The sequence below is a fragment of the Flavobacterium psychrolimnae genome, from assembly GCF_003312425.1.
Taxonomy (GTDB): domain Bacteria; phylum Bacteroidota; class Bacteroidia; order Flavobacteriales; family Flavobacteriaceae; genus Flavobacterium; species Flavobacterium psychrolimnae.
Window position 1 is genome coordinate 1 of record NZ_QNUX01000019.1, and the last position, 42686, is coordinate 42686.

The 42686-nt window shown below is 34.3% G+C and carries 31 protein-coding genes, 4 tRNA genes and 1 pseudogene; 10 read left to right on the plus strand and 26 right to left on the minus strand.

What is annotated here, in order from left to right:
* Positions 1-317 precede the first annotated feature (317 nt).
* Positions 318-1367 carry a hypothetical protein gene (locus DR980_RS15550; RefSeq protein ID WP_244199323.1) on the plus strand — a complete coding sequence of 350 codons (1050 nt, stop codon included), beginning with the start codon at positions 318-320 and terminating at the stop codon, positions 1365-1367.
* 121 nt (positions 1368-1488) lie between these two features.
* Entirely contained in the window at positions 1489-2355 is an 867-nt protein-coding gene (locus DR980_RS15555; protein ID WP_113637816.1) for an NAD(P)-dependent oxidoreductase, read from the plus strand.
* 115 nt (positions 2356-2470) lie between these two features.
* Here the strand turns inward: DR980_RS15555 and DR980_RS15560 are convergent, their stop codons facing one another.
* The gene (locus DR980_RS15560; protein WP_113637818.1) at positions 2471-2698 is read right to left on the minus strand and encodes a CDGSH iron-sulfur domain-containing protein; all 228 of its coding nucleotides are present in this window, start codon (positions 2696-2698) and stop codon (positions 2471-2473) included.
* Between the two features lie 259 nt (positions 2699-2957).
* On the opposite strand from DR980_RS15560, the gene DR980_RS15565 reads away from it, so the two are divergent.
* From DR980_RS15565 to DR980_RS15580, 4 genes are all read left to right on the plus strand, one after another.
* Complete coding sequence (locus DR980_RS15565; RefSeq protein ID WP_113637820.1) at positions 2958-4277, plus strand: serine hydrolase domain-containing protein; 1320 nt, start codon at positions 2958-2960, stop codon at positions 4275-4277.
* A gap of 236 nt (positions 4278-4513) precedes the next feature.
* Positions 4514-5566, plus strand: coding sequence for a glycosyltransferase family 9 protein (locus DR980_RS15570; RefSeq protein WP_113637822.1), 1053 nt, complete (start codon positions 4514-4516; stop codon positions 5564-5566).
* 65 nt (positions 5567-5631) lie between these two features.
* Positions 5632-6093, plus strand: coding sequence for a VOC family protein (locus tag DR980_RS15575; RefSeq protein ID WP_113637824.1), 462 nt, complete (start codon positions 5632-5634; stop codon positions 6091-6093).
* Between the two features lie 191 nt (positions 6094-6284).
* Positions 6285-6794: a pyridoxamine 5'-phosphate oxidase family protein gene (locus tag DR980_RS15580; RefSeq protein ID WP_113637826.1), complete on the plus strand. Its 510-nt coding sequence runs from the start codon at positions 6285-6287 to the stop codon at positions 6792-6794.
* Between the two features lie 66 nt (positions 6795-6860).
* Here DR980_RS15580 and DR980_RS15585 read toward each other — a convergent pair whose 3' ends face one another.
* The 5 genes from DR980_RS15585 to DR980_RS15605 all read right to left on the minus strand — a co-directional run bounded on the left by DR980_RS15585 (position 6861) and on the right by DR980_RS15605 (position 17049).
* Entirely contained in the window at positions 6861-8351 is a 1491-nt protein-coding gene (locus DR980_RS15585) for a peptidoglycan endopeptidase (RefSeq protein WP_113637828.1), read from the minus strand.
* A 716-nt stretch (positions 8352-9067) separates the two neighbouring features.
* Positions 9068-11335, minus strand: coding sequence for an aconitate hydratase (locus DR980_RS15590; RefSeq protein ID WP_113637830.1), 2268 nt, complete (start codon positions 11333-11335; stop codon positions 9068-9070).
* A 128-nt stretch (positions 11336-11463) separates the two neighbouring features.
* Complete coding sequence (locus DR980_RS15595; protein WP_113637832.1) at positions 11464-14235, minus strand: bifunctional aconitate hydratase 2/2-methylisocitrate dehydratase; 2772 nt, start codon at positions 14233-14235, stop codon at positions 11464-11466.
* A gap of 330 nt (positions 14236-14565) precedes the next feature.
* Positions 14566-15519 (minus strand): AAA family ATPase, encoded by a 954-nt coding sequence (locus tag DR980_RS15600; RefSeq protein ID WP_113637835.1) that lies wholly within the window; start codon positions 15517-15519, stop codon positions 14566-14568.
* Positions 15520-15639: 120 nt separating this feature from the next.
* Positions 15640-17049 (minus strand): peptidylprolyl isomerase, encoded by a 1410-nt coding sequence (locus DR980_RS15605; protein ID WP_394335944.1) that lies wholly within the window; start codon positions 17047-17049, stop codon positions 15640-15642.
* Positions 17050-17848: 799 nt separating this feature from the next.
* Between DR980_RS15605 and DR980_RS15610 the strand changes: the two genes are divergently transcribed.
* Positions 17849-19288 (plus strand): alpha-amylase, encoded by a 1440-nt coding sequence (locus DR980_RS15610; protein WP_113637839.1) that lies wholly within the window; start codon positions 17849-17851, stop codon positions 19286-19288.
* Positions 19289-19476: 188 nt separating this feature from the next.
* The gene (locus DR980_RS15615; protein WP_113637840.1) at positions 19477-21066 is read left to right on the plus strand and encodes a peptide chain release factor 3; all 1590 of its coding nucleotides are present in this window, start codon (positions 19477-19479) and stop codon (positions 21064-21066) included.
* A 128-nt stretch (positions 21067-21194) separates the two neighbouring features.
* On the opposite strand, the gene DR980_RS15620 is transcribed toward DR980_RS15615, so the two are convergent.
* From DR980_RS15620 to rpsU, 18 genes are all read right to left on the minus strand, one after another.
* Positions 21195-21554, minus strand: a complete 360-nt coding sequence (locus DR980_RS15620; protein ID WP_113637861.1) for a hypothetical protein — start codon at positions 21552-21554, stop codon at positions 21195-21197.
* A 438-nt stretch (positions 21555-21992) separates the two neighbouring features.
* A complete protein-coding gene (locus tag DR980_RS15625) occupies positions 21993-22304 on the minus strand; it encodes a DUF3467 domain-containing protein (RefSeq protein ID WP_073354716.1) in 312 nt (103 codons plus the stop codon).
* 3 nt (positions 22305-22307) lie between these two features.
* Positions 22308-26621, minus strand: coding sequence for a DNA-directed RNA polymerase subunit beta' (rpoC, locus tag DR980_RS15630; RefSeq protein ID WP_113637863.1), 4314 nt, complete (start codon positions 26619-26621; stop codon positions 22308-22310).
* Positions 26622-26923: 302 nt separating this feature from the next.
* Complete coding sequence (rpoB, locus tag DR980_RS15635) at positions 26924-30736, minus strand: DNA-directed RNA polymerase subunit beta (protein WP_113637843.1); 3813 nt, start codon at positions 30734-30736, stop codon at positions 26924-26926.
* A 275-nt stretch (positions 30737-31011) separates the two neighbouring features.
* Entirely contained in the window at positions 31012-31380 is a 369-nt protein-coding gene (gene rplL, locus DR980_RS15640) for a 50S ribosomal protein L7/L12 (protein WP_091202326.1), read from the minus strand.
* A gap of 89 nt (positions 31381-31469) precedes the next feature.
* Positions 31470-31982, minus strand: a complete 513-nt coding sequence (rplJ, locus tag DR980_RS15645) for a 50S ribosomal protein L10 (protein WP_113637845.1) — start codon at positions 31980-31982, stop codon at positions 31470-31472.
* Positions 31983-32004: 22 nt separating this feature from the next.
* The gene (gene rplA, locus DR980_RS15650; protein ID WP_039109061.1) at positions 32005-32694 is read right to left on the minus strand and encodes a 50S ribosomal protein L1; all 690 of its coding nucleotides are present in this window, start codon (positions 32692-32694) and stop codon (positions 32005-32007) included.
* A gap of 13 nt (positions 32695-32707) precedes the next feature.
* The gene (gene rplK, locus DR980_RS15655) at positions 32708-33145 is read right to left on the minus strand and encodes a 50S ribosomal protein L11 (RefSeq protein WP_035639405.1); all 438 of its coding nucleotides are present in this window, start codon (positions 33143-33145) and stop codon (positions 32708-32710) included.
* A 68-nt stretch (positions 33146-33213) separates the two neighbouring features.
* The gene (nusG, locus tag DR980_RS15660) at positions 33214-33765 is read right to left on the minus strand and encodes a transcription termination/antitermination protein NusG (RefSeq protein ID WP_113637847.1); all 552 of its coding nucleotides are present in this window, start codon (positions 33763-33765) and stop codon (positions 33214-33216) included.
* Between the two features lie 10 nt (positions 33766-33775).
* Positions 33776-33973, minus strand: coding sequence for a preprotein translocase subunit SecE (secE, locus tag DR980_RS15665; RefSeq protein ID WP_066082297.1), 198 nt, complete (start codon positions 33971-33973; stop codon positions 33776-33778).
* A gap of 17 nt (positions 33974-33990) precedes the next feature.
* Positions 33991-34061 (minus strand) — tRNA-Trp (locus DR980_RS15670).
* 61 nt (positions 34062-34122) lie between these two features.
* On the minus strand, positions 34123-35310 hold the full coding sequence (gene tuf / locus DR980_RS15675) for an elongation factor Tu (RefSeq protein ID WP_113637849.1): 1188 nt from the start codon (positions 35308-35310) through the stop codon (positions 34123-34125).
* 52 nt (positions 35311-35362) lie between these two features.
* Positions 35363-35434: transfer RNA gene (locus DR980_RS15680), tRNA-Thr, on the minus strand.
* A 78-nt stretch (positions 35435-35512) separates the two neighbouring features.
* Positions 35513-35593: transfer RNA gene (locus DR980_RS15685), tRNA-Tyr, on the minus strand.
* Between the two features lie 33 nt (positions 35594-35626).
* Positions 35627-35700 (minus strand) — tRNA-Thr (locus DR980_RS15690).
* Positions 35701-35790: 90 nt separating this feature from the next.
* A complete protein-coding gene (hpf, locus tag DR980_RS15695; protein ID WP_113637851.1) occupies positions 35791-36093 on the minus strand; it encodes a ribosome hibernation-promoting factor, HPF/YfiA family in 303 nt (100 codons plus the stop codon).
* A gap of 30 nt (positions 36094-36123) precedes the next feature.
* A complete protein-coding gene (locus DR980_RS15700) occupies positions 36124-37020 on the minus strand; it encodes a tyrosine-type recombinase/integrase (protein WP_113637853.1) in 897 nt (298 codons plus the stop codon).
* Between the two features lie 67 nt (positions 37021-37087).
* Complete coding sequence (rpsU, locus tag DR980_RS15705) at positions 37088-37282, minus strand: 30S ribosomal protein S21 (RefSeq protein ID WP_072993116.1); 195 nt, start codon at positions 37280-37282, stop codon at positions 37088-37090.
* Between the two features lie 102 nt (positions 37283-37384).
* Between rpsU and DR980_RS15710 the strand changes: the two genes are divergently transcribed.
* Complete coding sequence (locus tag DR980_RS15710; protein ID WP_244199324.1) at positions 37385-38452, plus strand: endonuclease/exonuclease/phosphatase family protein; 1068 nt, start codon at positions 37385-37387, stop codon at positions 38450-38452.
* Positions 38453-38608: 156 nt separating this feature from the next.
* On the opposite strand, the gene DR980_RS15715 is transcribed toward DR980_RS15710, so the two are convergent.
* Complete coding sequence (locus DR980_RS15715) at positions 38609-39778, minus strand: acyl-CoA dehydrogenase family protein (RefSeq protein ID WP_113637857.1); 1170 nt, start codon at positions 39776-39778, stop codon at positions 38609-38611.
* 164 nt (positions 39779-39942) lie between these two features.
* On the minus strand, positions 39943-40839 hold the full coding sequence (locus DR980_RS15720; protein ID WP_113637859.1) for a ComEA family DNA-binding protein: 897 nt from the start codon (positions 40837-40839) through the stop codon (positions 39943-39945).
* A gap of 255 nt (positions 40840-41094) precedes the next feature.
* Between DR980_RS15720 and DR980_RS15725 the strand changes: the two are divergent.
* Positions 41095-42545, plus strand: a pseudogene (locus DR980_RS15725) (amino acid permease).
* Positions 42546-42686 lie beyond the last annotated feature (141 nt).

Consider the following 42686-nt stretch of genomic DNA (forward strand, 5'->3'; position numbering starts at 1 on the left):
GAATAAAACTGAATTTAAAAGGAATGAGCCCGATACAATATCGAGCTCATTATTATCAAAATTAATTATAAATTTGTCTAAACTTTTGGGGGCAGTCTAAAGAAGGATTAGAGCCTTTTTTGTTTTACAAAAGCTTTTCACTACAAGAGACATCAATAAAATACATAGATATATCAGAAGAATTCATTCTCTATTTCAGACTTTACGAAAAGGGGAATGACAAACAAAATCGTACCTTTTATTATGTAAATGATTATGGTGAATTGGATGAAGTTCTGATAATCGAACCAAAATTGATTAAAGTTAAAATCAAATACTTGAAAGAATATATTACAATGAGAGATATGAACTTTGTAGTATGTTATGATTTTATGAGGCTTCTAAAAAATATACCTTCAGATTGGAATATTGAACATAAAGACGAGTTAATAAAGGAAAGCAATTTTATTTATAGTCATTTAATAAGGGATGTATCTGACGAAACTCAAAGTTGGGTCATGGGTAAAGTTTTCATAAAGCCAAATGAAATTAAAAAATCACATTTTGATTTAGCAGAATCTAAAAATGAAAATTTCATAATTGGAGTTGATGATGAAGGAGAATCAATTTATGAAAACTGCGGAGAAACTGACGGAAATCATTTCAAAGTAACCTACTTTAAAAAAGAAGTTTTGAACAAATATTATAACGAACCTAACAAATATCAAGTTGATGGATTTAGTGTTGACTCAAAATTTTTCAGATTAAAAATAGACAATAATGTTGATGAGTATATTCCGGTCTTTCTTACCAATTTAAGAATGCTTCCAGAAATGGAACAGCTTCATTGGAAACAATATAATATTACACCTAAAGAAGGAATGAATATTAGCCGAACATATTATAGAACAATGATAGAAGGAGAATGGGCAGAACAACCGGAAACAGTTGATTTATTTTTTAAATCAAAGTATGAAAGCTTTAACAAAAAGTGGAAAGACAAATTTGGTTGGAAATTATATAAACCATTATCTTCAAAAGACGAGTATTTATTTACAGCATTGCACAAAATAACTTCTAATAATGTCAAAGCCTTTTGTGAGCAAACCTCAACTATTGTAAAACTAACAATTGACAGGTTAAACGAAAAAGAACTAGCGAAAGGGTTACATTTAGATTCAAAAGCCAGAGGAATTGCAAAATTTGAGAAATTTTTAGAATCTAAAGGTATGCAAATACCGGATATGTTTCAGTTTCTTAGAAACTCCCACTGGCGCTCGTTTGCAACGAGTGCAAATTTTAATTTAGAGCATAATCGTAGCGTTTGCAACGCGATTACTATATCTTTATTCATTCATTCCCTACAAATAGGAATAAAAAAAAACTAAATGCGATTGCTTCGTTCCTCGCAATGACTGCAATGCAGGCCGAACTGATATACAACAATCGTTCGCGCAGTTTTGCAAACTGTGCCCAGAATGAGCAGATAATATAAATAACACAAAAACTATGAATACATTAAAATTAGGATGGACAGGTCTTGGCAACATGGGAAATCCAATGGTGATAAACCTACTCAAAGCGGGTTTTGAAGTATCGGTTTTCAATCGCACCAAAGATAAAGAAGCGCCATCACTGGCTGCAGGAGCAAAATCAGCAAGCAGTTTACAAGAACTAATGGAAACCTGTGACGTAGTTTTGACCATGTTATCCAATGACGCAGCTGTCAAAGAAGTTTTTGAAGGACCAATAGGTTTGTTGTCTAAAACCAATCAAGGAAAAACCATCATCAATATGAGCACGGTTTCCCCGGAAACGTCTCGTTATTTAAACACCATTTGCAACCAACATCATGTACATTTCATAGACGCTCCCGTTTCTGGAAGTGTAAAACCGGCACAAGACGGAACGCTGGTTATTCTTGTGGGTGCTTCGAGTGAAGATTACCAATTAGCCAAACCGATATTTGACGTTTTGGGTAAAATTGCGATTCACGTAGGCGAACCCGGCGTGGCAAGTTCGGCTAAGTTAGCCATCAATTACCTATTAGGATTGAACCTTCAAGGAATTGCCGAAACGGTTTTATTTGCGGAGAAAAACGGCGTGAGCAAAGAGGATATGCTCAACATCATCAATCAAGGTGCTTGTGGCAACGGAATCACGAATATCAAAACACCTTCTATTCTGAATGATTCCTATCCGGCAGCATTTGCGTTGAAACATTTAGTCAAAGATTTAAGACTGGCCAAAAAAGCCGGACTCGATTCCCCGTTGATTCATCCTTTGTATGACAGTTATGCTGCAGCCGAAAAAGAAGGATTGGGCGATCAGGATGTTATGGCGATTATCAGCAGTTTAAAAAATAAATCATTTTAGAATAGCAGTACATCCAGCGAATAAACCATAGAGTTTAATTGGTTCATATAGTAAACAAAAAAGCTACATCTTTAGGAATGTAGCTTTTCTTATTTAATCGAATCAGAAAACGATATTACTTCGTTTTCATTGGAGGCAAGTCAAATGCAGCTGATTCATGCTCAAAACCATTGCGGTGGGAACCATCACAAAAAGGTTTGTTTGCTGATAATCCGCAACGGCAAAGACCTAGAGCGGTTCTTCCTTCTAATCCGTATGTTTTTCCTTCACAGTCTGTTATTTCAAAATCGCCTTCTATTTTTATAGAACCATTGCGATTGATTGTTAGTTTTGTCTTGCTCATAATGCTTTAATTTTTTTTAGAGTTCAAAGATTGCAAAATATTTCAGGACCTTTTTGCATTGCTGCTCTTTTTTATGATTCCAAAACGCAATTTACATTAATTCTATTTTGTGTAACCCGATATCTAGGAAATTTGGTTGGGTAATACTATGCGGAAATACACTCTTTTCTGAACCAACGATCAGCATCAAATAATCAATCTACTAAACAAATAATTGACTATTTTTAGAACTTTAAATCAATTCATTAATCAAACTCTCATGACAAAGAAAATCGCAATTACCTTATTTTTAGGATTCCTAGTTGGAACAAGCTACGCTCAAAAAATGAACGTCGCCAAACTAGACAGTTTATTTCAGATTTTGGAAGCCAAAGATAAATTCATGGGAAGCATTGCCTTGTCACAAAACGGAACGCTACTTTATTCAAAATCCATTGGAATGGATGACATAGAAAGCAATAAAAAAGCAAGTAATTTATCCAAATACCGTGTGGGATCGATTTCAAAAATGTTTACTTCGGCATTAATATTTAAAGCTATTGAAGAGAAAAAATTATCATTGAACCAAACCATTGAAACTTTTTTCCCAACCATAGAAAATGCCAATAAAATAACCGTTGGTAATCTACTAAACCACCGAAGTGGTATTCATAATTTTACCAGTGCTCCGGAATACATGAACTATTACACCCAACCAAAATCTGAAAAAGAAATGGTTGAAATCATTGCCAGAGGAAAAAGTATTTTTGAACCTAACAGCAAAGCTGATTACAGCAACTCCAATTATGTTTTATTGAGTTACATTCTTGAAAAAACCTATAAAAAGCCATATAAAACCATTTTGAACGATAAAATTGTAAAACCATTAGGCTTAAAAAACACCTATGTAGGAAGCAAAATTAACATTCAAAACAACGAAAGCAATTCCTATTCTTTCTCTGAAAAATGGATAAAAGAACCGGAAACGGATATGTCAATCCCAATGGGAGCTGGCGCAGTGGTTTCTAATCCACAAGATTTGACGATGTTTATTGAAAAGCTTTTCGCCAATGCCATAATTTCAGAAAGCAGTCTTAAGCAAATGACAACTTTACAAGACAACTACGGAATGGGGATTTTCCAATATCCATTTTATGAGAAGAAAAGCTTTGGCCATACTGGAGGTATTGATGAATTCAGATCATCATTGTCGTATTTCCCAGAAGACAAATTAGCTGTTGCATTAACCTCTAACGGCAGAACTTATGACAATAATGATATCATGATTGCCGCTTTGAGTGCGTATAACAACAAACCGTTTACAATTCCAACTTTTAAAACTATTACATTAAAAAGCGAGGATTTAGATCCTTATTTAGGAGAATATTCAGATGCTGGATTTCCGATGAAAATCACCATTACAAAAGAAGATACCAAACTTTTTGCACAGGCAACAGGGCAATCTGCCTTTCCACTGGAACCTACTGAAAAAAACAATTTTGAATTTAAAATGGCCGGAATAAAATTAGAATTCAAACCAAATGAAAAGCAAATGATTTTGAAACAAGGCGGCGGGAAATTCACACTGACAAAAAAATAAAATAATTCGGTAGAAAAAATCTTAATCAAAATTCACCAAAGAAAATTTAAAAACAGATTGTTTTACAGTTGAGAACATAAAAATTATATTCAAGAGAAGAAACAACGTTATTTCGATCTAAATTGTACATTTGTCTGTTACGGAAAACTTGTTTTGTACTACCAAAATAATATTCCGACAACACACCAATTCAATTTTTAACAAAAAAATTCAATTCTTAATCCTATTATAAAAGCATGAGTATCTTAAAAAAAGTAAATGTATTCCGAAGAATTGTAACGCATAACCTAACTAAAAATATTGGGAATTCACAAAAAAATCAAATAATCGATTTATCTCAAAAAATCGAAATCAAAAGGGTTTTAATTTCCAGACCCAATCATAGACTTGGGAATCTGTTACTCATAACACCACTGGTACAGGATGTAATCGCTACTTTTCCTGAGTGTAAAATTGATTTGTTTGTAAAAGGAGGGCTTGCGCCAATTGTTTTTAAAAATTACACCAACATCAATTATATCATTGAACTTCCAAAAAAACCTTTCAAAAATCTAGTAGACTATTTCAAGGTTTGGGTAAAAATTAAAAAGCAAAAATATGACATTGTCATCAACGTGGATAAAAACTCCTCTTCTGGACGATTATCGGCACAATTTGCAGATGCTAAATACAAATTTTTCGGGGAACTGGATGAGGAAATGCAATTGAAACACACCGATTATGAGCATATTGCAAAATATCCCGTATACGAATTTAGAAGTTTTTTGACTAAATTAGGGTTCGCAAAAAATGAAAATCCTGTTCCATCATTAGACCTTAAATTGAGTTCTTCAGAAATTGCTGAAGGCCATAGTATCGTTAAAGAACTGGTTAAAAATGACAAAAGGACCATTTGCATATTTACCTATGCGACTTCTGACAAATGTTATTCAGAATCTTGGTGGGAAGAATTCTATGAAAGACTGAAAATAGAATACGCTGATTATAATATCATCGAAGTTTTACCAGTTGAAAACATTTCACAAATAGGATTTAAAGCAACCACTTTTTACAGCAAAGACATCCGTGAGATTGGCGCGGTCATTGCCAATACTGAACTTTTTATTGGCGCAGATAGCGGCATTATGCATTTGGCAAGTTCCGTACTAACTCCAACAGTAGGATTATTTTCGCGTCCAAATATAAACATGTACAGACCATACAACAACAATAGTACAGCTATAAACACGAACAGCGGTAACAAAGAAAATTGGATTGAAACCATAAATAAAGTGCTGCATAAAAGATAATTAATCGGGATCAAATTTATAAAATGAATCCTTTAAAATAAAATACTAAACACAATCGCAGCAACATGAAAACAAAATTTCTACTTCCGCTCCTATTTGTCTTCCTTAGCACAGGAACACTTTGGTCACAAAATCCAGAAACTTTTACTTTGAAGTTAGATCACATGGCACTTTCAGTGAAAGATCTGGATCGTTCTGTTGATTTTTATAAAAATGTATTGAAGCTTTCAGAAATCACCAACCTTACCAAAAAAGAGGGAATTAGATGGATTTCATTGGGAGATGGAAAAGAATTACATCTTGTGTCAACCATAAAAGAACCCGTTACAATAAACAAAGCGGTTCATGTGGCGTTTAAAGTCACTAATTTTGAAGCTTTAATCACTAAACTGCAAAACCTCAACATCACCTATTCTGACTGGCCAGGAATACTTGATAAGATCACGGTTCGCGCAGATGGAATCAAACAAATCTACATCCAGGATCCTGATGGATATTGGATTGAAATTAACAGTGTTGAAAAATAACCAAATTCAGCGACCTCCCTTTTAATTTATATCCTACGGAAGTTGTATTTATTCAATTAACAGCTACTTATGCCATCAATATGTGAAAGATGAAACTTTTACTCTGAATTGTGTAATCCTTTTTATTGTTTTGTTTGCCAACTTTGTAAAAGAATTTACGGAGTCTAACAATCGAAATAAAACGTAGGATTATGAGTGATCAAGGAAACGAACATACAGTTGAAGGAATAGATAAACTTAAAAGCCTTGTTGAAGAAATCAACACTTGTCTTTTTTGTACCAATCTGAAAACGAATGATGGAGCAACTACCAGACCAATGGGAGCTGTAAAAGTATGCGATGAAGGAAATATTTGGTTTTTCAGTGAAAAAAATAGTGATAAAAACAAAGAAATAGAGCAAGATTCAAGTGTTCAATTATTTTTTGCACATCCCGGAAAAGGAAGTTACATGGTTGTAAATGGTGAAGCATCAATAGTTATCGATCAAGAAAAAATCGAAGAGCTTTGGTCTCCAGTTGTAAATATATGGTTTAAAGAAGGCAAAAACGACCCGAATATTTCACTTATTAAAGTAAAACCGAGCAGTGCATACTTCTGGGACACGGACGGAAACCAAATGATTAACTTTCTAAAAATGGCGGCCTCAGTTGCTACGGGAACTAATTATGTAAGTGGTACTGAAGGTGAAATAAAAATCTAAAAGACATAAAAAAACGTTCCAATCTTGGAACGTTTTAAATATAAATATTTTTATTTTTCTAAGAAACTATTGTAGCACTCTATTAATTTGAGAAAAGTTTTTTCGATAATATTTCTCTTTGGTTGATGATATTATAACTCCGTTGCTAACTGATGAATGAATGAATTTAATTTCATCTTCACAAACTTCAACGACCATACCAACATGATTAATTTGGCTTCTACCGTTAGTTTTAAAGAAAATTAAATCACCTTTTTGAGCTTCTTCTGTATTAATTTTAGTTCCAATGCTAGATTGTTCACGAGATGTTCTTGGTAGTTTAATATCAAATGCGCCAAAAGTAGTACACATAAGCCCTGAGCAATCAAATCCTGATTTTGTGGTTCCACCGGTGCGGTACCGTGATCCAATATTTTCAGAAGCACGTTCTATCAACTGATCTAAAAAATCATGACTGAAAGTTGGTTTCGCAGCGTTATTAAAATCGATTTTAGTAGTTTGAATATCAGTATTTTTGTTAACATCAGTACTTACAACTTCGTTCTCAGCAGGTACCGTATTTGCCAAAATATTTAATTTGTAACCTACAGGAAGTCCCTTTTTAACTTCTGGATTTTGCTTTTCTAATTCATTTACGGTAATTCCGTATTGTTTTGCGATGGCATATTTAGTTTCTTTTGGTTGAACTTCACGGATAATCAGCTGTGGCAAATTATTTAACGCAGTTTCATTTTGAGAAACCTGATTTACTGCTGTTTTTGACAAATCTGTAGTAGTTTGTATAACGACAGCTTCTTCTGATTTTGGTGTGATGGTTTGCAACGAAGTATCATTTTTTGAAGAAGCTACTGGTAACTCTTTACTTTCTTGCGATGCCAAAACCGTTTCTGACAAAGGAGCCGCTGGAATATTTATTTTTTGACCAACTCTAAGTGTTTTTACGCCTATTCCTGGATTGACTTTATCAAATTCTTTAATTGTAATTCCGTATTTTCTTGTGATGGAATATTTAGTTTCTTTTGGTAAAACTTCCCAACTAAATGTATCTGATTTTGAGGATATCGATTCCGTGGATTGAGGCAAAATAGCCAATTCATTTTTTGATTCTGTTTGTTTTTTAATTACAATCGTCGCTATTTCAGATGCGGTAGCGTTACCTGGAATATTTATTTTTTGACCAATTTTTAATTCTGAAGAAGCGAGTGTCGGATTGACTTGGTTTAATTCTTTAACGGAAATTCCGTATTGTTTTGCGATTCCGTAAAGTGTTTCTTTAGCTTGAACTTCGTGTTCTTTAACAGAATTATTTATTGCAATCTTAGTTTTTTCGGTAGTCTTTTTTGTGGAAGCAATAGGAATTAATAAAACGGAATTGAGTTTTAAAAGATTCTTGGCATTGGGATTTAATTTAAAAATAGCGCTTTGTTTTACTTCGTATTTCTCAGCGATACTCGATATTGTTTCCCCTTTTACTATAGTGTGTTTTGTGATTTTCTCCTGTGAAAAAAGAACGATACTATTTAAAAAAACTAATGTTACTATTACTCTAAAAGTCATATTCATTTATTTCAAATTACTTACCCCATTGTATTCTTCATAGCGATTTCGGGATATAATTATTAAATCTCGCTTAGGATTGCACTTTTACTATTTTCATTTAAAAAATTGTAAAAAAATTTCTCATCTCTTTGATAAAAGAGAGCCTAATTAGTGCAATTATTATTTTGTTGATTTTTTGTTCTGATTGCAAAAGCAACTTAAACAGTAACGCAAGACAATTGTATACTATTGTTGCGCAGAAAATAAAAATAGGTAGAGAAATGATTTAACTAATAATCAAAAAACTCAAATACAATTTTATTTTTCTTATTTGCTAATTTAAACTATAATATCAAAAAACCTTCCTTTTTTTTTAATTTTAACGTAGTTTAAACACAAACAACTCTTTTTTTTGATTTTTCTACACATTTTTACCGCTAATTTGATGCTTTTTTAAAAATTATTCACTCTTATCGTCAGTGTTAAATTAGCGAATAATTTTGCTTTTGCTTCAATAGCCCTGATGAAAGTGGAAAGCCTTTTGCAGCGGAATTGCCTATTTTTCCAGAGAATAAAGAGCGACTAAAAGAAGCTCCTTTTTTATCTTGGAAAAAAGCAATTGTGCAAAAAAGCTTGAAACGGACAGCAGGAAACAGCTCCAGAAATAAAGTGTTATTAAAACAAAAAAACTCCCAAGTTTCCTTGAGAGTTTTAGAAATATAGTATTGAAATGCTTATGCTTTTCCAGCAGCAGCAATCAAGTTTAATGCTGAACCAGCAACGAACCAACCAATTTGTCCTTCGTTATACGTATGGTTTGCCAAGATAATATCTTTGGTTCCATCAGCGTGAACGAATTCTAATGTTAATGGTTTTCCTGGAGCAAAATCAACTAAATCTGTGAAGTTGATAGTGTCATCTTCTTGAATTTTATCGTAATCCGCTTCATCAGCAAATGTCAATCCTAAAAGACCTTGTTTTTTAAGGTTTGTCTCGTGGATACGAGCAAATGATTTTACCAATACGGCTTTCACTCCTAAGAAACGAGGCTCCATAGCGGCATGTTCACGAGAAGATCCTTCTCCGTAGTTGTGATCACCCACAACAATTGAAGGAACGCCAGCTGCTTTGTAAGCACGCGCTACAGCCGGAACTGCATCATAAGTACCAGTCAACTGATTTTTCACTGTATTTGGTTTTTGGTTGAATGCATTGATAGCACCAATCAACATATTATTAGAAATATTATCTAAATGTCCACGGAAACGCAACCATGGTCCAGCCATAGAGATGTGATCTGTTGTACATTTTCCGAAAGCTTTGATCAATAATTTAGCACCTGTGATATTTTTTCCATCCCAAGGTAAGAATGGCGCTAATAATTGTAATCTTTCTGAAGTTTCACTAACCGCGATTTGAACACCTGAACCATCTTCTGCTGGCGCTTGAAAACCGGGGTCTTCAGCATCAAATCCGTTTTTCGGCAATTCGTCGCCTGTTGGCACTTCTAACATTACTTCTTCACCATCTTCGTTTATTAAAGTATCAGTTAAAGGATTGAAACTTAAATCTCCGGCAATTGCCAAAGCCGTTACCAATTCCGGTGAACCTACGAAAGCCAAAGTGTTTGGATTTCCATCGGCACGTTTGGAGAAGTTACGGTTGAAAGAGTGAACGATTGTGTTGCGTTCTTCTTTTTCTGCTCCTTCTCTGTCCCACATTCCGATACATGGTCCGCAAGCATTAGCAAATACCGTCGCACCAATCTTATCGAAAGTATCGATAAAACCGTCACGCTCGATTGTATAACGAACCACCTCAGAACCTGGAGTGATCGTGAATTTTGATTTTAATTTTAATTTTTTGTCGGTGACTTGTTTGGCTATTGAAGCTGCACGAGCAATATCCTCGTAAGAAGAATTCGTACAAGAACCAATCAAACCTACTTCAATTCTCAAAGGCCAGTTATTTTTGATAGCTTCTTCTTTCATTTTAGAAATTGGAGTTGCTAAATCCGGAGTATAGGGTCCGTTTAAATGTGGCTCTAATTCGTCTAAGTTGATTTCTATAACTTGGTCAAAGTACAATTCTGGATTAGCATAAACTTCCGCATCACCTGTTAAATATGGAGCAATTTTATCCGCTGCATCAGCAACATCAGCTCTATTTGTAGAACGCAAATAACGGCTCATAGAATCATCATAACCAAATGTAGAAGTAGTTGCACCAATTTCGGCACCCATATTACAGATTGTTCCTTTTCCAGTACAAGACATAGAAGTTGCGCCTTCTCCAAAATATTCAACGATAGCTCCTGTTCCACCTTTTACGGTAAGAATTCCTGCTACTTTAAGGATAACGTCTTTTGGAGCTGTCCAACCGGAAAGTTTTCCAGTTAATTTTACTCCAATTAATTTAGGAAATTTCAATTCCCAAGCCATTCCTGACATAACATCAACTGCATCAGCACCACCAACACCAATGGCTACCATTCCTAAACCACCTGCATTCACAGTATGAGAATCAGTACCAATCATCATTCCACCTGGGAAAGCATAATTTTCAAGTACTACTTGGTGAATAATCCCAGCTCCTGGTTTCCAGAAACCAATTCCGTATTTATTAGATACCGAAGAAAGAAATTCAAACACTTCATTACTTTGTGTTTTTGCTCTGGCCAAATCGGTTACTGCATCAACTTTAGCTTGAATCAAGTGATCACAGTGTACTGTTGTAGGAACTGCTACTTTAGATTTACCGGCATGCATGAATTGCAACAACGCCATTTGAGCGGTTGCATCTTGACAAGCAACTCTATCCGGAGCAAAATCTACATAATCAGCACCTCTTGTGAAAGCTTTTGACGGCATTCCATCCCAAAGGTGATTGTACAATATTTTCTCTGTTAAAGTAAGCGGACGGCCAACTATTTCGCGTGCTTTATCAACACGAGAAGTCATGTTGACATACACTTTTTTAATCATTTCAATATCAAAAGCCATATCTTATTATTTTCTGTTATTATCTTTAAAACGACAAGGTACAAAAAATAGAAGACCTATTAAAATAAAAAAAGCCTAAGTCTGTTGAAAGACTTAAGCTTTTTGATATAATTAACATAAATTAGTTATTATCTAACCAATAACTTATGAGATGGTGCAAACTGCGTTAAATTTATACCTTTTACTGCAGCTTTGTATTCTTCAATTGTTGGAGTTCTACCTAAAATTGTAGACAATACAACAACTGGTGTTGATGAAAGTAACGATTCTCCTTTTTTACCTTCCGTATCTTCAACAACTCTTCCTTGGAAAAGACGAGTAGATGTTGCCATTACAGTATCTCCTTTTGCTGCTTTTTCTTGGTTACCCATACATAAATTGCAGCCTGGACGCTCTAGATATAGAATATTTTCATATCCTGTACGTGCCACGCCTTTAGGAGCATTATCATCAAATTCGAAACCAGAATACTTTTGTAAAACTTCCCAGTCTCCTTCAGCTTTAAGTTCATCTACAATATTATACGTAGGAGGCGCCACGACAAGCGGTGCTTTAAACTCTACTTTACCATATTGCTCATCTATATTTTTTAGCATTTGAGAAAGAATTTTCAAATCACCTTTGTGTACCATACAAGATCCAACGAAACCAAGATCTACTTTTTTCACACCGCCGTAAAAAGAAAGTGGTCTAATGGTATCGTGCGTATAGCGCTTAGAAACATCCGCATTATTTACGTCTGGATCTGCAATCATAGGTTCAGCAACGATGTCTAAATCAATGACAACTTCAGCAAAATATTTTGCATTAGCATCAGGAGTCAAAGCTGGTTTTTCACCGGATTGGATTGCTGCAATTCTATTATTAGCGATAGCGATTAATCCTTTTAAGACTTGCTTCTCGTTATCCATTCCTTTATCAATCATGATCTGAATTCTTCCTTTGGCAATCTCTAATGATTCAATTAAAGTATCATCCTCAGAAATACAAATAGAAGCTTTTGCTTTCATCTCAGCTGTCCAATCTGTAAAGGTGAAAGCTTGATCAGCTGTAAGTGTCCCTAAATGAACCTCAATAATTCGTCCTTGGAATACATTCTCTCCACCAAATTGCTTCAACATTTGAGATTGTGTAGCATGAACAACATCACGGAAATCCATATATTGTTTCATATCACCTTTGAAGGTAACTTTTACTGACTCCGGAATTGGCATTGAAGCCTCACCCGTAGCTAGTGCTAGTGCCACCGTTCCTGAATCAGCTCCAAAAGCAACCCCTTTAGACATTCTTGTATGAGAGTCACCCCCAATAATAATTGCCCATTCATCAACAGTAATATCATTAAGAACTTTGTGGATTACATCCGTCATTGCATGGTAGTTCCCTTTAGGATCACGAGCAGTAATCAAACCAAAATCATTCATGAACTTCATCAATCTTGGAATGTTTGCTTTAGACTTATTATCCCAAACTGATGCTGTATGACAACCAGATTGGTATGCACCATCAACAATTGGAGAAATCACAGTAGCAGCCATAGACTCTAATTCCTGAGAAGTCATTAAACCAGTCGTATCTTGCGAACCTACAATATTTACCGTAACACGCACATCAGAACCTGCATGTAAAACTTTACCCGGAGTTGAACCAACTGCGTTTTTATTAAATATTTTTTCTACTGCCGTAAGACCCTGTCCTTCAATTGAAACCTCTTTTGACGGAGCAAATACCGGTACGATATCAATTCCCAAAGTCTTTGATGCAAAAGTTTGTAGTTTTTTTCCAAAAACAATAGCGTAAGACCCACCAGCTTTAATAAATTCCATCTTTTGAGGCGTAAATGCCTTAGAAATATCAATTAATTCTTTATCGCCGTTGTAAAGTTTTTTTGTTTTTGTGTTAATAGTCAGTACTGTTCCAGTTGCAACAGAATAAACTTCTTCTAGAATAGGCTCACCGTTTTCATTACGCAGAACCGCTCCATTTGCATCTGTTTTCTTTACCCAGTTTTGAAGATCAAGACCAATACCACCAGTAACATCAACTGTAGTAAGGAAAATTGGGGAAATACCATTAGTTCCTGCTACAATTGGAGCTATGTTTATGAATGGAACATAAGGACTTGCTTTTCTACCTGTCCAAAGAGCAACATTATTCACCCCTGACATTCTTGAAGAACCTACACCCATAGTTCCTTTTTCAGCAATCAACATCACACTTTTGTCTGGATGTTGCGCTTGAAGTGCTTTAATTTCATCTTGAGCTTCAGGAGAAATCAAACATTTTCCATGTAGCTCACGATCTGAACGTGAATGCGCTTGGTTACCCGGAGAAAGTAAATCTGTTGAAATATCTCCTTCACCAGCAACATAAGTAACAACCTTAATTTCCTCAACTACCTCTGGCAGCTTCGTAAAGAATTCCGCCTTAGCGTAACTCACTAGAATATCTTTTGCAATCTCATTACCGCTTTTAAATGCCGCTTCTAAGCGATCAGTATCAGCCTCATAAAGATAGACTTGTGTTTTTAATACTTCTGCTGCAGATTTAGCAACTGTAATATCATTTCCTAAAGCTAAGTCAAGCAAAACTTTGATTGATGGCCCACCTTTCATGTGCGACAGCAACTCTAATGCAAAAGCTGGCGTAATTTCATTCACCACTGACTCACCAAGAACAATTTCCTTCAAAAAAGAGGCTTTTACAGCAGCTGCAGGTGTTGTACCAGGAACCGTATTGTAAATAAAAAACGAGATTGAATCTTCGCGATTTGCGTTATTTGAATCCTTAATTTGAGTGATGATTTCGCTTAGTAAATCAGCGCTATCAATTGGCTTTGGGTTAAGTCCCTGAGTTTTTCTGTCTTCGATTTCCTTTAGATAATCGTTATAAATATTCATAGTAAATTGTTTTCAATGTTAAAGGCTAATTATTTTAACTTACTCAAAATTACAGGCCATAATAGCTGTATTTTTATTCACGTTGCAAATTTAGCGCTTTAAGATGATATTTGAAAAAATTTAATAGATGGGGTTTTTTGAAATGATATTATTACTAAATACTGATTTTTACCCTTTAAAATTAATGAATTTTAAAAAATTTAACACTAAAATGATTAATCTATAATTAATTAATTATATTCTAACGATTATCAAATTAGAAAAACCATGAGAATTAAGAAAACGTTGTAGTAACTGTCAAAAATCAAGTTTAGAATACCAAAAAAACAGTTATACCAACTTGGCAATAATCATTTCTTCCGTAATTCCTTCGGCATCGGCTTTGTAATTTTTAATAATTCGATGACGTAAAATTCCTGTCGCAACCGCTTTGACATCTTCAATATCAGGAGAAAATTTTCCATTAAAAGCTGCATTGGCTTTAGCCGCCAAAATCAAATTTTGCGATGCTCTTGGACCCGCACCCCAATCGAGATAATTTTTCACAAACTCATTTGACAAAGGATTATCCGGACGGGTTTTACTGACTAATGTAACAGCATATTCTATAACATTATCCGCAACAGGAATTCGGCGAATAAGATGTTGAAAATCTATTATTTCCTGAGCAGTGAATAATGGATTTATCGTATTTTTTATATCCGAAGTAGTTTGTTTCACCACTTGAACTTCTTCTGCAAAAGAAGGATATTCTAATTTTATAGCGAACATAAATCGGTCTAATTGGGCTTCAGGTAAGGGATACGTTCCTTCCTGTTCAATTGGATTTTGAGTTGCCAAAACAAAATACGGCAAGTCTAATTTATAATTCTCTCCCGCAATAGTAACAGAACGTTCCTGCATGGCTTCTAATAATGCAGCTTGCGTTTTTGGCGGTGTTCGATTGATTTCATCAGCCAGAACAATATTCGAAAAAATAGGTCCCTTTATAAATTTAAACTGACGACTTTCATCCAAGATTTCACTACCCAAAATATCCGAAGGCATTAAATCCGGCGTAAACTGAATTCTCTTGAAATCAAGACCCAATGCTTGTGCCAGCGTATTCACCATCAAAGTTTTGGCTAATCCGGGAACACCTACTAACAATGCATGACCACCGGAAAAAATACAAAGCAAGATTTGATCTACCACAAGATCCTGACCTACAATGATTTTTGCGATTTCTTTTTTTAGCTCATTCCTTTTTTGAACTAAATTATGTATTGCTGCGACGTCTGACATGTATGAAGTATTTTAAAATTAAAAAGAGTTAGCATTATGAAATCATAAAACTAACTCTTTTTCTTTATTTAACGAAAACTTTTTTATTGCTAATCGATCCGCGAAGGGCAAAAAAGAAGACTATTTTTTAAGCCAATTGTTGGTAAAAGTACAATCTCTATATTCACCAATAATTTTCACATACGTTTCTTTTATTTTCTCATCAAACCATTTTCCAATCGCTGTAATTTGTTTGTTTTTAAGCGCCAATGCTTTGATTTTGATGTAATCTTTTGCATAATCAGCTGCATGCTCATCAATTCTGTTGGTTACGGTAATTAATTTGAATTTTTTCTTACCTTCTTCACCTTGGTCTAAAATTGGAGCTGAAATTTCATTTTCCTTCAAATTAGAAACTTGACTGTAAAAAGTAGGATCCATTTTAGTCAATTCAAAACGAGTATCCTGTGTTTGCGGATTGATTAATGCTCCACCATTTGCTCTTGTTTCTTTTTCATCAGATAATGTTCTGGCTGCTTCCGCAAAAGTAATATCTTTATCCTCGATCCTTTTTTTGATTAAAGTAATCATTTCTTTAGCTTCCTTTAAAGCCTGTTCTGTTACTGTGGGTGTCAACAATATATGACGTAGTTCCCTTTCTTGCCCTCTTATTTTTTCAACTAAAATGATATGATACCCAAAAATTGTTTCAAATGGCGCAGAAATTTCTCCCTCTTGAAGGCTAAATGCTACTTCCTTAAATTCTTTAATAAACGGCGTTTTACGGGTCATTTTGTAATAACCTCCATTTGACTTTGATCCCGGATCTTGAGTATATAAAACTGCCTTTGTAGAAAAACTTGCGCCTTCCTCTACTTCTTTTTTAAACTCATTTAATTTATCAATAACTTTTTTCTTATCTTCTTCCGAAACTTTCGGGCTAATAACAATTTGCGCTACTTCTAATTCAACTCCAAAGAATGGAAGATCGTCTTTTGGAATTGTTTTAAAATAATTACGAACCTCTTCCGGCGTAATTTCTACTTCATCAACAATTTTCTTCTGCATTTCAGAAGTCAACTTTCCTTCTTTTAAAATATCAGAAAAATAAGTTCTAAATTCTTCTTCAGAATCCTTTTTGTAATACTGTATTACTTTTTCTAAAGAACCAATTTGTCCTACCATATAGGTCAAACGCTCTTCTAACATTCCTTTTACCTCAGAATCTGTTACTACAATACTATCCTGAATAGCTTGATGCGCGTATAGTTTATCCTCTAATAATTTTCCCAACATTTGGCATCTAGTAATATCTTTTACAGATCCGCCTCCCGCTGAAATTTCAAGATAAGACTTATCAATATCTGAATCTAAAATGATGTAATCTCCAACAGTTGCAATTACACCATCAATTTTTTGTTTACCAGTTGATTGGGTTTTCTTGATTGGAACAATCACGGAGTCCTTAATAATTTCTTGTGCACTTGTTATAACACTTGTAAAGAGTAAAAGAAAAAAAGTAAGTGCAATTCTATTATTAATGGATTTCATTTCTATTTTATTTATTGGCATTATTCTAATTTGTATTTGTAGCAAAAATGTACTTATTCTATTGTTATTAAACCTATTTGATAGCCACCAGAATAATTTTGGCAAATATACACTTTAAGAATCAACAACTGAATTGAAATTTTACAATACAATTCTTAAGTATTCTTTAAATTTAAAACGAACAAAAATAGCAATTCAATTACATAATACAAGTTTCCTAACTACTATTAACAAAAAATTATAAACGCATTTATGTATCAGTTGATTCCGTTTGTAAACCATAAAGAAACTGAACGTTAGCAATGAAAAAATAATATAAATTCAGATTACATTTACTTCAATCGACAGTGATTATAATAATCATCCTATTTTTCTACTATTTCGTAACTATAATCAACTACCAGTGTTTATGATTATAGTACTTTTTCATTTCATCAAAAAAATCTTAAAACTATCAAGAACTTCTCATTTTTGATGTTACAAAATCAAAAACAGGGCTATTAAAACACTCATTTTTAGCTGACTATTTCAAAAGTTGTGAACACTACAACGTTTTCGTGGTTCATTAAAAAAAATCTGATGTATATCGTGTAAGAATTTGTATAAATTAGCTAAAAAGTTGCTTTTTTATGCATAATACTAGTCTAAAAATAAATTTAAATTATTTTTTTATACTATTTATTTTGATTTTAATAAAATACATTTTTAAAATTTAAATCAAAATAAAAAACAGCAACCAATCATTTCAATAATATTACTATCGCCCAAAATCTATTAATTAACCCAAATTACCTATTTTATGAAAAAACAAAATTTTAAAATTTGTTTATTATCGGCTTTACTCGTTGGCTTGTACTCGTGTAATTCAAATGATGATCTTATCACCAATTCGACAGAAGCCGCTGCACAATTCAAAGTGATTAATGTTACAAATCACGATGGACGTCCCTTCAGCACAGGAAAACAATCAAACACAACAGGCAGATACGTTGCAAATCCTGGTGGTGGTGTGATGATGCAGGCTTTTTATTGGGATGTGCCAGCAGGTGGAACTTGGTGGAATACTGTAAATGCAAAAATCACAGCTTGGTCAAATGCCGGAATTGGTTCTATCTGGCTTCCTCCAGTTTCAAAAGCGCAAAATGGACCATTTTCCATGGGTTATGATCCTACAGATTACTTTGATTTTGGAAATTACAATCAAAATGGCACAATAGAAACCCGATTTGGTTCCCGTACAGAATTAGAAAGTTTAATAACCAAAGTACATACCGAGAATATGCAGGTTTACGCTGATATGGTCCTAAACCACAACAGCGGTGGACAATTAGAAAGCAATCCATTTACAGGGACGCAAACCTATACTAATTTTACAGGTGTCGCTTCTGGCAAATTCCCGAGAACGAGTGCTGATTTTTATAAAAACTCTTATGGAAATAATGACGAAGGAGCTTTTGGAGGATTTCCGGATTTAGCACATGTCGTTCCTAATGTACAAGACTGGCTTTGGAAAAGAGCAGACGGAGTAGGTAAATATTATAAGAACACCATGAAATTTGATGGCTGGAGATTTGATTACGTGAAAGGTTTTGCTCCCTGGGTGATTAAAGACTGGAACGCAAACGTTGGAGGTTTCTCTGTTGGTGAATTATGGGACTCAAACGTAAACCTACTGAATGACTGGGCAAATAATGCGAATAGTTCTGTTTTTGATTTCGCCTGTTATTACAAAATGAATGATGCTTTCGATGGAAATAATCTAAATATTTTGAACGATGACATGATGTGGAAAAGAAATCCGTACAAAGCGGTTACATTCGTTGCCAACCATGACACCGACGAAATTTGGAAAAAAGAGCTTGCTTACGCCTACATCTTAACTCATGAAGGATATCCAACTATTTTTTATCGTGATTATGAGGAATGGTTGAACAAAACAAAGATGAATAATTTAATCTGGATTCATAATAACAAAGCTACAGGAAACACCTCGATTTTATTCACTGATACTGACGAATATATCGCGCGTAGAAACGGATACAACGGCAATCCTGGTTTGGTAGTTTACATTAACAATTCATCCACTTGGCAAGAAAGATGGATTCAAACGAATTGGGCAAACGCGCAAATCAAAGATTTCACTGGAAATTCGACTTGGCTACCAACAACCCAAGGCGATAAATGGGTCAAAATTCAATGTCCGCCAAACGGCTATTCAATTTGGTCAATCAATATGTAACACCTAAAAATCATCAAGGCTGTCTGAAAAGACGGCCTTCTTTTTTATAACTTATTAAAGTTTCTCCATTTTTTATTAAATCAAAATCACATGAATTGCAACTTCAAACCCCACCTACTCCAATTAGCGAACACTATTTTTTTAATTGGCATTTATAAATAGTACTTTTGCAGACTATTTATACAAATATGGGCTTTTTAGAAGAAATACAACGCAGAAGAACCTTCGGGATTATCTCACATCCTGATGCCGGAAAAACAACACTTACTGAGAAACTCCTCCTTTTTGGTGGTGCGATTCAAGAAGCAGGTGCGGTAAAGAATAATAAAATTAAAAAAGGTGCTACCAGTGACTTTATGGAAATTGAACGCCAGAGAGGGATTTCGGTTTCTACCTCAGTTTTAGCATTCAATTATAAAGACAAAAAAATAAATATTCTTGATACACCTGGACACAAGGATTTTGCCGAGGACACTTTTAGGACTTTAACTGCTGTTGACAGCGTTATTGTTGTAATTGATGTCGCTAAAGGTGTTGAGGAACAAACGGAAAAATTAGTGGCTGTTTGTAGGTTGCGAAAAATTCCAATAATCGTATTCATCAATAAATTAGACCGAGAAGGAAAAGATGCTTTTGACTTGATGGATGAAGTGGAACAAAAACTAGGTTTAACAGTTACACCATTAAGCTTCCCGATAGGAATGGGTTATGATTTTCAAGGAATTTATAATCTATGGGAACAAAACATAAACTTATTTAGTGGAGACAGCCGTAAAAATATTGAAGAAACAATTGCTTTCTCTGATGTTAAAAATCCAGAATTAGAAAAAATTATCGGTCAGAAACCAGCTGACAGATTGCGTGAAGAATTAGAATTGATAGACGAAGTTTATCCTAAATTTGATCGTCAGGATTATTTGGACGGAAAATTACAACCTGTATTTTTTGGTTCGGCATTGAATAATTTTGGGGTTAGAGAATTATTGGATTGTTTTGTTGAAATTGCTCCGTCACCAAGACCAAAAGATTCCGAAACACGATTAGTAGATCCAAAAGAAGAAAAAATGACTGGATTTGTTTTTAAAATCCATGCTAATATGGACCCGAAACATAGAGACCGTCTGGCTTTTATAAAAATTGTCTCTGGAACTTTCGAAAGAAACAAACCCTATTATCACGTTCGCCAAAAGAAGAATTTAAAATTCTCCAGTCCAAATGCTTTCTTTGCTGAAAAGAAAGAGATTGTAGACATCTCGTATCCTGGAGATATTGTTGGTTTACATGATACTGGAAATTTCAAAATTGGTGATACGTTAACCGAAGGCGAAATCATGAGTTTCAAAGGAATTCCAAGTTTCTCTCCTGAACACTTCCGATACATCAACAATGCTGATCCAATGAAAGCCAAACAATTGGATAAAGGAATTGATCAGTTAATGGACGAAGGTGTAGCGCAGTTATTTACTTTAGAAATGAATAACCGAAAAATCATTGGAACAGTTGGAGCGCTTCAATATGAGGTTATTCAATATCGTTTAGAGCATGAATACGGCGCAAAATGTACGTATGAAAATTTCCCGGTACACAAAGCATGTTGGGTAAAACCAAACGATCCAAAAAGTGAAGAGTTCAAAGAATTTAGAAGAATCAAACAAAAATTCTTGGCACATGACAAATACGGACAATTAGTGTTTCTCGCGGATTCTGATTTTACAATCCAGATGACACAAAATAAATATCCAAACGTAAAACTATTCTTCACATCGGAATTTGAGTAATATTTCAGTTAAAAATGATTTCTGGATGACAATATGTAATCCAGAAATCAAAGTAAAAAAAGATATAAAAAAAACGCTAATTTAAAAATTAGCGTTTTTTTTTATGTATTTCAAAAATAATTTTTAGCTTAAGCAACCATACTTTCCAAGTTCACTGCTTTTTTCAAAAAAGCTTTGATTAATAAACGATTTGGCGCTGTACCTGACGTAATAACTTGTTTTTTAGTATTAGTTCCTTCTGTAGATATCGTAGTGTTTGGATCTTGCTTAGAACCCATAAACCACAATACGAAGTTCATACTATTTGAAGATGAAACTGTAGAAACATTATCTTGTTTAGTGTTAGTAGTAACCTCAATTGAATTTACATCAGCTACATTTTTTGTAGTTTGAGCAAAAACAGCAGTATTAGATACTAAAATAAAAGCAACCATTAGGAAGCCATTCAACATGACTTTTTTACTTGCTTTTAAAGAAAAATATTTCATAACAATTCGTTTTTTATAATAGACAGAATACATTTCTCTATCTCGAGAGCGAAAGTATATCATTTATAAACGGACGAAAAATATTTTCGATAAAGGACCAGAATACTCGTTTAAAGCACAAATTTGTTATAAACAACCGAGATTTAATAATGAGTTAATGTTGGCGTATGCAATAAACACCTTAACTTAAAGTAGTAAGATATTGGTAATGCTTAAATAATAACAAAGTAAAAACTAAAAAACAGTATAGCTATTATTAGAACACTTACTACTAAAATTGAATTGCATTTTGAAACTCAATTTTGATTTAGAAAAACTTGAAATCATTCCAATCACGGGTATCTCAAATTTAAAAAGTTGGAAACTAATGGCAACTCCTCTTATCCAATAATAACTGATAAATAAAAAAGGCTCCATTTCTGGAGCCTTTTAAGAGTATTATGCTTGTCCCGCAGGACCAAAATTAAGCGGAATTGGTGCTTGTTCAGTGTCTTTTATTTCGCCATGAGCGACTTCAAAACGATGAATATTTTCTCCAATTGCTTTTAGCAATCTTTTAGCATGTTGCGGCGTCAAGACAATTCTTGATTTCACTTTAGCTTTAGGAATACCAGGCATGATGCTTACAAAATCTAAAACAAATTCTGATGAAGAATGATTTATTATTGCCAAATTGGAATAAATTCCTTCAGCAATTTTTTCGTCTAACTCAATATTAATCTGTTCTTGTTGTTGATTAGAATTACTCATATCTTAGTAAATATATTCCTCTTTGTTAGCCATCATATCATTGTAATCTTCTTTCGAACCTACAATCGTATTGTCATATTCTCTCATACCTGTTCCAGCTGGAATTCTATGTCCAACAATTACATTTTCTTTCAATCCTTCTAAGTAATCGATTTTACCTGCAACAGCAGCTTCGTTCAATACTTTAGTAGTTTCTTGGAAAGATGCAGCAGAAATAAACGATTTCGTTTGAAGTGATGCTCTTGTGATACCTTGTAAAACTGGTGTTGCTGTTGCAGTAACAACATCACGAGCCACAACAAGATTTTTATCTGTACGTTTCAATAAAGAGTTTTCATCACGCAACTCACGAGGCGTAATAATTTGTCCTTCTTTCAATGCACTTGAATCTCCAGCATCTTCAACTACTTTCATACCGTATAGTTTATCATTTTGAACGATAAAATCTTTAGTGTGAATTAATTGATCTTCTAAGAATAAAGTATCACCTGGATCCTGAACTCTTACTTTACGCATCATTTGACGTATAACTACCTCAAAGTGTTTGTCGTTGATTTTTACCCCTTGTAAACGGTATACTTCTTGAATTTCATTAACCAAATACTGTTGAACAGCTGCTGGTCCTTGGATTCTTAAAATATCATCCGGAGTAATTGCACCATCAGATAAAGGTACACCTGCTCTTACGAAGTCATTTTCTTGAACTAGAATTTGGCTTGATAATTTAACCAAGTATTTTCTAACGTCACCAAATTTAGATTCGATAACAATCTCACGGTTACCTCTTTTGATTTTTCCAAAAGAAACAACACCATCGATTTCAGAAACAACAGCTGGGTTTGAAGGATTACGAGCTTCTAACAACTCTGTAATTCTAGGTAAACCTCCTGTAATATCTCCTGATTTAGAAGAACGACGCGGAATTTTCACCAATACTTTACCTGCTTTAATTTTCTCACCGTTTTCAACCATCAAGTGGGCTCCAACTGGTAAGTTATAAGAACGAATCAATTCATTGTCTTTACCGTAAACCAATAAAGTTGGAATTAATTTTTTAGATCTAGATTCAGAAATTACTTTTTCTTGGAAACCAGTTTGCTCATCAATTTCAACCATGAAAGACTGACCTTGCTCTAATTCTTCGTAAGCAATTTTACCGGTAAATTCAGAAACGATAACTCCATTATATGGATCCCATTTACAAATTACATCTCCCTTAACTACAGATTGTCCGTCTTTAACGAAAATACTTGAACCGTAAGGAATATTATTAGTACTCAACAAGATACCTGTTCTTTCATCAATTAATTTCAATTCAGTTGAACGAGATACTACAATATCAACAGCATTACCATCACTATCTTCTCCTTTAACCGTTTTTAAATCTTCAATTTCCAGTTTACCGTTAAATTTAGTAATGATACTAGACTCTTCAGAAATACCACCCGCAACCCCACCAACGTGGAATGTACGTAATGTTAACTGTGTACCAGGCTCTCCAATAGATTGCGCTGCAATTACACCAACTGCTTCACCTCTTTGTGTCATTTTACCAGTAGCTAAATTTCTACCGTAACATTTTGCACAAATACCTTTCAACGCTTCACAAGTTAATGGAGAACGAACTTCAACTTTCTCGATAGGAGAAGCATCAATTGCTTTCATTATAACTTCTGTGATTTGCTCACCAGATTTCACTAAAACTTCACTAGTCAAAGGATTAATTAAGTCTTGTAAAGCTACACGTCCTAAAATTCTTTCTCCTAAAGTTTCAACTATTTCCTCATTCTTTTTCAATGCTGATACTTCAACACCTCTAAGTGTACCACAATCATCAATATTAACGATAACATCTTGAGATACATCATGCAATCTTCTTGTTAAATATCCTGCATCGGCCGTTTTCAAAGCCGTATCCGCAAGACCTTTACGCGCACCGTGAGTAGAAATAAAGTACTCAAGGATAGAAAGACCTTCTTTAAAGTTAGAAAGAATCGGGTTTTCAATAATTTCACCACCACCAGCAGTAGATTTTTTAGGCTTAGCCATCAAACCACGCATACCAGTTAACTGACGAATTTGTTCTTTGGAACCCCTCGCTCCAGAATCAAGCATCATATACACTGAGTTGAAACCTTGTTGGTCCTCTCTAATGTTTTTCATTGCTAATTCTGTCAATTGAGCATTTGCTGAAGTCCAAACATCAATAACTTGGTTGTAACGTTCGTTATTGGTAATAAGACCCATGTTATAATTCGCAGAAATACCTTGAACTTGTTCTCTGGCGTCTGCAATTAATTTTGGTTTTTGATCTGGAATTCTAATATCACCAAGAGAGAATGACAATCCACCTTTGAAGGCAAATTTGTAACCCATGTCTTTCATGTTATCCAAGAAAGCCGCAGTTGTAGGTACATCAGTCGCGCTTAAAACGTGTCCGATAATATCTCTAAGGTTTTTCTTAGTCAATACATCATTGATATATCCAGCTGCTTCCGGTACTACTTCATTAAATAATACACGACCAGCAGTAGTTTTAATGATTTGGTACACTAAGTCACCCGCTTCATTAAAATGTTTTGCTCTAATTTTCACAGAAGCATTCAATTCTAATCTACCTTCATTCAAAGCAATGTTTACTTCTTCAGCAGAATAAAAAGTGATTCCTTCTCCTAAGATTTTAAGTTCAGGAGTTGATAAACGTTCTTTGGTCATATAGTATAGACCCAAAACCATATCCTGAGAAGGTACCGTGATTGGCGCTCCATTTGCAGGATTCAGAATATTGTGAGAACCCAACATTAATAGTTGCGCTTCCAAAATAGCTTCTGGTCCTAAAGGCAAGTGAACTGCCATTTGATCCCCATCAAAATCCGCATTAAATGCAGTACAAACTAAAGGGTGCAATTGGATTGCTTTTCCTTCAATTAATTTTGGTTGGAATGCTTGAATACCTAATCTGTGTAAAGTAGGAGCACGATTCAGTAATATTGGGTGACCTTTAATTACATTTTCAAGGATATCCCAAACTACAGGCTCTTTCTTATCAATTATTTTCTTAGCTGATTTTACAGTTTTTACAATTCCTCTTTCTATCAATTTACGGATAACAAAAGGTTTGTATAATTCTGCTGCCATATCCTTAGGAATACCACACTCAGATAATTTCAATTCAGGTCCAACAACAATTACCGAACGAGCAGAATAATCCACACGTTTTCCAAGTAAATTTTGACGGAAACGTCCTTGTTTACCTTTAAGGGAATCAGATAATGATTTTAATGGTCTGTTTGATTCCGTTTTTACTGCAGAAGCTTTACGAGTATTATCGAAAAGTGAATCTACAGATTCCTGCAACATACGTTTTTCATTTCTCAAGATAACTTCTGGAGCTTTAATCTCCATTAATCTTTTCAAACGGTTGTTACGTATAATTACACGACGGTATAAATCATTTAAATCTGAAGTTGCAAAACGACCTCCATCAAGTGGAACAAGTGGACGTAATTCTGGTGGAATAACTGGTACCACTTTCATGATCATCCATTCCGGACGATTCTCACGGTTCAAGTTAGACTCACGGAAAGATTCCACAACTTGTAATCTTTTTAATGCTTCTGTTTTACGTTGTTTAGACGTTTCATTGTTTGCGTTATGTCTCAATTGGTAAGACAATGCATCAAGATCTATTCTTGCTAATAAATCCATAATACACTCTGCTCCCATTTTGGCAACAAATTTATTAGGATCAAAATCATCAAGATACTGATTGTCAGCAGGAAGTGTATCTAAAATATTTAAATATTCTTCTTCTGTCAAAAAGTCAAGTCTTTGCAAAGATTCACCTTCTGCATTTTTAGCGATACCAGCTTGGATTACTACGTATCTTTCGTAGTAAATAATCATATCTAATTTCTTAGATGGAAGACCAAGGATATAACCAATTTTGTTTGGAAGAGAACGGAAATACCAGATATGAGCAATTGGCACAACAAGATTGATGTGACCTACTCTGTCTCTACGTACTTTTTTCTCAGTTACTTCTACACCACAACGGTCACAGATGATTCCTTTGTAGCGTATTCTTTTATATTTACCACAAGCACATTCAAAATCTTTTACTGGTCCGAAAATACGTTCGCAGAAAAGACCATCACGCTCTGGTTTGTGCGTTCTGTAGTTGATAGTTTCCGGTTTCAACACTTCACCTCTTGATTCTTTCAAGATAGATTCAGGAGAAGCAAGTCCGATTGAGATTTTATTAAACCTTTTTACAGGGTTTTTATCTTTATTGTTATTATTTCTATTATTCATCATAGTTTTTACTATTGATTTATTTGCAATTAAAAAATTGATTCTCATCTAAGTCGAAAGTTTGAAAATCTAAGGTCGAAAGTCATACGAGACTTTAAAACTTTATGACATTTGACTTGCGACTAAAAGATTACCTCGGATTACTTCTCTAAACTTCAACAAATATTTGAAGTGCTAGTTATAAAATCTTTTGCGATTTTATAAAAAATCGGAACGGGTTACGGGTCTAAATCCTAAAAACTCTTATAAATGAGTAATCAGTTTTCAGGTATTGCTACCTGAAAACTGAATACTGTAAACTTTTTTTATTCTTCTAAACGAATGTCAAGTCCAAGACCTTTCAATTCATGCATCAATACATTGAATGATTCAGGTAATCCTGGTTCTGGCATAGATTCACCTTTTACGATAGCTTCGTAAGTTTTTGCTCTACCAATAACATCATCAGACTTCACAGTCAAGATTTCTCTAAGTGTACTTGATGCTCCATAAGCTTCAAGTGCCCAAACCTCCATCTCTCCAAAACGCTGACCTCCAAATTGAGCTTTACCTCCAAGTGGTTGTTGAGTAATCAACGAGTATGGACCTATAGAACGTGCGTGCATTTTATCGTCAACCATGTGTCCAAGTTTCAACATGTAGATAACACCTACTGTTGCCGCTTGATGGAAACGCTCTCCTGTACCACCATCATATAAATGTGTATGTCCAAAACGTGGTATTCCAGCTTCGTCAGTCAATTCATTGATTTGATCCAATGTTGCTCCGTCAAAAATTGGTGTAGCAAATTTTCTACCCAAGTTCATTCCAGCCCAACCAAGTACCGTTTCATAAATTTGACCAATGTTCATACGTGAAGGTACACCTAATGGATTCAACACAATATCAACTGGTGTTCCGTCTTCAAGGAAAGGCATATCTTCATGACGAACGATACGAGCAACAATACCTTTGTTACCGTGACGTCCCGCCATTTTATCCCCAACTTTCAATTTACGTTTTTTGGCAATATATACTTTCGCTAATTTCAAGATTCCCGCTGGCAATTCATCTCCAACAGTAATAGTGAATTTCTCTCTACGTAATGCACCTTGTAAATCGTTCAATTTAATTTTATAGTTATGAATCAAATCATTAACCATTTTATTAGCTGCATCATCAGCAACCCATTGACCTTTACTTAAGTGAGCAAAATCTTCAACAGCATAAAGCATTTTTTGTGTGTATTTTTTACCTTTTGGTAAAACTTCCTCACCCAAATCATTCATTACACCTTGAGATGTTTTTCCGTTTACGATCAAGAAAAGTTTTTCTACTAATTTGTCTTTTAATTCAACAAATTTAACTTCAAACTCCATTTCAAGTGCTCCTAAAGCATCTTTATCTTGAGTACGTTTACGTTTATCTTTTACTGCTCTTGCGAACAATTTTTTGTCTAAAACAACACCATGTAAAGAAGGAGACGCTTTTAATGAAGCATCTTTTACATCACCTGCTTTATCCCCAAAGATTGCACGAAGCAATTTCTCTTCCGGAGTAGGATCTGATTCTCCTTTTGGAGTAATTTTTCCGATAAGAATGTCGCCAGGTTTAACTTCAGCTCCAATTCTAATCATACCATTTTCATCTAAATCTTTAGTAGCTTCTTCAGAAACGTTTGGTATATCGTTCGTTAATTCTTCGTTACCTAATTTAGTATCTCTAACTTCTAATGAATAATCATCAACGTGAATAGAGGTGAAAATATCGTCACGAACTACTTTTTCAGAAATTACAATCGCATCCTCGAAGTTGTATCCCTTCCATGGCATAAATGCAACTTTTAGGTTTCTACCTAAAGCTAATTCACCATTTTGAGTCGCATAACCTTCAGATAATACTTGTCCAGGAACCACTCTATCCCCTTTTCTTACGATAGGTTTAAGGTTGATACTTGTACCTTGATTGGTTTTTCTAAATTTAATTAGATTGTATGTTTTTTCATCTGGCTCAAAACTTACCATTCTTTCTTCTTCAGAACGATCGTATTTGATAGTGATGATATTTGCATCTACATATTCTATAACTCCATCTCCTTCAGCATTAATCAATACTCTAGAATCAGAAGCTACTTGACGCTCTAAACCAGTTCCAACAATAGGAGCTTCAGGACGAATTAATGGTACGGCCTGACGCATCATGTTAGATCCCATCAAGGCTCTATTCGCATCATCATGTTCCAAGAAAGGAATCAAAGATGCAGAAATCGAAGCAATTTGGTTAGGAGCAACATCTGTATAATCTACTTTTGATGGTTCAATTACCGGGAAATCACCTTCTTGACGTGCAATTACGTCTTCGGCAGTAATTTTACCAGTAGCATCCATTTGAATGTTTGCTTGCGCAATTAACATTCCTTCTTCTTCTTCAGCACTTAAGTAAACTGGAGTAGATTCTAGATCTACAACTCCGTTAGTTACTTTACGGTAAGGTGTTTCAATGAAACCCATTCCGTTTACTTTAGCATAAACACCAAGAGATGAAATCAAACCAATGTTTGGTCCCTCTGGAGTTTCAATTGGACATAAACGTCCGTAATGCGTATAGTGAACGTCACGTACCTCAAAACCAGCTCTCTCTCTCGAAAGTCCACCTGGTCCTAGTGCAGATAATCTTCTCTTGTGCGTAATCTCGGCAAGTGGATTCGTTTGATCCATAAACTGAGACAACTGGTTTGTACCAAAGAAAGAGTTGATAACAGACGATAATGTTTTAGCATTAATCAAATCTATTGGTGTAAACACCTCGTTATCTCTAACGTTCATTCTCTCACGAATAGTTCTCGCCATACGCGCTAAACCAACACCGAATTGTTGAGACAATTGTTCTCCAACTGTTCTAACACGACGGTTTGACAAGTGATCAATATCATCAATCTCTGCTTTAGAGTTGATCAATTCGATCAAATATTTCACGATAGTTATGATATCTTCTTTGGTCAAGACTTGCTTTTCCATTGGAGTATCTAACCCTAATTTTTTATTTATTCTATAACGACCTACTTCACCTAAGTTGTAACGTTGGTCAGAAAAGAATAATTTATCAATAATACCACGCGCCGTTTCTTCATCAGGCGGTTCAGCGTTACGTAATTGTCTGTAGATATGCTCAACAGCCTCTTTTTCAGAGTTTGTTGGATCTTTTTGCAACGTATTATGAATGATAGCATAATCACCTTGATTAGCATCTTCTTTATGTAACAAAATAGATTTAACGTTAGAATCAATGATTTCTTCCACATTATCTTTGTCGATAATAGTATCTCTGTCAAGGATTATTTCGTTACGTTCGATAGAAACTACTTCGCCAGTATCTTCATCTACGAAATCTTCATGCCATGTATTCAATACACGTGCAGCTAATTTTCTACCGATATATTTTTTAAGTCCTGTTTTAGAAACTTTAATTTCCTCTGCAAGATCAAAAATCTCAAGGATATCCTTGTCTCTTTCAAATCCAATAGCACGGAATAAAGTAGTTACAGGTAATTTTTTCTTTCTGTCGATATAAGCATACATTACACTGTTTATATCCGTAGAGAATTCTATCCAAGAACCTTTAAAAGGAATTACTCTGGCAGAATATAATTTTGTACCATTTGCATGGAATGATTGACCAAAGAAAACACCAGGAGATCTGTGTAATTGAGAAACAACTACACGCTCAGCACCATTAATAACAAAGGTACCACTTGGTGTCATATAAGGAATTGTACCAAGATAAACATCTTGAACAATAGTTTCAAAATCTTCATGTTCTGGATCCGTACAATATAGTTTTAACCTTGCTTTTAAAGGCACACTATAGGTTAGACCTCTTTCTATACATTCTTGAATTGTATAACGAGGTGGATCAACAAAGTAATCAAGGAATTCCAATACAAAGTTATTTCTTGTATCAGTAATTGGGAAATTTTCCATGAAGGTATTGTAAAGCCCTTCGTCGCCTCTTTCGTCAGATTTAGTTTCTAATTGAAAAAAATCTTTAAACGATTTAACCTGAACATCTAGAAAATCTGGATAGTCAGGGATGTTTTTTGTAGAGGCAAAATTCAATCTTTCAGTCTGATTTGTTATCATCAATGGACAAAATTTTGATTAAAAAAGTAATTTTTTTGTACAAATATTGACTATTTATACTTTTCTTTTACAACCATTACATCTTTAAAAACCAATTTAAGATAACTACTTTCTTATTATCTGTTAATTTTTTTTCCTCGTAATGGGTAAAATGAATTTGATTTAAAAGACTATACTGCAATTACACAAGCTAGACTTTTGTTATACGAAAAATGGTTTAGGTCATTGGGTGACTAAACCCAAGACCTAAACCTTATTCTTTAAACTGAGTTTAACTATTTAAGCTCAACAACAGCTCCAGCTTCTTCTAAAGATTTTTTAAGACCTTCAGCCTCTTCTTTAGAAACACCTTCTTTTACATTACTTGGTGCGCTATCAACTACATCTTTAGCTTCTTTCAAACCTAAACCTGTAAGTTCTTTAACTAATTTTACAACTGCTAATTTAGAAGAACCAGCTTCTTTCAATACAACTGTAAATTCTGTTTGAACTTCTTCAGCAGCAGCTTCACCGCCACCTGAAACTACTACAGCTGCAGCAGCTGGTTCGATTCCGTACTCATCTTTTAATATTGTTGCTAATTCGTTAACTTCTTTTACTGTAAGGTTAACTAATTGTTCTGCGAATTGTTTCAAATCTGCCATTTTTTCTATCGTTTTAAAATGATTTGTAAAAATATAATTTATTTATTGTGCGCGTTTTTTAAATAAAATTAGAGTAAAACCCTATTTTATTATGCTTCCACTTCTTCTGTAGCCTCTTCGCTTTTTGCGAATTGGTTTTGAAGTGCAGAAATAACTCTTTGTGCTGGTGACTGCAATAATCCAATAAGTTCGCCAATAAGCTCTTCTTTAGATTTAATAGTTGCTAGTGCATCTAATTGATCGTCTCCAATATAAACTTCAGAGTTAATATAAGCTCCCTTTAAAATAGGTTTAGCTGATTTTTTTCTGAAATCTTTGATAATTTTACCAGGAGCGTTTGCTATTTCAGAAATGAATATAGCGCTATTACCAGTCAAAACTGAAGGTAAATCTCCATAATCATTAGCTGAAGCTTCCATTGCTTTTGCAAGCAAAGTATTTTTAACTACTTCTAATTTTATACCTGCTTTAAAGCAAGCTCTTCTCAAGTTTGAAGTTGTTTCTGCATTCATTCCAGAAATATCAGATACATAAACAATGTTTGTACCAGCTAACTGTGCAGTTAAAACTTCAATCGCGATTGATTTTTCTTCTCTAGTCATACTAAAAATTTTTAACTACCAATTATACTGCTTTAGGGTCCAATGCAATTGCAGGACTCATAGTGCTAGTTAGGTATATACTTTTGATGTATGTTCCTTTAGCAGCAGTTGGCTTAAGTTTGATTAATGTTTGAATAATTTCGTGCGCATTGTCAACGATTTGCTCGCTACCAAAAGAAATTTTACCAATTCCTGCATGCACAATACCAGTTTTATCAACTTTAAAGTCAATTTTACCAGCTTTAACCTCTTGAACAGCTTTTGCAACATCCATAGTTACAGTACCTGTTTTAGGGTTTGGCATTAAACCTCTAGGTCCTAATATACGACCTAATGGACCTAATTTACCCATAACAGAAGGCATCGTGATGATAACATCAACATCCGTCCAACCGTCTTTAATTTTTTGTAAATAATCGTCAAGACCTACATAGTCTGCACCAGCTGCTAAAGCTTCCGCTTCTTTGTCTGGAGTAACTAATGCCAATACTTTAACGTCTTTACCAGTTCCATGAGGCAATGTTACCACACCTCTTACCATTTGATTCGCTTTTCTTGGATCTACACCCAAACGTACTGCGATATCAACAGACTCATCAAATTTTGCAGAAGCAACTACTTTTATCAATGCCGCAGCATCTTTAAGAGAATATAGTTTGTTCTTTTCAATTTTTGAAGCAGCCTCTTTTTGCTTTTTTGTCAATTTTGCCATGTCTTTCTCTTAATTAAAAAGGAGAATCTCCTGATACAGTTATACCCATAGACCTAGCAGTTCCAGCAATCATGCTCATAGCAGATTCGATTGTGAATGCATTTAAATCTACCATTTTATCTTCAGCGATTGCTTTGATAACGTCCCAAGTAACGCTTGCTACTTTTTTACGATTTGGTTCACCTGATCCTGACTTTAGCTTTGCAGCTTCCAATAACTGGACAGCAGCTGGAGGAGTTTTTACAACAAAATCAAATGATTTGTCTTTATACACAGTAATTTGTACTGGGCATATTTTGCCGGGCTTATCTTGAGTTCTAGCATTAAATTGCTTACAGAATTCCATGATGTTTACCCCAGCAGCTCCTAAAGCAGGTCCAACCGGTGGCGACGGATTCGCAGCACCTCCCTTAACTTGTAGTTTAACTACCTTACTAATTTCTTTAGCCATTTTTTAAAAAATTTAACATTACAATCATTGGAAGCGATTATAATGGATATTATAGATGTAACAAAAAATTATACTTTTTCAACTTGCATAAAACTCAACTCCAACGGTGTTTTTCTTCCGAAAATCTTAACCATTACTTCAAGTTTACGCTTTTCTTCATTTATTTTTTCAACAGTACCATTAAAACCATTAAAAGGTCCATCAATAACCTTAATTGTTTCTCCAATATTGAAAGGAATTGAACGGGTATCTGTATTCACAGCCAACTCATCCACTTTACCTAACATTCTGTTTACTTCTGAAATTCTCAAAGGAACAGGCTCTCCACCTTTTATTTCACCTAAAAAACCAATAACACTTGTTATAGACTTGATAATATGAGGTATTTCACCAATAAGATTCGCTTCAATCATAACATAACCAGGAAAATAAACTTTGTCTTTGATTATTTTTTTCCCTTCTTTCACAGTAACGACTTTCTCAGTAGGAACTAAAACTTGTGAAACATAATCACCCATCCCTAACCTTGCGATTTCGGTCTCGATGTATGCCTTCACTTTGTTTTCTTGTCCGCTTACCGCTCTAACGACATACCATTTTTTAATACTATTATCTGCCATAACAAAAAAATTAAGCTTTTATCCAGTTAAAAAATCCAGCTAAAGCTTTTGCGAAAATTTCATCAACTCCCCAAGTTGCCAAGGCGAATAATACTGAAAAAACAGCAACAACAATCGTTAGACGTTGTACCTCAGGCCAAGCTGGCCAAGTTACATTTGACTTTAATTCCTCAAATGCTTCTGATATGTAATTTACAACTTTTGTCATTATGATTTATTTTTTTGCACGGGCGGAGGGATTCGAACCCCCATCAACGGTTTTGGAGACCGCTATTCTACCCTTGAACTACGCCCGTTAGTTAAAAGCCAGCGATTTTTCAGTTATGAAAATCAACTGGCTTTATATAATTTTTAGGATTAACCTACAATCTCAGTTACTTGTCCAGCACCTACAGTTCTACCACCTTCACGGATAGCGAAACGTAAACCAACGCTCATTGCGATTGGGCTTAACAAAGAAACATTGATAGTTAAGTTATCTCCTGGCATTACCATCTCTACACCTTCTGGTAAAGTAATAACTCCTGTTACGTCAGTTGTACGAACGTAAAACTGTGGACGGTAGTTATTATGGAATGGCGTATGACGACCACCTTCTTCTTTTTTCAAGATATAAACCTCAGCTTTGAAAGTAGCGTGTGGTTTAACTGAACCTGGCTTAATGATAACCATTCCTCTTTTGATAGATTCTTTATCAACACCACGCAACAATAAACCTACGTTATCTCCTGCTTCACCTCTATCTAGGATTTTACGGAACATCTCAACTCCTGTAATAGTAGAAGTTAATTTTTCAGCTCCCATACCAATGATTTCAACAGCATCCCCTGTATTAGCAATACCTGTTTCGATACGACCTGTAGCAACAGTTCCACGACCAGTAATTGTAAATACATCTTCAACCGGCATCAAGAATGGTTTTTCAGTATCACGAATTGGCTCTTCGATCCAGGAATCTACAGCAGCCATCAATTCAATAATTTTTGGTACCCAAACTGGATCATTGTTCAATCCACCCAAAGCAGAACCTTGAACAACTGGACAATTATCACCATCATATTCATAGAAAGACAATAAGTCTCTAATTTCCATTTCAACAAGTTCCAATAATTCCTCATCATCAACCATATCCACTTTATTCATGAATACAACCATTCTAGGAATACCAACCTGACGTCCTAAAAGGATATGCTCACGTGTTTGTGGCATTGGTCCATCAGTTGCAGCTACCACAAGAATAGCACCATCCATTTGAGCAGCTCCTGTAACCATGTTTTTTACGTAATCCGCGTGACCTGGACAGTCAACGTGAGCGTAATGACGATTAGCAGTTTCATACTCAACGTGAGATGTATTAATTGTAATACCTCTTTCTTTTTCTTCAGGAGCATTATCAATTTGATCAAATGATTTTGCTTGACAGTAACCAGCATCAGATAATACTTTTGTGATTGCTGCTGTTAAAGTAGTTTTACCGTGATCTACGTGTCCGATCGTACCAATATTTAAGTGTGGTTTCGAACGGTTAAAGGTTTCTTTTGCCATTTTACTTAATTTTAATCTTGTTATATATTAATTTTTATTTCCTACTTACTTGAGCCAACTACGGGAATTGAACCCGTGACCTCTTCCTTACCAAGGAAGCACTCTACCTCTGAGCTAAGTCGGCAGAACCCCTTATCAAAGAGCTTAAACCACAATGCTCAGACTATTAAATCTACCTATTGCAACCTAAGATTAATCTTAGTGGGGAGAGCAGGATTCGAACCTGCGAAGTTCACACAGCAGATTTACAGTCTGCCCTCGTTGGCCGCTTGAGTATCTCCCCTACTTTTTATATTATCAAACCTTTACAGTCTTGAGCCGGCGGAGGGACTCGAACCCACGACCTGCTGATTACAAATCAGCTGCTCTAGCCAACTGAGCTACGCTGGCGAATCAATAAAAAAAGTCCGCTATTTCTAACGGACTGCAAATGTAGAGATTTTATCTCTCAATCAAAACATTTTTTCGAAAAAATTTATATTAAATATGAGAACTTATCTTTTCTTTTCTTTTTACCAACATTCGTTCTAGAGATTCTGCAGAAAGTCCCACAGCTTCTTCAAAAGTTTTGCACTGTTTTTTTACTAAAAAATCATCTCCGGGAACATTGATTTTCACCTCTGCAATTTTATTCTCTTTATCACTTGTCTTTTCAACTTTCAAAAAAACATCCGCTGACACGACTTTGTCATAATACTTTTCCAACTTGTCCAATCTTTCTTGAACAAAATCTACTAGCTTTTTGTCAACAGTAAAGTTAACTGCATGAACACTTACCTTCATAATCATCTTTTTTAATTGTTAAACACTAAATCATTTCTTTCCCCGCGGATGAGCATCTTTATATATAGTTTTTAGTTCCGCTAAACTGTTGTGCGTATATATTTGAGTAGATGCCAAACTGGAATGTCCCAATAATTCTTTCACCGAATTCAAATCTGCTCCATTATTTAATAAATGTGTAGCAAATGTATGTCGCAAAATGTGAGGGCTTTTTTTTACTTTTTCCGACACAGTACTAAAGTAAGAATTTATTAAACGATACACAAAGGATTCATTTAATTTTAACCCTTTTTTTGTGAGAAAAAAATAATCCTTATCAACTATAGACAACAACGAAGTTCTTTCTTTTACGTATAAAGAAAACTGATCTGAAATTATTGGCAGCACCGGAAGAATACGCTCTTTATTTCGTTTTCCTAAAACCTTAATTGTATTAGATGACAAATCAACATTTTCCATTTTTAGATGAATCAATTCCGCCCTTCGCACTCCTGTGGTATACAATAAATCAATTATGAGCTTATTTCTAACCTCTTCAAATCCGACCGTGCTTTGCATTTGACCCAAAACTGCCGTCATTTCCTTTTCAGAAAAAGGAATCTGTAGTATTTTAGGAATTTTGAGTGCTTTGTGTTTTAAAAGTGGACTAACTTCTATTTGCTTTGTTTTTAATAGAAATTTGTAAAATGCTTTTAAAGATGCAATTTTTCTATTTACCGAAACATTAGACACTGAATCATCAACTAATGAAACTATCCAATTTCTAATTTGGCCGTAATTCACTTGCTCGATATTTTCCTGATCAAAATGAATTTTATTGAATGACTCAAAAGAATTAATATCATTGCAATAAGCTGTTATTGTATGTGGAGAATATTTTTTCTCCAAGCAGAGATAATCCCTAAATGCGTCTTTATTTGTGGACATAAAAAAACCGTTAGCATCAAAGTTATAAAATTTTGATGACTAACGGTATTTTATTTAATGGAATCGACTAACTTTCTAAGTTATCTTTCATATTTTGGATATAAGCCGCTTTTTGAATTTTGATTCTATTTGTTACTGAAGGCTTAATAAAAGCAGTGCGTGCTCTTAGTTGACGAACAGTTCCTGTTTTATCAAATTTTCTTTTGTAACGTTTTAACGCTCTATCGATATTTTCTCCGTCTTTAATTGGTATAATTAACATAATATAGACACCCCCTTTCTTTAGACTGCAAAAGTAGGATAATAAAGTGAACTAACAAGTATTTGCATAATTTTATTTATTTTTACCAACAAAATCTAGTTTATGTGGTTTATCGTAATTTCTATTCTACTTCTTTTTGCAAGTATTTTACCCTATATGCCACTGACACATTGGTTCTATAGGTTTTTTGAGTTTGGAAAAATTCAAATACTTATTTTACAGATTACGACTTTAATCTTTAGCTTTATCTTAATAGATGAATCTGATATTTTGATACGTATTCTTCAGTTATTAACTTTAATAAGCATTACAGGCCATCTTGCAACCCTTTACAAGTACACTTCTTTTCACAAGTCAATACAAAAAGAACCTTGTGATATTTCTTCAGAAATAATTACAGTCCTTTCGGCAAACGTATTTCAAGAAAACAAAGAATATGAACAATTTATAGCTTTGATTAATAAATACAATCCGGATATTTTTTTAACCATGGAATCTGATAAAAATTGGGAAAAGGCACTCTCAGTTTTGGATCACAAATACAAATACAATATCAAAGTAGCCTTAGACAATACGTATGGCATGCATTTATATTCTAAATTAAAAATAACAAATCACAGCGTTCATTATTTTGTAGCAGATGATCTGCCCAGCATTGAGGCAAAAATACGAACCGCAGACAATTTTGAATTTACTTTTTTTGCCGTCCATCCACCACCGCCAAGTCCTACTGAGGAAGAAAATTCCAAAGAGCGTGATGGAGAGCTTTTGAGTATCGCAAAAAAAATAAAACAAAACGCTGATACTTGTGTTGTAGTTGGGGATTTTAACAATGTGGCTTGGGCAAAATCCTCCATCTTATTTAGAAAAACTAGCGAGACAATAGACGGAAGAATTGGAAGAGGATTTATTTCAAGCTTTCATACCAAATACTGGTTTTTACGATTTCCTATTGACTTGATGTTTCATACATCAGATGTATTTATTGATGAATTAAAAAGTTTAGAACATTTCGGATCTGATCATTTTCCGATATATGCAAAATTTTTCATCAACAAGAAAGCTTCTGAACAAGAACATTTAACAGAAAACTTAGAAGAAGGAGAACACGAGATTGTTCAAGAAATAATCACAGAAGGCATAAATGAAAAAAGCGACAATCGTAACTGATTGTCGCTTTTTTTATGGTCTTAAAACGCTTGCGCTTTCAACAAATTTCTGTAAATCACTATTTTTTTAATTTCAGTAATTCCTCTCCGAAGAGAAATAATTTAGAAATTGTTCATTACTCGCAGTTCTTTATCTAAATCAATTATCGGTAAGCTATTATTTTACAGCTGGCTCATAATTTTGATTATCGATAATCATTTTTCCTAAAATCTCTTTAAGAATTTCTGAAGTTCCACCGCCTATTGGTCCTAAACGACTGTCTCTAAACAAACGCGCTAATGGATACTCCTCCATATAACCATAACCCCCTAACATTTGTAAACAGCTGTAAATAGCGTCATCTGCAACTTTTGTGGATTTCAGCTTAGCCATAGTTGCCTCCTTTACAACATACTCACCTTTGTCTAAACGAGCGACTGCGGCATAGTTAAACACTTTACAATGCTCTACCTCTGTTGCATGCTCAACAAGTGTATGTCTAAGTGCTTGAAACTTGCTGATTTTTTTCCCGAACGCTTCTCTATGCGACATGTAATCTATTGTATAATCTATCGCATATTCAGCTCTAGCATGTGCATTTATCGCCATAATTAAACGCTCCAAAGCAAAATGCTGCATGATATAAGGAAATCCTTTCCCCTCTTCACCCATTAAGTTTTCAGCAGGAATTTCTACATTATCAAAGGCTATTTCAGCTGTATCTGATGCTCTCCAACCTAATTTATCTAGCTTTACAGCAGATATACCTTTTAAACCAGTATCCATTAAAAAGATACTAATCCCTTTGTTACCAAGTTCAGGATTAGTTTTTGCCGCAACAATATAATAGTCTGCATAAACACCGTTTGTAATAAATGTTTTAGAACCATTGATAATATATTTGTCTCCTTTTTTCACGGCATTAGTGCGCATTCCCGCAACATCACTACCTCCAAAAGGCTCTGAAATACATAAAGCACCTATTTTCTTTCCAGCGATACTTGGCACTAAGTAGTCTTGTTTTATTCTTTCGTCACCTTCTGCATTCAAATGGGTCATCGCTAAATATCCATGAGCCCACATTGCAGCAGCAAAACCTGATGACTTAATTTTTTGTAATTCTTCTAGAAAAATAACAGTGTAAAATAAATCTAGATCTAGACCGCCATAAGCCTCAGGATATGCAATACCAAAGTATCCCATCTCGCCAAATTTCTCCCAAATAAAACGCTCTATCGTACCTGTTTTTTCCCATTTTTCAATATGCGGAACAACTTCTTTTTGCAAAAAATCTTTTAAACTTTCTCTAAATGCTTGGTGTTCTTCAGTGAAATAAATTGAATTCATATATTATATATTTTTTTAACAAATAGTATTAATTGAAACATAATGATGCAGTCATGTTTCAGATTTATTTTTTAACAATTAAAATAATTAGTGAATAGAAAAGTAATGCATCTATTTTAAAATACATTAGAACATTACAGTCAATAGCCAAAAATTTGACACTTCTAATTAAAGTCCAAATATAAGCCAATTAAATTTGCTTTATCAACAGGAAATCCCTTAATTTTTGTTAAATCCTCAATATTTTTAATATTTCCATTCATACTCCTGTACGTTACTATTTCCTTAGCCAGCGAGTATCTGAAATAATGAAACTGCGAAAGCTCCTTCAATGAAGCGTTATTGATTTCTATTTTTTTAAATCGAGGTAAAGCCAAAACTTTGAAATGGGTATTCAAATTTTCGATTACTTCGGGAGATAATCCCCATACGTCCTTCATTTGCTCCATGGAAACAAATCCTCCCAAAAGTTCTTTTTGTTTTAAAATCCGAATAGAAATAGCATCGCCAATTCCATAAATTTTCACTAAATCCTCTTTCGTAGCCTCATTTATATCAATAAAAACAATTTTTTCTTTTTTGGCGAAAGCCTGATTTTGATACGATGTATATTCTTTAAATTTAGTATTCTGTTTTTTATTATTTACCCAATCCGGAAATTTAAAATAAGGAGCCATGACATTTAATATAGAATCTGACACTTTGGTCACATTTTGAAATTCCTTAGCTGAATTCACATATTTGTTCTCTTTTCTAAAAGCCAGCAAACGATCAATTTCCTGAACGGACATTCCTAATTTATATCCTTTATAATCCGATATAAAATTCGGATTGAAAAGATAAATTTTCGGTTTGCTATTTTTAGCATCCATTTTTAGGGAATCCATTTCAGACTGGAGAGAAAGCCATTTTTGTTTTTCAGGATATTCTTTACTCACAGAGCTAAAATCAACGAAAAAATAAACCAGTTGCAAAACGACGATAATTAGAAACAAAAAGAAAATACCTTTACGTTGTTCCTTAGTGAACTTAAAATAAGTCTGAATCGTTTTGAAACTCATGTTGTGCTGATGGTTTTGAACGTTGAAATAATGAGTCTAAAATTAGAAATAAAATTAAGACAAATAACTTTGCAAATAAAAATATTTCAAGTGAAAATTAATATTTTCAATAAGCCCTGTTCAACAAAAATATACGTAATCAATATAAAAAAAGGCAATTCATAACTTTTTACAACTTAAAATTCAATTATTGTTTTTATTTTTTATAAAAAACAATACATTTGGAGCTTAATAACAAACAAAACCATATAACCCATGTCAATTTGGAAAACTAAACCGCTTTCGGTATTGCTAAATGAAGCATCAGAATCTGAAAAAGGATTAAAAAGAACTTTGTCTTCACGTTCATTAGTAGCACTTGGAGTTGGAGCAATTATTGGAGCAGGATTATTCTCATTAACAGGTATCGCCGCTGCAGAACATGCAGGCCCTGCTGTTACACTTTCATTTGTTTTGGCCGCTGTAGGATGTGCATTTGCAGGACTTTGCTATGCTGAATTCGCATCTATGATACCAGTAGCTGGTAGTGCTTATACTTACTCCTATGCTACAATGGGAGAATTTATGGCTTGGATTATAGGATGGGATTTAGTCCTTGAATATGCATTGGGAGCCGCAACAGTTGGAGTGAGTTGGTCCCGTTATTTACTTAATTATTAAACAAATACGGAATACACCTCCCCCATGATTTAATATGTTCACCCTGGGAAACCTTAAAACTAAGCGATGGAACCATTATAGAAGGCGGTATGATAAACCTTCCTGCTATTTTCATTGTTTCTATGTTATCCCTTTTATTGATAAGAGGAACAAAAGAATCTGCATCTATCAATAACTTCTTAGTTGTAGTAAAAGTAATCGTAGTTATTATGTTCATCGTTTTAGGATGGAGCTTTATTGACACTGCAAATTACACGCCATATATCCCTGAAAACACAGGTGTTTTTGGAGAATTTGGATGGTCAGGAATTGCTGCCGGAGCTGGAACTGTTTTCTTTGCTTTCATTGGTTTTGACGCTGTTTCAACAGCTGCACAAGAAGCAAAAAACCCACAAAAAGGAATGCCAATTGGTATTTTAGGATCATTAGTAATCTGTACAATATTATACGTATTGTTTGCACACGTAATGACTGGACTTGTACCTTACAATGAATTTGCAGGAGATGCTAAACCAGCAGCAACAGCATTTGCCAGAACTGGATATACTTTTTTACAAACTGGTTTAATCGTGGCAATTTTAGCTGGTTATACTTCTGTAATGTTGGTTATGTTAATGGGACAAAGTCGTGTTTTCTATACAATGAGTAAAGATGGTTTATTACCATCATTCTTTAGTGACATTCACTCAAAATTCAGAACTCCATGGAAAACAAATCTTTTCTTCATGGTATTTGTAAGCCTTTTTGCTGGTTTTGTACCGGTAAGTGATTTAGGACACATGGTAAGTATCGGAACATTATTAGCCTTCGTATTAGTATGTATCGGAGTTTTGGTAATGCGTAAAAAAATGCCAGATGCTCCAAGATCTTTCAAAACACCATTCGTTCCTTATGTCCCAATTGCAGGTATTTTAATTTGTTTGGCTTTAATGTATTCATTACCAAATGAAAGCTGGGCAAGACTTGTTATCTGGATGGCATTAGGAGTTGCTATCTATTTTATCTACGGAAAGAAAAATAGCAAATTGAACAATCCGGATAAATAGATTTTTATCATAATTAAAAAAGGGATTATAAAGTATTCAATTTGAACTGCCCCCAAAAAGTTAGACACTATTTGGGGGTATTTTTATGGAAAGAAAAGTCAAATACAATTATGAATTTAAACTTCGCTGTGTAGAAGAAGT

Coding starts and splice junctions, on each gene's coding strand:
- DR980_RS15555 (WP_113637816.1), top strand. CDS start 1,489: ATGAATACATTAAAATTAGGATGGACAGGTCTTGGCAACATGGGAAAT.
- DR980_RS15560 (WP_113637818.1), bottom strand. CDS start 2,698: ATGAGCAAGACAAAACTAACAATCAATCGCAATGGTTCTATAAAAATA.
- DR980_RS15565 (WP_113637820.1), top strand. CDS start 2,958: ATGACAAAGAAAATCGCAATTACCTTATTTTTAGGATTCCTAGTTGGA.
- DR980_RS15570 (WP_113637822.1), top strand. CDS start 4,514: ATGAGTATCTTAAAAAAAGTAAATGTATTCCGAAGAATTGTAACGCAT.
- DR980_RS15575 (WP_113637824.1), top strand. CDS start 5,632: ATGAAAACAAAATTTCTACTTCCGCTCCTATTTGTCTTCCTTAGCACA.
- DR980_RS15580 (WP_113637826.1), top strand. CDS start 6,285: ATGAGTGATCAAGGAAACGAACATACAGTTGAAGGAATAGATAAACTT.
- DR980_RS15585 (WP_113637828.1), bottom strand. CDS start 8,351: ATGACTTTTAGAGTAATAGTAACATTAGTTTTTTTAAATAGTATCGTT.
- DR980_RS15590 (WP_113637830.1), bottom strand. CDS start 11,335: ATGGCTTTTGATATTGAAATGATTAAAAAAGTGTATGTCAACATGACT.
- DR980_RS15595 (WP_113637832.1), bottom strand. CDS start 14,235: ATGAATATTTATAACGATTATCTAAAGGAAATCGAAGACAGAAAAACT.
- DR980_RS15600 (WP_113637835.1), bottom strand. CDS start 15,519: ATGTCAGACGTCGCAGCAATACATAATTTAGTTCAAAAAAGGAATGAG.
- DR980_RS15605 (WP_394335944.1), bottom strand. CDS start 17,049: ATGAAATCCATTAATAATAGAATTGCACTTACTTTTTTTCTTTTACTC.
- DR980_RS15610 (WP_113637839.1), top strand. CDS start 17,849: ATGAAAAAACAAAATTTTAAAATTTGTTTATTATCGGCTTTACTCGTT.
- DR980_RS15615 (WP_113637840.1), top strand. CDS start 19,477: ATGGGCTTTTTAGAAGAAATACAACGCAGAAGAACCTTCGGGATTATC.
- DR980_RS15620 (WP_113637861.1), bottom strand. CDS start 21,554: ATGAAATATTTTTCTTTAAAAGCAAGTAAAAAAGTCATGTTGAATGGC.
- DR980_RS15625 (WP_073354716.1), bottom strand. CDS start 22,304: ATGAGTAATTCTAATCAACAACAAGAACAGATTAATATTGAGTTAGAC.
- rpoC (WP_113637863.1), bottom strand. CDS start 26,621: ATGATGAATAATAGAAATAATAACAATAAAGATAAAAACCCTGTAAAA.
- rpoB (WP_113637843.1), bottom strand. CDS start 30,736: ATGATAACAAATCAGACTGAAAGATTGAATTTTGCCTCTACAAAAAAC.
- rplL (WP_091202326.1), bottom strand. CDS start 31,380: ATGGCAGATTTGAAACAATTCGCAGAACAATTAGTTAACCTTACAGTA.
- rplJ (WP_113637845.1), bottom strand. CDS start 31,982: ATGACTAGAGAAGAAAAATCAATCGCGATTGAAGTTTTAACTGCACAG.
- rplA (WP_039109061.1), bottom strand. CDS start 32,694: ATGGCAAAATTGACAAAAAAGCAAAAAGAGGCTGCTTCAAAAATTGAA.
- rplK (WP_035639405.1), bottom strand. CDS start 33,145: ATGGCTAAAGAAATTAGTAAGGTAGTTAAACTACAAGTTAAGGGAGGT.
- nusG (WP_113637847.1), bottom strand. CDS start 33,765: ATGGCAGATAATAGTATTAAAAAATGGTATGTCGTTAGAGCGGTAAGC.
- secE (WP_066082297.1), bottom strand. CDS start 33,973: ATGACAAAAGTTGTAAATTACATATCAGAAGCATTTGAGGAATTAAAG.
- tuf (WP_113637849.1), bottom strand. CDS start 35,310: ATGGCAAAAGAAACCTTTAACCGTTCGAAACCACACTTAAATATTGGT.
- hpf (WP_113637851.1), bottom strand. CDS start 36,093: ATGAAGGTAAGTGTTCATGCAGTTAACTTTACTGTTGACAAAAAGCTA.
- DR980_RS15700 (WP_113637853.1), bottom strand. CDS start 37,020: ATGTCCACAAATAAAGACGCATTTAGGGATTATCTCTGCTTGGAGAAA.
- rpsU (WP_072993116.1), bottom strand. CDS start 37,282: ATGTTAATTATACCAATTAAAGACGGAGAAAATATCGATAGAGCGTTA.
- DR980_RS15710 (WP_244199324.1), top strand. CDS start 37,385: ATGTGGTTTATCGTAATTTCTATTCTACTTCTTTTTGCAAGTATTTTA.
- DR980_RS15715 (WP_113637857.1), bottom strand. CDS start 39,778: ATGAATTCAATTTATTTCACTGAAGAACACCAAGCATTTAGAGAAAGT.
- DR980_RS15720 (WP_113637859.1), bottom strand. CDS start 40,839: ATGAGTTTCAAAACGATTCAGACTTATTTTAAGTTCACTAAGGAACAA.